The sequence below is a fragment of the Citrobacter sp. wls716 genome (genome assembly GCF_005280975.1).
GTDB classification, from domain to species: domain Bacteria; phylum Pseudomonadota; class Gammaproteobacteria; order Enterobacterales; family Enterobacteriaceae; genus Citrobacter; species Citrobacter youngae.
The window spans coordinates 1-55,624 of sequence record NZ_SZWX01000053.1 but is presented as its reverse complement, the minus strand read 5'-3'; the positions used below and the strand labels follow the sequence as shown (position 1 = coordinate 55,624).

Sequence of the window (55,624 nt, the reverse complement as noted above, 5' to 3'; positions counted from 1 at the left end):
AGCGTCCACAACAGATCGGTCAAACAGGCGCGGATCGCCATCTCGCTGCCAAACAATTTCATGCCGTGACGGGGACGCGTTTCCAGCGTCAGACGATAACGTTGCAAGTGTTCACGGACTTCGGCCATATCGTTTTGCAGCGTCGCACGACTGATAAACCATTCATCAGCTAAATCTTCAAGCTTTAGCGAAAAGGCCGACGTCAGAAAACGGACCACCAGCCAGTGTACCCGCTCCTGGCTGGTTCGCGGGATGCGCAGCAACGTTTCAGGCTGCTGCGTTTGCAGAGAGTGATAACTTGCCGGGTCGTCAATTTTGAGCTGATAACCGCTGCCCCGGCTGAGGACAAACTGCGCGCCGTACTGAGTAAGCAGCGCGTTTAGCGCAGTGATATCCGCCCGTACGGTGCGTGTAGAAACCGACAACCGCTGCGCCAGCTCATCCTGTGGAAGCGCTTCGTTTTGCAACATATCAAACAGCTGTGCTAAACGTTGGTTGGGGAATCGCACGTCAGTCTCCTCATCTGTCAGTTAGCCTATGCAAGCCCGGGTCATCGCCATCAGCTGGCGCACGTCGTCCGGGCGGGTGTTACCACTCACCTTATCAATAATCGAACTATAGATGTGAGGAATGATTTTGCTCACTCCGGCATCCAGGGCGATCTGCAGGATTTCAGTAAAATTATCCAGATCGATACCCCCGGTAGGCTCCAGCCAGAAGTCATGCCGGGCACAGGCCTGCGCGACGGCGATGTACTCGTCACGGCATTTCAGGCCGCCCATCGGGAAGTATTTAATCGAGCTACCGCCCATATCTTTGAGCAGCGCAATCGCGGTTTCTACCGGCACAATGCCGTCCGGCGTCTGGCTGCTCAGCGGACCGGTGGAGATTTTCACCATCCCCGGCGTACCCGTTGGCGAGACCAGACCGTTGACTACCGTCTCCTGCTGGCCCAGCAGCGCCCGACTGGTCGCCACGCCGGTAAAGACCTGATTAACATGCTGCGGCTGTACCTGACGAGAGATCTCACTGACCATCGCCGACTGGTTTGGGTCGCCGGCCCCCAATCCCACGGAGAGCGCATTGTCGATAAGCGCTGCGTATTCACGCATATCCGCGACCGCGCTTGCGACATCCGGGTAATTTTTTGACAACACGCCGACCAGCACGTGTCCTTCCGCCGCCGCGTAAATATCCCGCGCATTTTCTTTAGAGCCTGCCAGCACGTTCAGGCAGACGCGGTCGCGATAAAAGTTAGGGGTCAGTTTCATGCGTTTTTCTCCTGCGAAATCACTTCACCAATTCGACGGGCCACAATTTCCAGCTGCGCGCGATCCACGCTGCGCACATCGGCTTCGATAATGCCTTCGTTGGCTTTGTACCCACGGAAGTAAATCGCGTACTCGCCGTGTTTCAGGGCTTCAACCAGTTCGCCCGTGGCGATACCAGTTACCGCTTCATCAAACTTAATTTCGGTACGGGCGATGTCGCGCCCTGCGCTGTCCCACACCACGCGGGCGCTGACGCCATTAAAGGAATTTAGCGCATTAATGAACGGCGTCATTTTCTCGACCATCTCCGCACCGCTCTCTTTCTGCGCGTTCAGATACAGTTCGATAGCGCAGGTCAGGCCAAGAATCCCCTCTTTGCCCACCTTCATCGCCCGGCCGATCCCCGCCGTCTGGCGTTTCACCCACTCAACATACTGGGTTTTGCCAATCACCAGTCCACTGGTTGGCCCTTCAATCGCCTTTGCGCCGCTATAAATCACCAGATCCGCACCAAGGCGGTAGTAGCACTGCAAATCTTCTTCCGCCGCCGCATCCACGATCAGCGGCAGGTTATGCGTGCGCGCCACCACCGCGGCCTGCTCCACGCTGAGCATGCTTTTCTGTACGCAGTGGTGAGATTTGATATACAGAATCGCCGCCGTGCGCGGTGTAATGGCTGCCGCCAGCTGTGCCGCGGAACATTCATTGGCATAGCCCGCTTCCACCAGCTTGCCGCCGCCAAGCGCCACCATGGTGCCAACCGGGGCACCAAAGTTGACGTTGTGGCCTCTGGGCAGCACGATTTCGTTGTTCTCGATAGGCGTAACGTGCAGATTCTCCAGCAACCAGTCGCTGTCTTTCACCAGCACCGCAGCCACCGACTGGGCGATTCCCGCCGATGCGCAGGAGACGACGGTCGCCCCTTCCACGTCCAGCAATTTCGCGATGTAGTCGCCGGTTTTATTGACCAGATCTTTCATTTCGAAGTACTGATTCATCCCCGCCATCGCCGCTTCAACCACTTCTGGTCGCGGCGTGGAAACGCCGAGCGCCGTCATGCGGCCTGATGTGTTAATCACCTGTTTTAAATTGTATTTCTCAAAAATCGAAGGCATGTTCCGCGCTCCCTTGTTCGGTCATATAGCCCTTGCCCGCACGTATTGCGGCAAGCGGCACCAGCATTTGTTCAGCCTGCAGGCTGTCGTTTTCAGCATCTACCAGCACGGTTGGCTGGCGCTTAAGCGTAAAGAGGGTTAAATCGGCATCCAGACCAGGCTGCAGTCGCCCTTTCTGTTTCAGGCGCAGGCCGTCAGCGGCATTGGCGGTCACGCACTCAATGACCTGTGGGAGCGACATCCCCATGGCGAGAAATTTCGACATCACATTCGCCAGGGAATACACCGGACCGCTGATACGGTTGCGGCAATAAATATCGGAGCTGATGGTGTGCGGCAAAATACCCAGTTCGATAGCGCGTTTTGCCACCGCAAAGCTCAGGCTGGCGGTGCCATGCCCAACGTCCAGACGCACGCCGCGTTGCAGCGCCCGCGTGACAGATGCGCGCAGCTCGCCCTGCGGCGTCAGAATGCGGTTCGGCTTACCGTTGTAGCAGTGGGTAATAATATCGCCCGCACTCAGGCGTTCGGCGATCTCATCGAGATTCGGTGGGTTGTTGCCAATGTGCACCATCAGCGGCAGGTCGCCGTTCTCTGTTTGCATCGCTTTGGCACGATCCAGCGGCGTGATGCCGTTTTCACCTACCACGCTGCTGCTCATGCGTGCCTTCAGGCCGACAATAAAATCAGGGTGGCGTTTCACCGCCTCTCGCACCGCATCAGCGTCAATATTGGCCATGTTAGCCAGCTCGTTCTGGGCGATAAGCCCAACGCGGGAGATGTTCAGCAGCGCATACACTTCCGTCGCCGCTTCTCGGGTCAGGGTGTAAAAATCGTCGATATCATCCGCCCCGGTACTGCCCGCATCCACCACCGTGGTAACGCCAGTCGCAATACCGACGCTGTCCGGCTGGTCATGATAAATCGGGGATTTCGGGTAACAGTGAACGTGGGAATCAATCCAGCCTGCGCTGACGTAGCACTCGCCGCCCAGCTCAATGGTTTTCAGCGCCGGGCCATCAACTTCGCCCAACGCCGCGATCTTGCCGTCTTTCAGCGCAATATCGCTCACCGTATCGTCAACGAGGCGCGCACCGCGCAGGAGTAAATCAAACATCGCTCTCTCCTTTGCCGGATGGCGGCGTAACCGCCTTATCCGGCCTACAAATCAACAGTTAGCTAATGGCAATAGGGAAGATGGAACCCAGGATCATTGCCCCAAGGATCGCCCCGCCGGTGATCGGTTTTTGCCACAGATAAAACAGCAGCGCACCCGCCAGAGAACCGATTCCGATAGGAATAGAAGCCGTCATCGCGCTGAGGATAATCAATGGCCCGAGGAAGCGGCCGGAGGCGTTACCGGCCCCCATCATGACGTCCGCTCCGTAAGTTGAATCGCTCTGGTTGATGGTGAACTTACGCGCCAGAATGATGATGTAGCCAATCGCCAGGCCAATCACCAGGCCGGTGACCAAAGAGGCGGCAAAGTTGGCGACCGGGAAGATAATGCCCGCGCCCAGCAGCAGCGCCGGAACACCTAACCCAACCCCGGTCTGAATCGCCCCGCCGATATCCAAAATCCCCACCAGCGAACCTTCAATGATGCGGGCAAACAGGAAACTTGCGCCAAATGCCGCCACCGCGCCGTAAGAGCCGGTGTCCATTCCCGCCTTTAGCATCGCCACAAAAGCGACTTCGTTAAATGCGCCGATACCGTACAGGTAGTACATGTGCGTTCCGGCAAAGACGCCAGAGGAGAGCAGGCCAACGAAGATCGGGAACGACCAGTCAGCGAACCAAAAACCTTTATTCTGTTCCATGATGACCTCCGTTATTTGCCGCTGAGCGAGTTGTGGATAAGTTCCAACCAGTTCGGCACGGTCAGATGGAAGGACTCGATCATCTTCATGTCGAAGCCGCGGAAGAAGCCGCTCAGGACAAACAGTGCGACGATAGCCACCATCATGACTTTGGTAACGTGGTTCCAGCCGCTTTCTTCAACGCCTTTGCCGATCAGAATACCAAGGACCAGACCCGGAACGGCGTTGCCCATAATCAGTTGCGCCGCGCCGCCAAAAACGGTGGCCCAGAAGCCGGATTTCTTACCGGCGTCGATCGCCGCCAGCCAGAAGATCACCGGCATCACGGTATTAACCAGCAGGTTAGCCGCAGGCACCAGCACCTTGACGGCGGTAACCTGCAGCGCTTCCGGTACGGATGACGCGGTGAGGTTCAGGAAGGTCACGACAATCATCCCGATAACGCCACAGGCAATCGCCATGCGTTTGGGATCGTGTAGCGTTTCACCAACGTTGCGGTTTTTAACCATCAGCGCGGCGGCACCCCAGTTGGGAATGATGCGATGGTCGACATCCTGCGTGAACGCCCCCGCCGCAACGGAAGAAGCCCAGGCGTTAAAGAAGAAGCCCAGGCCGAACGAGAAGTGAGAAGCCGGATCCCCTTCGCAGGAATTCAGTTCTCCCAGAGTACGAAACGCGCCCATCCCTTGAGTGGTAGGCGCATGAAACATGCGTGCAGCCCCAGCGCCGACACCGACGCCAACCAGGCCACCAATGATGAGCGATTTTATTAATATTATCAGGAACATATTTATGCCTTTTAATAAAGAATCAGCGTTGCGTAACGAAATCCACCTTGTCGAGATTGATGGCAGTCACGTTGACGGTCACATCCAGCTCCACGCTGAAGGTGCGTCTTTCCCGGCGCAGAAAGAGGAATAAAAACGCCTCTTTGCGCACCGTTTCACGCGCTTGAACAACCTGCACATCCTGTGGCTCAATACGCAGTAAGATATGCGGCGACGCTTTCATCACCGCAGCCTGAACGTGGTTCAGGGCATCGGCAAAGGCGCGCGCTTTGGCCTCGCCCTTGCCAGTGACTCTCACCGTGGTGGTGAATTGCTCTTTCATACTTAAGCGCCGTGTTTCTTTTGCCAGGCCTGCACCAGGCGTTCACCGAGCTCTTCTTTATCCATAAAACCGAATCCCAGCACGTTGCAACCTTCGTTGATGGCCGTTACGCCTTCATCAACCGAGCGCATGCCATATTTCGCCTTGTAGCCGTATTTGGTCTGTGCGGTAATCGCCCCTGCCCCGCCACTGCCGCAAAACGAGATACCAAAGGTGGCGTTTTCCGCTTTCATTACGTCACCCAGCTTCATGTCAGCCGCCACGCCCGGTACCACAACCGCACGGCCACCCGCTTTCTCAACGCCTGCCGCCACTTTCTGGCCTTTACCCAGACGATCGCCAATCACTACGGTAATCTGTTCCATCTTTTGCTCCTTAAAGGTTGTCTTTCGCGACTTCGAAGTGCACCGACAGCAGCCAGGCCTCTTCCTCGGGAAGATTGCCAAACTCAGCGACCACGTCGCGGGCAAGCGCCATTGATTCGGCAGAAATTTCATCAAATAAGCTGGCATCGACTTCTGGTAAGGGTTCACCCGTTATCGAGCGGTGCGCCATGGCGCGAACATGCGACGTCAGCATCTGTTCCTGTACGGCGTTGGGAATAATGTGGCGTTCACGCAGCAAGGCATATACCTGCGCCAGCATGCGGTCGGCCAGTTCCACCGATTCCCCCATGTCATTCATTACAGCTCCGTTATTCACTCGTCTTACCCCACTAATGGCTCTGAGGGTAAATTAGCGGTGGGGGTTAAAAGTTTGTAGCGAGTTGTTTTCCACTTCGAAGTGGAAAGGGGGTCAGCGATAGTGATCTGTGCCGCAAAAAAAGCGGGATTCGCAATTTATCACTGGAAGAATGTGATTGAGATCGCAAGAGTGAGCCGCAAAATGGCAGGAAATGCGAACAATGAATGGGCGATAAAAATGAAAAAATGTGATGGGGATAGCGTTTACTTATGGGGCGTGCAGTAGCGGGGGATTTTATCCGGCCTACGGGTATGCAGGCCGGATAGCGCAGATTAGCGGAACTTCTTGTGGTTTTCGTTGCGCGTGGTTTTCAGCTCTTCCGCAACGGCTTTCGCCTCTTTGACTTTACCTTCGTTCGCCAGCTTAAGCGCACCATCAATTTGGCCGATCAGCGTGTCAAAACCGTGGCGGAAATCCTTCATCTCCGGGCTGTCCGGGGATTTGTTTTCCAGCTTCGGCGGCGTGGCCTTTTGAGCATCCAGCGCGGCTGCACGCATTTTGGTTAACGCATCTTTCAGTTCAGTCGCATTATCCGTTTTTTCAACGATCTTCAGGTTGTCGTTGAGGATCCCCATGTCGTCTTCAAGATCGGCTGCAAACGCAGAAGAACCAAGAACCAGCGTTGAAGCCGCGACGATCGCTAACAGGTGTTTACGCATTGCTCACTTCCTTTTTTATTATTAAAAATTAACGCCTTAACGAGTATCACTGCCCGGCGATTTTCATCTCCGGTAACAATACCGAACCACATTGGATATTACTGCGCGTTTCAATATCGTTCCCCACGGTCACAATATTGCGCCACATCTCTTTTAAGTTCCCGGCGATGGTAATTTCACTCACCGGATACTGAATTTCGCCGTTTTCGACCCAGAAACCCGCCGCGCCGCGCGAGTAATCGCCGGTAATGCCGCTTACGCCCTGGCCCATCAGCTCGGTAACCACAAGGCCTGTGCCCATCTCCTTGAGCAACTGCTCGAAGCTTAGACCCTGTCCCGGAATTCGCCAGTTGTGGATCCCGCCCGCATGCCCGGTGCTCTTCAGCCCCAGCTTACGCGCAGAGTAGTTGGTCAACAGCCATTGAGTCAGCACGCCGTCTTTAATGATGTCACGGCGTTCGGTCCGTACGCCTTCGCTGTCGAACGGCGACGACGCCAGCCCTTTCAGCAGGTGCGGATGCTCTTCAATGGTCAGCCATTCCGGCAGAATTTGTTTGCCCAGTGAATCCAGCAGGAAGGTAGATTTGCGGTACACCGAACCGCCGGCAATCGCGCCGACCAGGTGTCCGAACAGTCCGGTCGCCACTTCGTTGGCGAAAATCACCGGTGCTTTCATGGTGGACAGCTTACGCGGCGACAAACGAGATAAGGTGCGGCGAGCACAGTCAGCCCCTACCCACTCCGGCGTTTGCAAATCGCCCATCGCCCGGCCAATGGTGTAGGCGTAATCGCGTTCCATATCGCCATTTTCTTCCGCGATCACACAGCTGGAAAGGGAATGACGCGTGGAGCAGTAGCCCTGCAGCATGCCGTGGCTGTTACCAAACACTTTGATGCCATAGTGGCTGTTAAAGCTGCCGCCTTCGGTATTGGTGATACGCTTATCAGCCTGCAGCGCCGCCTGTTCAGCACGAGCAGCCAGTTCGATGGCTTCATCAGGGGAAACTTCCGCCGGGTGGAACAGGTCCAGATCGGGCGCCTCAAAGGCCAGCAGTTCTTTATCTGCCACGCCTGCGCACGGATCCGGCGAAGTGTAACGTGCAATGTCCAGCGCAGCCTGCACGGTGCGTGCAATCGCCTGCGGGCTTAAATCGGTGGACGATGCGCTGCCCTTACGGTTCTGGTGGTAAACCGTAATCCCCAGTGCACCATCGCTATTGAATTCGACGTTCTCCACTTCACCATAACGGGTGCTGACGCTAATACCCGTGGTCTTGCTTACAGCGACTTCCGCGCCATCCGACTTACCTGACGCTAATTCCAGTGCCGTCGAGACTGCTTCTTCCAGAATCTTACGCTGCGCTTCAACTTGTGAGATTACTTTCATCGCAAATGCCATAATGTAGAGAGAGTTTCTCTGAAGTCTAACAGAGAACCGTTTTTCAGTGCGCATCTTAACTGGTAACATTAGCCTCTTTTTTTAAGGAGCCTGACATGACTAAGCAGCCCGAAGACTGGCTCGACGACGTTCCCGGTGATGACATCGAAGACGAAGACGATGAAATTATCTGGGTCAGTAAAAGTGAAATAAAACGTGACGCCGAGGAGTTAAAACACCTGGGTGTGGAACTGGTAAAACTGGGGAAAAACGCGCTGGATAAAATCCCGCTCGATGCGGATTTACGTGCCGCGATTGAGCTGGCCCAGCGTATTAAGATGGAAGGTCGCCGCCGCCAGCTGCAGCTGATTGGCAAAATGTTGCGCCAGCGCGATGTTGATCCTATCCGTCAGGCGCTGGACAAGCTGAAAAACCGTCACAACCAACAGGTCGTTGTCTTCCATAAGCTGGAGCAACTGCGTGACCGTATGGTTGACGGTAGCGATGAAGCCATCGAAGAAGTGATGAACCTGTGGCCTGACGCCGACCGTCAGCAACTGCGTTCGCTGGTGCGTAACGCCAGGAAAGAAAAAGCGGGCAACAAGCCGCCAAAATCTTCCCGCCAGATCTTCCAGTATCTGCGTGAACTGGCGGAAAACGAAGCCTAACCTCTTCGTCTGCCGAAAGTGCCGGATGGCGGTGCAACCACCTTATCCGGCCTACAATCCGTTGTAGGCCCGGTAAGCGTAGCGCCACCGGGCATTTTTTTACTCTTCCGCTTCTGCCTGAGCTTTCTTCGTCAGACCATCCAGCAGTTTTTGATGAATACCACCAAATCCGCCGTTACTCATCACCAGAATGTGATCGCCTGGCTGCGCGGTTTTCACCACCATATCTGCCAGGGCATCCACATCACCACTCCAGTGCGCCGGCTGAACGCAGGCTTCAGCGACTTCTGCTACCTGCCACGGAATATGCGGGGGTTGCAGCAGGAACACTTCGTCCGCACGGCCTAACGACGGCGCCAGATCATCTTTGCACAGTCCCATTTTCATGGTGTTAGAGCGAGGCTCCAGCACCGCAATAATGCGTGCCGTACCGCCAACTTTCCCGCGCAGCGCCGCAAGCGTTGCCAGAATCGCGGTTGGATGATGGGCAAAATCGTCATACACCGTCACGCCGTGCGCTTCACCACGCAGTTCAAGACGACGACGGGCGTTAATGAACGAGCCTAGCGCATTGGCTGCATCCGCAGGCACGACGCCCACGTGACGGGCTGCCGCAATCGCCATCAGGCCATTGTGCATGTTGTGTTCGCCGACCAGACCCCACTTAACTTCACCCACTTTTTCACCGTCCAGCCACACTTCCCACTCGGAAGCATCGGTAGTGAGCTTTTTCGCCTGCCAGTGACCCTGCTCGCCCACCAGCTCCTGTTCGCTCCAGCAGCCCATCGCCATCGTCTGTTTCAGATTGATGTCGTTTTCCGGGTAGATGATGCGTCCCTGGCCCGGCACGATACGCACCAGATGGTGGAACTGTTTCTGAATCGCTTTCAGATCGTCAAAGATATCTGCGTGATCGAACTCAAGGTTATTGAGGATCAGGGTACGCGGGCAGTAATGCACGAATTTAGAACGCTTATCGAAGAACGCGCAGTCGTACTCATCCGCTTCAATCACGAAGAAGTCACTTTCGCCCAGACGCGCGGAAACCTCAAAGTTACCCGGCACGCCGCCGATCACGAAGCCCGGTTTATAGCCGCAGACTTCGAGGATCCAGGTCGCCATTCCGGCGGTGGTGGTTTTGCCGTGCGTACCCGCAACCGCCAGTACCCAGCGGTCGCGCAATACAAAGTCATGCAGCCATTGCGGGCCAGACATGTATGGAATGTTCTTCTCCAGCACCGCTTCCACGCAGGGGTTACCACGGGTCATCGCATTACCGATGATCACCAGGTCCGGCTGCGGGTCGAGCTGGCTGGCATCGTAACCCTGAATCAGATCAATGCCTTGCTTCTCAAGTAAGGTACTCATCGGCGGATACACATTGGCGTCCGAACCCGTTACTTCATGACCGAGCGAGCGTGCCAGCATCGCCAGACCGCCCATGAAAGTGCCACAAATTCCCAAAATATGAATGCGCATACGTCACTATCCTTTTTTAATCTGGGGGCCATTTTACGCACATGTCTGGCAACTGAGAAACGCATTTCAGGATATTCCGTAGTTTGCTGGCGCGATTCACCTGAGCGCGATAGCTGAAATATTTGTTAATATTGTTGCGGTCGCTTTACTCCACATAAATTGCAGGGAAAGTGTTATGAAAACGTTAGGTGAATTTATTGTCGAAAAGCAGCACGAGTTTTCTCATGCTACCGGTGAACTCACTGCTTTGTTGTCGGCAATAAAGCTGGGCGCCAAGATCATCCACCGCGATATCAATAAGGCCGGTCTGGTCGATATCCTGGGTGCCAGCGGTGCAGAGAACGTGCAGGGAGAGGTGCAACAAAAACTCGATCTGTTCGCAAACGAAAAACTGAAAGCTGCACTGAAGGCACGCGACATCGTGGCGGGAATTGCCTCAGAAGAAGAAGATGAAATTGTCGTCTTTGAAGGCTGTGAACACGCAAAATACGTTGTGCTAATGGATCCGCTGGATGGCTCATCCAACATCGATGTTAACGTCTCTGTCGGTACGATTTTCTCTATTTATCGCCGCGTAACCCCCGTCGGCACGCCGGTCACGGAAGAGGATTTCCTGCAGCCGGGCAACAAGCAAGTTGCTGCGGGCTACGTGGTTTATGGTTCTTCCACCATGCTGGTGTACACCACCGGCTGTGGCGTGCACGCCTTCACCTACGATCCTTCTCTGGGCGTATTCTGCCTCAGCCAGGAACGTATGCGCTTCCCGGCGAAAGGTAGCACGTACTCCATTAACGAAGGCAACTACATTAAATTCCCGAATGGCGTGAAGAAATACATTAAATTCTGTCAGGAAGAAGATAAGTCAACCCAGCGCCCGTACACTTCGCGCTACATTGGCTCTCTGGTTGCCGATTTCCATCGCAATCTGCTGAAAGGCGGGATCTATCTGTACCCAAGCACCGCCAGCCACCCGCAAGGGAAACTGCGTCTGCTGTACGAATGCAACCCAATGGCCCTGCTGGCTGAGCAAGCCGGCGGCAAGGCGAGCGACGGTAAAAATCGTATTCTGGATATCATCCCGGAAAGCCTGCACCAACGCCGCTCCTTCTTCGTGGGTAACGACCATATGGTTGACGATGTAGAGCGCTTTATCCGCGAGTTCCCGGACGCATAAGCGCAACATCCGGCCTACAGCACGTTGTAGGCCGGATAAGCGAAGTGCCATCCGGCACAATGCGATGATATTGCCGGATGGCGGCTTCGCCTTATCAGGCCTACGTTCGGTTAGGCTGTCTGTAGCTTAAATACGGCCATGGCTTCGATTAGCGCTGAAGACTGCTCTTCCAGCGAGCGGGTAGCCGCTGATGACTGCTGTACCAGCGCCGCATTTTGCTGCGCCGTTTCATCCATCTGAATCACCGCAATATTCACCTGCTCAATGCCGCGACTCTGTTCCTGGGACGCACTGGCAATTTCACGCATCAGTTTGGTCATACGCATGACCTCGGTCGCAATCTCATCCATGGTTTCACCCGCCTGCTGCGCCAGTTCACTTCCCTCACCCACATGCGTATGGGAATCGCTGATCAATGTACGGATCTCTTTTGCCGCCTCGGCGCTCCGGCTGGCAAGATTGCGTACTTCCCCTGCTACCACCGCAAAACCACGGCCTTGCTCACCCGCGCGCGCCGCTTCAACGGAGGCGTTAAGCGCAAGGATATTGGTCTGGAAAGCAATACCGTCAATCACACTGAGGATATCGGCAATTCGGCTGGAGCTACCGGAAATATCGCGCATTTTTTCAATTACATAACACACCATCTCACTGCCCCTATCGGCGGTATCCGATACCGATTTTGCCAGCTGATGCGCCTGCTCCGCGTTCTGCGCATTCTGTTTCACGGTCGCGGTGAGTTCTTCCATACTGGCGGCGGTCTGTTCCAGCGACGTGGCGGTGGATTCTGTACGTTGTGCCAGATGCTGGTTCCCGGCCGTCAGTTCACGACTGCCAATATCAATTTGCGAGCTGGCATCGCGTACGCGTTGTACTGAGTCGCCCAGCGCATGGCGCATGTTATCCATTGCCGCGTTCAGGCGGTTGAATTCGGCGCTGGCCGATAACGCGCTAACAGGCGACAAATCCCCCGTCGCCAGACGTTCCAGTTGCTCCACTATGCTATCCAGCGGTTTAAGAAACTTATTTCGCAGCATAAACCAAATGACCGCCAGCAACACAATGGCAGCCAACATGGCAGCACTCATAATACCGTGATAAACCAAAGAGTTAATAACGCGGGTAGCGGCATAAAGCCCCATACCGCCGGTCAGCAACAGAAGAAACGTCAGCAAAGACAATAACACCAACAAACTTGATCGAATTGAAAGGGATTTTGGCATCGTTATATTTCCGGTTGTAGGGTTAAAACAGACCTGTACAGAACCTATCGACTACAACCGGAAAAAGTTTAGGTATTTAAATGTTTTGTGCAAAATCATGATGTTACTTTGGTGTTGCCGCCGTACCCACTCGGGTTACCGACGAGCTCTGACGATTTTCCCAAAGCACCGTCAGACCGCGTTGTAACGCTATAAAAATAAACAATAAAATGCCAATCGCGATCTTCGTCCACCAGGAACTTAATGTGCCATCAAAATTAATGTAGGTCTGGATCAGCCCCTGAATGGCAACGCCAAACAACGTCCCTAACACCGTACCGACCCCACCACTTAGCAGCGTTCCGCCAATCACCACTGAGGCAATCGCATCCAGCTCAACGCCAACGCCCGCCAGCGCATAACCCGCCTGGGTGTAAATGGAAAAGACAATGCCGGCCAGCGTAGCAAGCCCGGTAGACAGCATATAAATGCGGATCGTTGTGCTGCGAGTAGAAATGCCCATCAGGTTAGCAGAGGTGGCGTTGCCGCCAATGGCGTAAACCTGATTACCAAAGCGCGTACGATGCGCAAGGAAGATGCCAATCACCACCACGCCCAGCATTAACAACCCCATCGCGCTCAGGCGACCGCCGCCAGGAATTTTCCATGCCAGGCTTGAGAGCGTGTCATAGATCGGATGGTTAATTGGGATCGACTCTTCAGAGACCAGATAGCTGACGCCGCGCAGGAAGAACATTCCCGCCAGTGTAATAATGAATGCCGGGATCTTCAGCGCATCAATCAGTAGCCCCATAAACGCGCCAAACGCGCAGCCCATTGCCAGAATCAAAGGAAACGCCAGCAGTGGCGAAATCCCCCAGTAACCAATCGCCTTTGCTAAAAATACCCCCGTAAAGGCAATCACCGACCCGACGGAAAGATCAATCCCCCCGGAGAGAATGACGAAAGTCATGCCCACGGCAATAATCCCTAAAAAAGCGTTATCGGTCAGGATATTGCAAATCACCCGGGTGGAAGCAAAAGCCGGGAATTGCGTCAGGCAGTAAAGGTAGCCCAGCACAAACACGCCGAGGGTGATCATCAGCGGTAAATTACGTTTTATCATGACCGCGCACTCCTTTTATCAGGCTGATAAAGCGTTGTGACTGCACGACCAGCACGCACAACACCACGATGGCTTTGACCACCTGATTCAGTTCCGGCTGGAAGCCCGACAGCAAAATCCCGGTGTTCATCCCCTGAATGATCAACGCGCCAATTACCGATAGCAGCAGGTTAAAGCGCCCGCCCATCAGCGAGCCACCGCCAATAACCACCGCCAGGATGGCATCCAGCTCCAGCCATAATCCGGCGTTATTGGCATCTGCCCCACGAATATCCGCCGTGACGATAATACCGGCGATAGCCGCACACAGGCCGCTCAGCACATAAGTGAGCATCACAATGATGCGGGTATTCACCCCGGCGTTTTTCGCCGCACGAATGTTAATGCCCACCGCTTCAATGAACATGCCCAGCGCCGTTTTACGCGTTAGCAGCCAAAAGGCGACCAGCGTCAGCAGCGCGATAATCACCGGCGTGGGGAACAGTAACAGCGAGCCGCTGCCAAACCACGACAGCTCGGGCGAGTTGAAAGTGACGATCTGCCCGGAAGTGATAAGCTGCGCCACTCCACGCCCGGCCACCATCAGGATAAGTGTCGCAACAAACGGCTGGATCTTGAGGATTGCCACCAGAATCCCGTTCCACAACCCGGCCAGAATGCCGGAGCCTAAGGCGGCAAACAGCACCACCGGCAGACTGTGCCCGGCCACCGTCATCGCCGCGGTGGTCGCCCCTGCAATAGCCATCACCGCGCCAACGGAAAGATCGATGCCGCCAGTGGCAATCACCAGCGTCATACCAATCGCCAGCAGCGCCACGGGAGCGGCACGGTTGAGAATATCAATCGGGCTACCAAACAGCCGACCATCCTGCAAAACCACCTGGTAGAAGTGCGGGGCCACCAGGCTGTCGACCAGCAGCACCAGCAGTAGCGCCACCAGTTGCGGCATACCTTTTGGCCAACGGAACCGTCGTTTCGCGGTGTTGGATTGAGGGAGAGATTGAGGCATCACCATAGTCTCCTTAGGCCGCAATGGCATTCATGATCGCCGGTACGGACAGTTCAGCCAGTGGGATCTCGGCTACCTGTTTGCGATCGCGCATAATAATGACCCGATCGGCATAACCCACTAACTCTTCCAGTTCGGATGAAATCACCAGCAGCGCCAGACCATCCGCGCACAGCGTTTCGATCAGTCGGATAATCTCCGCATGCGCGCCGACGTCGATCCCGCGCGTGGGTTCATCGAGGATCAGGAACTGCGGTTTGGTCAGCAACCAGCGCGAGAGCAAAACTTTTTGCTGATTACCGCCGGAGAGAAACTCGATCGGCTGTTCAGCGTTGGGGGTACGAATTCCGAGCTGGCGGATAAAACGCTCGGCAATCTCGTTTTGTTCTTTCCGTGGGATAGGCCGCAGCCAGCCACGCTGCGCCTGCAGGGCCAGAATGATATTTTCCCGTACCGAAGCCGCGGCGATGATGCCATCCGTTTTGCGATCCTCCGGGCAGAAGCCGATCCCCAGACACGAAGCCTGATGCGGCGATCGCAAGGTCTGCGGTTTGCCTTTGATCAGCGCACTGCCGCTGTCGGCGGGTTTAATGCCGAAGATCACCTCGGCCGTTTCCGTTCGCCCGGATCCCAGCAGTCCTGCGAGACCGACGATCTCACCGGGACGCACCTGTAGATCAAACGGCGCGATGGTGCCTTTTTTGCCAAAGTCGCTAAAGGCCGCCACCGGCTTATCGCTCAGCAATGTGCGGCCCGCACGCTGTAGCGCATGGGTATCCAGTTCGCGACCCAGCATCATTTTGACCAGTTCAATTTGCGGTAATTCCCGGGTTTCACGGCAGCCAACGAAGCCGCCGTTACGCAGAACGGTGATGCGATCGCTGACCTGATAAACCTGATCGAGGAAATGAGTGACGAAGATCAGGCTGACACCGCGATCGCGCAGATGACGCATCAGGCCGAACAGCATTTCAACTTCCTGGGTATCGAGGCTGGCGGTGGGTTCGTCGAGGATCAGCACTTTCGCGGAGAGATCTATTGCCCGACAGATGGCAACTATCTGCTGCATCGCCACGGAAAAGCGGTTCAGCGGCTCGCGGACGTCGAGGGAAAAACCGTATGACGCCATCAGCTCCGTCGCGCGTTTTTCCATCTGCTTACGCTGTAGCAGACCAAAACGCCGTGGTTCACGGCCAATAAACAGGTTATCTGCCACCGACATATTGGGCAGCAGGTTCACTTCCTGATACACGGTGCCAATCCCCAGTTGCTGGGCATGGGCGGTATTTTTGGGGGAGATCGGTTGGCCTTCGAGCCAGATAGTGCCGCGATCTGCATGGTAAACGCCGGTCAGCGCTTTGATGAGCGTCGATTTGCCGGCTCCGTTTTCCCCCAGCAGCGCCATAATCTCGCCCCGACGCAGACTGAAATCCACGTTATCCAGTGCTTTGACGCCGGGAAAAAATTTACTTAATCCTTCGGTGCGGAGGATCTCCTGATGTTGGTCGGTGGTCATGGTATTCCTCCGGAACGAAATCACGGCGTTTCGTAGGCCTGATAAGCGCAGCGCCATCAGGCAATAAATGCCGGATGGCGGCGTAACGCCTTATCCGGCCTACGGAAGACCGACAGCAAAACTAGTAGCCCATGTTTTTCTTCTTCTCTAACTCTTCTTTCGCCGTATCCGGCAGATAGAGGATAGATTTGGTAATGGTCAGCTTCTCAGGCATCGTGCCGTCTTTCTTGAATTTCTCCAGCGCATCGAATGCCGGCCCTGCCATATTTGGCGTCAGTTCGACGCTGGCGTTGGCTTCGCCATCAATCATCGCTTTATAGATATCCGGTACGCCGTCGATTGAACCGGTCAGAATATCTTTGCCCGGCTTCAGACCCGCTTCTTTGATCGCCTGGATAGCCCCGATCACCATGTCATCGTTGTGAGCGTAAACCATGCAGATGTTCTTGCCGTTGTTTTCAGCTTTGATAAAGCTCTCCATCACTTCTTTGCCTTTGCTGCGGGTGAAGTCCCCGGACTGAGAGCGAATAATTTTGATGTTTGGCGCGCTGGCGATGGCTTCGGCAAAACCTTTTTTACGGTCAATCGCCACGCTGGCCCCGACGGTCCCTTGCAGCTCAACGACGTTACACGGTTTGCCGTTCACCTCTTTAATCAGCCAGTCGCCGATTAATTTACCTTCCAGCACGTTATTGGCGGTAACGGTGGTCATATAGAGAGATTTGTCTTTTACATCGATGGAACGATCGAGCAAAAAGACCGGAATGTTGGCATCTTTCGCTTCTTTTAACACCGGCTCCCAACCCGTTGCCACGACCGGCGCAATGAAGATGGCATCTACGCCCTGCGCAACAAATGAGCGTACGGCTTTAATCTGGTTTTCCTGTTTTTGCTGGCCGTCAGCGATTTTCAGCGTAATACCTCGCTTTTCGGCCTCGCTTTTCGCCACATTGGTTTCCGCCGCGCGCCAGCCGGATTCAGAGCCAACCTGCGAAAATCCTACGGTTAAAGGGGCTGCCAATGCCATAGACGACATGGCTGTCGAAACTGCTGTGACTAAAAGTAAGCGCTTCCACATAAGTGCGTCCTCGTAGGGGGATTATTGTTGGTTAATAAACAGTCGCGAAAAAACTATAGACAATTGAGCATGTAACGAATTGCGTTACATCACACTTCAAAAAAGTAAATAAAACGTTAATCACAACTTTGTAATCGCTTTCATATCACTATGAAAAATGCGGCTGAAGATATGGATTTTTCTGTCACAAAAGAGAAGGGAAAAGAAGAAAATGTGCGCCGCGAAATCGAAAACAAGCGGAGACATTCGGCGCGAGTTGGCTATAATACCCGCCACTTGTTTGCCATAGCTTATTTAAAGGAAACAGACATGAGCTTACTCAACGTCCCTGCCGGTAAAGATCTGCCGGAAGATATCTACGTTGTTATCGAGATCCCTGCAAACGCAGATCCGATCAAATACGAAGTTGACAAAGAGAGCGGCGCCCTGTTCGTTGACCGCTTCATGTCCACCGCGATGTTCTATCCGTGCAACTACGGTTACATCAACCACACCCTGTCTCTGGATGGTGATCCGGTAGACGTTCTGGTCCCGACTCCGTATCCGCTGGAGCCAGGTTCAGTGATCCGCTGCCGTCCGGTTGGCGTACTGAAAATGACCGACGAATCCGGCGAAGATGCAAAACTGGTTGCGGTACCGCACACCAAACTGAGCAAAGAATACGATCACATTAAAGATGTGACCGACCTGCCGGACCTGCTGAAAGCGCAGATCACCCACTTCTTCGAGCACTACAAAGACCTCGAAGCAGGCAAATGGGTAAAAGTTGACGGTTGGGACAACGCTGAAGCCGCTAAAGCTGAAATCGTTGCTTCCTTCGAGCGCGCGAAGAAGTAAGTTCGCCTGCTCTGAAAACCCTGAACACCAGCCTCTGGTTAGTAAGGGTTTTTTTATGCCTGTGCTTTTCCTCCCTTTATTTTCCCGGTATCCCGCTGGTTTCTTTTTGACCTACCAGATTGGGTAGTCACATTTCATTTATCTTAATTGCGAATGAGATTAGATCTCATTATCATTCGCAACATGTAAATAAATGTGAATAAAAGTCAATGAACCTCCACACTGTGAAGTCCCTGAAACACTATTCTTGTGTGGCGCTCGCCACAGCACTGTTATTTACCAGCCTGCCCAGCGTGGCGCAGACGCTACCTGAGAAAGATTTTCTGACCCACGACGTCGGAAACGGCGTGTATGAACTGGCGGTTGATAGTCAGCAGAACACGCTCTTTGCCGCCTCGTCTCCGTCGTTTGATAAAGACAAAACCCGCGGGCTTATCTACAAACTCGATCTGGAAAAACTCACAACCACCGAAGTCATCGACACCAGCCGTCGTGCCTTTGCCACCGCGCTTGACGAAGAAAATCAGGTGCTATATGTGGGCAACACGCTGGAAGGTTCGGTAACGCTAATTGATACCCGCAGCGGTAAAGAGTTGGCGATACTGCAACTGAGCGAGACCAAAAATCCAAAGGAAATCGTCCATACGCGTGAAATGGTGCTCGATAAGCAGCATCACCGTCTGTACGTTTCCGGCGTGGCTGAAAAAGGCATTGTCTGGGTAGTGGATACGCAAAAGCGCGAAAAAATCGCCACCATTGAAAATATGGGTCAGTATCCGACCGGTATGGCGGTGGATGCAAATAAGAACCGCCTGTATGTGGTGAATGGCAGAAACGAGCTGATTACGCTGGACACCAGCAGCCACAAAATCATTAGCCGCTTTTCCATTGAACCCACTAAAAAACATTTCTTCCTGAATATTGCGCTGGATGCAAAAAATAACCGCGCGTTCCTGACCGATCCGGATTTAGCAGATGTTTTGGTTGTCGATATTAATACTGGCAAAGTTATTGCGCCAATTAAGGTCATTAACTCTTTGGCAGTTATATATAACGAAAAACGCCAGGAAGTGTATATCACCCACCGCAATGCAAAGCGCATCAGCATTGTGGACAGCAAGACTTATCAGGTAAAACAAAGCATTGAAACCACTGCGTTACCTAACAGTCTTGCACTTTCTCAGGACGCTAACACCTTGTATGTCAGCGTAAAACAGCCGGAAGAAATGATTGGCGTAAAGCCCGATTACGTGCTGAAAATCGATCTCTCTAAATATTAATAATTAAAAACGCTTCTTACACCTTGCAGCTTTTCCGGGTTGCAAGGTGATGCTTTTATTTTTTACTTTTCAGGTGTCTTATATTATGAAAACGCGTCAACTTATTACGCTGACAGGGATCGTTGCATTCTCTGGCGGGGTTATTTTCCCCACTCAGGCAGAAGAACTCACCGAAACCTCACGCAATAATGAAGATGAAATGGTGATCACCGCATCCGGGTTCTCGCAGCAAAAGCGCGAAGCGCCGGCCACCATTTCAGTTATCGATCGTAAAACGCTGGATATTCAGCCGGACCGTAGCATTGGTGAAGCGATTAAAAACCTTCCTGGCGTCTCGGTTACCAACAGCAGCGGCATGAATGCGGGCAGCATTATGATCCGCGGTATGGACCCGTCCTATACCGCTTTTATGGTCAACAGTGTCAAACAAAATACCGGTGAGTCGCGCCCATACGGCCATGATATCGGTACTGAAGCCAACTTCTTACCGCCAATGGAGGCCATTGAGCGTATCGAAGTTATCCGCGGGCCAATGTCCTCGCTGTACGGCTCAGATGCCATCGGCGGTGTGGTCAACGTGATTACCAAAAAGCCGTACGGCGCGAAAGACTGGACGACGGCGATTGCGGAGAATACCTGGCTTCAGGAACACCAGTATTTGGGTAATACCAGCCAGATGAATCTGTTTACCATGGGGCCGATTGTGCCAGATGTTCTCGGCCTTAGCGTAGCGGCCGACTGGCTCGACCGTCGCGATGACGATCGCAATGACTATTTCGGCAAACACAACCGTAAATCCATTGATATGACTTTGGGCCTGGCCGCCAGCGAAAACAACCTGTTCGACCTCAACGTTGTCACCGGCGAGCAGGAGAAAAATCGCACTCAGAAACGCGGCGCGCCATGGTCATGGCTGTTCGATCGTAACGCCGCCACCCTGACACATACCGGCTGGTATGCAGATGACACCATCGCGACGACCAACTACATCAACTACGAAAAGGGTCGCTCAAAATACGTTTATGACGGTCAGTCCCCACAGTATGTACAGATGGAAAACTATGTCGCTAATTCGCAAACCACATTTACACTCGACAACCATAAACTGACCATCGGGGCGAATTTTACCCGCGAAGAGTTAAATGACCGCTTTGATGTGGCTAACAAAACGCTGCCCGGCTCAGAGCCGGTAACCAAAATCAGCCGCAACGGCTGGGCGCTGTTTGCTGAAGATGGCTGGAGTATTGACGATTTCATCCTGACCACTTCGGCGCGTATGGATCAGGACGATAACTTTGGTACACATATTACGCCAAAAATGTACGGCAACTGGGCCTTCAGCGATGCCTGGGCGCTAAAAGGCGGCGTTTCCGCTGGCTATAAAAAACCAGAGCTGCGAGCAACGTCCAGCAACTTCGTCACCCCTTACGGCTCAACCGTGCCTTATCCCTTCCTGACGGTAGGTAATGACGACCTGAAACCAGAGAAAAGCGTTAACTCTGAACTGGGCCTCTACTGGACGGGCGATGCGCTGGCGCTGGATAGCACGGTCTTCTATACCCAGTTCAAAGACAAAATCGCTGAACAAACCATTTGTGAAACCTCGGCGACAAACCAGTGCTCAGTGAATGGCTACAAAGCAGATTCCGTCAGTAAATACTTTAACGTCAGTGAGGCAGACGTATACGGCATTGAGCTGAATGCCGACTGGCAAATTAGCGCCGATGTGAAAGCCAACGCTAACTACACCTGGAACCACAGCGAGCAGAAAAGCGGCGCCAATAAAGGCTACGCGCTAAACGACTACCCGCGTCATATGGCGAATCTGTCGCTGACCTGGGCGGCAACACAGAGTCTCGACGTGTGGAGTACGGTGAACTATCGCAGCAGTAACCGCAATAGTGGTAATAACTACAAGTACGATGACTACACAATGGTTGATGTGGGCGTACGTTATCAGCTCAATAAGCACACGCAGTTGATGGCAGGGGTCTACAACGTGCTGGATGAGGATCCGAAGCTGACTACCGCGTGGAATGAATCCGCGCAGGTGGAAGGCCGTCGCTATAATCTCGGCGCGCGCGTAGAGTTTTAAGCCTTAAATAAACAACGCCACCCGAAGGCGGCGTTGTTTATTCTCGTAGCGATATATCAGTACTGGTCTCGGTCTAACCAGTTACCGCTTTCAATCAGCGTTAATCCCTCGACTGAACGTTGGTACACGTACATCCATGCACTTCCGTACGGCGTCTGAATTAACTGGCGTGCATATTCGCCACCTCGCGTACGCAGAGCGTCAAGCTCTGCCAGCGTGGCGTTGTCAATACGATAAACTTCCCCGTGTACCGTTCCGTTCCCCGGAACTGCGCCTGGATAGTGGCCCAGGCTGTACAACTGGTAGTTGTCGATACTGAAATTTCCCAGCAACAGGGCATTGGTCATCCAGTGGCTGTTGCCTTGTTTGGTTCGTAAACTGCCGTAGACAAATATTCGCATTGCTAAAACTCGAACTGATAGAGCAAATCAAGTGCCTGATCTACGCCAGACACGGCTTCCAGATATAGCTTAGGCATCAGACGATAACGTAGCGTGAGTGTCGCTAAGGAGTCAAATATACCCACACCATATTTCACCTGCAGACCTGGCAGTACGTATCCGCTGACAACCACCTGAGAGGAGTCACCCACCCCTTGCGTGTCCAGTGCCAGATTGCTTACGCCAAATGTCTCCCCGATTTTACCCACAACCTGACCACTTTGTGCAACCCCCAGGCCAATAAGCATTGAGGTCATCGCCGCGCTGTCGCTCTGCTCGCTGTCCAGCCCTTGTCCGCGCAGCAGGTAGGAAAGCGCCATTTGCTGCGACATTGCCGGGTCAGAGAAGATCTCCGCTTTCGGTTCATCAGCAGTGCCGGTGACGCGAACGCCGGCGATCACATCGTCTTCGGTGGCATCCGGGTTACGAATCGCTTCGATGTTAAGCAACGGCTGATCCGGCGGGCCGGAGAACAACAGCTCGCCCTTACGCACAATCAGATCCTGACCATAGGCATGGAAGCGACCGCTCGGGATATTAATTTGTCCGTTCAGCCCCAGCCCCTGCTTATCCTGCGCAACTTTCAGATCGCCCGTCAGACGCGCTTTCAGACCAAAAGCATCAATACGTACGTTGTTGCCTACATGAATGTTCAGGTTGCTGTTGATCGGAATACCGGCGCTTTGCGGCTTCTCTGGCTGCAGGTTGTCGTTGAGCATGACCATGTCGCTGGACACCCCTACCGCACTTTCCGGCAGGTCGTGCACCACGATACGCGCCCACGGCACATCCACGTTGCCATCCAGGGTAAACAGACTCGGCGTGGCTTCAAAGACCACGTCCGGAGAGACATCCAGACGAACCATCGGCGGTACGGTAATACGAACCCTACTGCCTTTAGCCGCGACCCGCGCCCGCCAGTTGTCTATCTGACTCCAGTCGGCATCGCCGCTCAGGTTAATCTGCCCCTGCTGCGTACGCACCACGCCCGCTAACGTCGAACGCGTTCCGGTGAAGTTAACGGCTAACTGGCTGGGCTGCATGTCAAACGGCATAAAGTTGCCGTCGATATCCAGACCGCTCAGTTGCAGTTGTCCAAGCAGTTGTGGGCTTTGCACATCGCCGCCCAGACGCAGGTTGGCGTTGATCATTCCCGCGGCTTTTTCACCTCTCGAGAAGATAGGGTTCACCATCGCCAGATTGAAGTTGCGAATATTGACGTTACCGCCCAGATTACGGCGTCCTTGCGGGTCTGTTACCTGCACCTGGCCGTCGAACTGCCCGTTGTTGGTCAGGCGAATCAGCCAGCCCAGTTCAGCACGGTTGTTGTGCAGGTCAGCGGTCAGATTCAGCGTCTCAAACGCCACCGGTAACGCGGCATCGTTTACGCTCTGGGTGACCTTCACGTTACGCCCACTTAGCGTGACCTGTCCCTGCGGCAGCCCCTCTTTGGTGGTGTCCCAGCTCACATCGGCTTTACCGGTGAACACGCCGCTGGCCTGGGTTGTCTCCGGCATAAACGGTTTCAGCATTGCCAGATCGAAACGGTTCAGATTCACCACCGCGCGCCCTTCCGCGCCCGCATCAATCGTCTGTGGCACGCACAGTTCCGCATTCGGGTTATTCCAGCAGTGTGGCCCAATGCTGATTTTCTGTTCCTGATTACGGTAATCAAGCGCAATCGCGCGGTTAAGCGACCACGGACCAACCGGCGTCTGGAAGCGGGTATTGCTCAACGCCCCTTTCCAGCGCTGTTCTTTGCGATCGAAGCTGCCTGCCAGATCCAGTTGCCCGGAAACCGGCTCCCCCTGAATGCGTAGCTGTAATTCATGTTGCTTTTCACTGCCTTTCGCGTTGAGCGTCACGAGGCCGATATTCACGTCAGGTTGTACAATCCGCTCTACGCGAACATTGAGATTACCGGCGATTTGCTCGGCCGATTTCACGTCGCCTTCGACGCGTACCTGAGCGACGGAAAGTTCCTGCCAGCGCAGACCACGGGCGGTGATATCCGCCAGCAGCTGTGGTGCTTCAACCGTACCGCGAACTTTTACCAGCCCTTTCGCCGTACCGCCCAGCCCCGGCAGCGCGTTATCCAGGCTTGGGGCATCAATCATCGCGTCGAGGTTGAGGTCTTTAACCCCCAGTTCACCTTTTACGTCCGCACTGTTGCGTCCCAGCTCCAGATGCAGGCCCGGAATGATCCATTGCAGGTAACTGTTCCCCTTCAGCGAACCGTTCACATTGACCTTATTCTGTTTTACATTCCCGGTCAGCTTCAGCTCCGGAACCTCCATCTGCCAGCTTCCGCCATACAGACTGCCGCGGGTTTTCACCAGACCATTCAGTTTTGACGGCCAGTCCGGGATCTCTTTTGCCGTATTGATGCCATCCAGCGTCAACTCTCCGCGCCAGCTGATCGCCTGCTGCCAGTCCACCAGCGCTTTCAGCTCGGTTTTTCCTTCCAGCGCCGCAACGCAGAGTTTGTCGAGATTGATCTGCTGTTCGTTGCCTTTAGCGTCCAGCGTGATGGTAGCTGGAGGAATATCCTGTCCCTTCACGGCGGTACGCATCGACAACGTGTAGTCGGTCATCTTGCCGGTCAGCTTGAGCTTGATGTCATCGGCCTGAAACTGTTTGTCGCCGGTAAACGGCCAGTAAATCTGCTTACTCACCACTTCCAGATTGAGCGGCAACCCGGCTTCCGCCAGACGCGTTTGCGCCCGCAGATCCATATCCACCGGACCGGACAGGTTTATGCCGACTTCCAGTTGGTCACGCAGCGCGCCGCCGACCTTCAGCTTCACCTTTTCGCCTTTTAACGGGTCGATGTTCAGCGTGCTGTTTAACGTAATATCGACCGGCCATGTGTCGGTGAGCTGCGCCGTGCCGCTGGCTTTTACCGCCCCCTGATTCGAGTCGATATCCAGCGCGTCCAGCTTCATGTTGCCGTCAATGCTGCTCACTTTCAGCAGCAGGTTATGTACCGTGAGATCCGTATCCCCGGTCACGCGCAGCTGCTCGCCGCGAAATTCTTCAATATTGAGATTGAGCGGCAGATGCACATCGGCCATTTCCGGCAGCACCGGCTTTGAGAACAGATCTTTTAGCGTTTCGCCGAGCGGTTTTTCATCCGGCTGCGGGTTTTGAATTTTTGGTTCAACGACCTCTTCCTGTGCCACTTCCGCCACTTTAGGCAGGGCAATCAGCAGCCCCTGCAATGACGTTGGCTTCAGGGTCAGCGTTTTTTCCTGCCAGTTCAGGCCAGAGGTAAAACCCAGCACGGAAACCGTGGTGTCATCAATTTTGATATTGATGTTGTTAAGCGCCACGTGTGAAAGCGTGATGGGGTAAGGCGTGGAAAGGTTAAGCGGACCGCTCTCTTCTTCCTCCACCGGCGCTGATGGTGGCATTTTTTTGCTGTCGATCGCTACGTTGATATTTTTCAGCGACAGATCGTTGACGCACAGACTGCTGTTCCACAGGCAATTAAGCCCCACGGCCAGATGTACTTCGCCAGCATTCACCGCCACGCCGGGCTGGTCATAACGAATATTTTTCAGTGATAAATCCCGCCAGCCGCCGGTGACCTGACCGATCTCCAGCCCAGGCACCCAGCGATTAGCTGCCTTGAAGACCAGATGCAGACCGGAGGTTGTCCCCACCAGGAACGCGACGGTACCTAACAACAGCAGGATAACAACCAGTACCCCGAGGCTTATCTTCTTCCATAAACTCATAATTCAGGCCCCAGACCGATGTAAAACTGTAAACCATGTTCATCTTTGTCGCCGACCGGGACGGCAAAGTCGAGCTTGATAGGTCCGACCGGCGATTGCCAGCGAACGCCAACCCCGGCACCGGTTTTGAAATCGCTTTTGCGAATATCGCTGACCGCTTCACCGCTATCGACAAACATCGCGCCCCACCATTTCCCGGTCACGTTGTACTGGTATTCCAGCGAGCCCGTCGCCAGCTTCGAGGCCCCTTTCAGCTTGCCGTCGCTGCCTTCGGGTGAAATAGATTTGTATTTGTAGCCGCGGATACTACGGTCGCCCCCGGCGAAGAAACGCAGATCTGGCGGGACTTTGTCGAAGTCACCGGTTTCAATCCAGCCAAGGTTACCGCGCATCACAAAACGGTGTTTGTCGTACAGTGTACGGATCCAGACGTTCTGCGCCTGGAAAACGGAGAAATCAACGTCTGAACCCCAGGCTGTGTTGGAGTAATCGATGGAATAACGTTGGGAGTCGCCCCAGACGGGCATCAGGCCGCCGCGCGAGCGCGTCCGGCTAATCATCACCCCCGGATAAAGCAGCATGGTGGTATTGGTGACGTTACCCTGGGTAAAGTGGTCGAGGCTCCAGCGCAGGTTGATTGCACGCTGCCAGCCACTCGACAGATCCCAGTAGCGGGAGACCGCGAGCGTGGTTGAGTCCTGCTCGGTGTCGTTTAAATCGGTACGCTTAAAGCCCCCCTGCACCAGGTAATACTGCTCCAGCGGGTTCTTTAACAGCGGCATTTTATAGCTGAAATCAAGGACCTGCTCGGGCGCAGAAATACTGGCACTGGTGGTCAGGCTATGGCCGTAGGAGTTCATCCACGGCTTTTTCCACGAGGTTTTCAACCGCGGTCCCACGTCAGTAGAGTAGCCGGCCCCGGTTTCGATGGTATTTTCGGTGCGCGGCGAGACCACGCCTTTTAGCGGCAGTACTTTGGTTTCACGGGCTTTATCAAATTCAGGCGCCACCACCACGGAATTAAACCATCCGGTTGCCGAAAGGCGACGGTTTAGCTCTGCCAGATCTTTCGACTCGTACTCTTTGCCCTCTTTGAACGGCACCAGGTTTTGCAGGTACTCATCGCGAATTTGCGAACCTTCAAAAGTGACATGGCCAAAGCGGTAGCGCTCTCCGCTGTTGTAATCAATATCCCAGAATGCCTGGCGGCGATCGAGTGCAATTCCGAGCTGACTTTTATTAAATTCGCTGTCGAAATAGCCTTTACGCAATGCCACGCTGGTGAGCGACTTTTTGAAGCTGTCATAATCGCCCTGATTCAGCACGGTGCCGATTGCCGGGCGTGTTTTCAGCAGATCCAGGTAATCTTTATCCGTACGTGCGCCACCGCGCAGAATCACTTCTGTGCCGCCAATCAGCACCGGCTCACCGGGAGTCACTTTGGCAATCAGCACCTGGCGTCCTTTCGCCGGCGGCGGACGCAGTTCAAAATCAATGGTCGGCTCAAAGTAGCCCAGCGCTTTTAGCCCTTCGCGGATAGCATCATCAACGCGCGCACGAAAGCGTCGGTCTGGTGTGACTTCGTCACTTTGAATCGTGGACAGCTGCGCACGGACGTTTTTCTCCAGCGGCCCTGATAATCCTTCGACCTGTAAGCGAACATTCGCAGCAGCGGCGGAGCCACTTAAGCACAGTAATCCCACCCAACATAACTGACGGATATGTGGCACATTTTCTCCTGAATATCCTTTTTTCCACCCCTGGAAAAAAATACTATGCCGTTCCTCGGCTTAACAAAAAATCAACAATAAGAGTTGAAAAACAGACGACAACCCAAATATTTCTTATGTTTAACTCTAGACGCATTCACGCTGTTTATTTTGGGCAAAGACGCGTCTCGTTACAACCTTAACCCAAATGACTGATTTCGGGAGAACGGCCATGAGTTTATTTGATAGAAAGCATCTCGTTACTCAAGCAGATGCCCTACCTGGACGCAACACCCCGATGCCAGTGGCAACGCTGCATGCGGTTAACCAACATTCGATGACCAACGTGCCCGATGGTATGGAGATAGCTTATTTCGCCATGGGATGCTTCTGGGGCGTTGAACGTTTATTCTGGTCATTACCCGGCGTATATAGCACCGCAGCCGGCTACACCGGTGGCTATACCCCTAACCCAACCTATCGGGAAGTCTGTTCCGGCGATACCGGACACGCCGAAGCGGTACGCGTCGTCTATGACCCGCATGTTATCAGCTACGAACAACTGCTGCAGGTGTTCTGGGAAAATCACGATCCGGCGCAGGGCATGCGTCAGGGGAACGACCAGGGTACGCAGTATCGCTCCGCCATTTACCCGTTAACGCCGGAACAAACCGCCGCCGCAAAAGCCAGCCTTGAGCGTTTTCAGGCAGCAATGACCGCCGCAGGCGATGAACGCGAGATTACGACGGAAATCAGCACGGCGACCCCGTTCTACTACGCCGAGGACGATCACCAGCAGTATCTGCATAAAAACCCTTATGGATACTGTGGCATTGGCGGCATAGGCGTTTGCCTGCCGCCGCAAGGATAATCGCCGCCCTCTGGCGGCTTTACAGTACCTTACGCTATACTAGCTCCTGAAATTGCCGGTCCACTCCCTTCGGACCGGTTTTCAATGTGTATTTCACACAGATTTATCAATTTATCCCTTCCGAGGATCTGGCCTTAACGGTCGGATAAGATATGTTAAACAGTATTTTAGTCATTCTCTGCCTGATCGCCGTGAGTGCGTTTTTCTCGATATCCGAGATCTCGCTTGCTGCGTCACGCAAAATCAAACTTAAACTGCTTGCCGATGAAGGCAACGTAAACGCACAGCGTGTTTTGAAGATGCAGGAAAACCCCGGCATGTTCTTTACCGTTGTGCAAATTGGTCTTAATGCGGTTGCTATTCTTGGCGGTATCGTCGGTGACGCGGCGTTTTCACCGGCATTTAACGGTCTGTTCTCGAAATACTTCGCCCCAGAGCTGTCCGAACAGTTAAGCTTTATTCTGTCGTTCTCCCTGGTGACTGGTCTGTTCATCCTGTTCGCGGATTTAACCCCGAAACGCATCGGTATGATTGCGCCAGAAGCTGTAGCTTTGCGTATCATCAACCCGATGCGCTTCTGTCTGCTCGTGTTCCGCCCGCTGGTATGGTTCTTTAATGGTCTGGCAAATAACATTTTCCGTCTGTTTAAGATCCCGATGGTGCGCAAAGACGACATCACCTCGGACGATATTTACGCCGTAGTAGAAGCCGGCGCATTGGCAGGGGTTCTGCGCAAGCAGGAACATGAGCTGATCGAAAACGTATTTGAACTGGAATCCCGTACCGTGCCGTCTTCAATGACCTCGCGCGAAAACGTTATCTGGTTTGATCTGCACGAAGATGAACAGAGCCTGAAGAACAAAGTGGCGGAACATCCGCATTCCAAGTTTCTGGTCTGTAACGAAGATATCGACCACATCATTGGCTATGTTGATTCAAAGGATCTCCTCAACCGCGTACTGGCAAATCAAAGCATGGCGCTGAACAGCGGCGTACAGATCCGCAATACGCTGATTGTTCCGGATACGCTGACGCTCTCAGAAGCGCTGGAAAGCTTCAAAACCGCAGGTGAAGACTTTGCCGTCATCATGAACGAGTATGCACTGGTGGTGGGGATTATTACGCTTAATGACGTAATGACGACACTGATGGGTGACTTAGTCGGCCAGGGTCTGGAAGAACAGATTGTGGCGCGTGATGAGAACTCATGGTTAGTTGATGGTGGTACGCCGATTGATGACGTGATGCGTGTGCTGGATATCGACGAGTTTCCGCAGTCCGGCAACTATGAAACCATCGGCGGTTTCATGATGTTCATGCTGCGTAAAATCCCGAAACGCACCGACTCGGTGAAGTATTCTGGCTACAAATTTGAAGTGGTGGATATCGATAACTACAAGATCGATCAGCTGCTGGTGACGCGCCTGGACAGCAAACCTACCGTTCTGGTACCAAAGCTGCCGGATGCAAAAGAAGAGACCAAAGCGTAATCCCGCCAGAAACATCAACGGCTCCCATCAGGAGCCGTTTTTTTAACTACTGCATAGCACTTTGATCAAGCCATCTCAGTTTGCAGACGCAAGACCTGACGGTTAACTTCGGACATAACAGAAAAATGCAGTTTGTCCTTCACTTTTGGGATAAGAATCTTACCCTTATCAAACTCAAAAGCGCCTACGTCCTTGATATATAACCGTCCACGAAACAGGATCTTCACGTACTTCGCCACCTGCAGCGGGTTGTATCGTTGGAAAATTTTCATTGTATCTCCTGCTGAGCGTTACGCCTTTGCGGTACCACAATCGGTCCGACAATCCTCAGGCGCAAATTTTAATGCCTTATGACTATAGACTATCTGAACGATGTTTCCAGCGTGTATAAGTTTATTTACCTTCAGGTTACAATTATTCAGAATTATCTTTTCAACGCTTCGCTGTCTTCAGTATAAGCCTTCATTTTTCGCAGGATTTGTGCGCCCGTCCGCAAACTGGCATCGCGCTTGCGGGAAAAAGCATCATTCGCACATATGATTAAATTCCAGGCCCAAGTGGTCGGATCACCTGCAAAATAAAGAAAGAAGGAAAACCCATGACCTTACAAAAACTGCTGGCCCTATCGTGCCTGCTGCTGCCGATGATTGCCTCCGCACATTCGTTTGAGACTAACCAGCGCGTGCCGCCGGTGGGTATTGCCGATCGCGGCGAACTGATTCTTGATAACGATAAGTTTAGCTACAAAAGCTGGAATAGCGCGCAACTGCCAGGGAAAGTCCGTATTGTGCAACACATCGCTGGACGTACCTCCGCCAAAGAGAAAAATGCGACACTGATTGAAGCCATCAAAGCGGCCAATCTGCCGCATGATAAATACCAGACCACCACTATCGTCAACACCGATGACGCCATTCCCGGCTCCGGTATGTTTGTGCGCAGCAGTCTGGAGAGCAATAAGAAGCTCTACCCGTGGTCGCAATTCATTGTCGACAGCAATGGCATTGCGCGTAAGGCCTGGCAACTGGATGAAGAGAGCTCCGCTATCGTCGTTCTCGACAAAGACGGACGCGTACAGTGGGCAAAAGATGGGGCGCTAACGCAGGATGAGGTGCAGCAGGTGATTGCCCTGCTGCACAAACTGCTCAGTAAATAGAGACGCGGAAGCCGGGGTTGAGGAACGATTCACGTGGGGTGTAATCCAGAGGTTTCCCCTGCCAGTCGTGAACGTGCGCTCCGGCTGCGGCAGCAACCGCGTGGCCCGCAGCGGTGTCCCACACGTTTGTGGGTCCAAAACGCGGATACAGTTGCGCCTGCCCTTCCGCCACCAGGCAGAACTTCAGCGAGGAACCAATCGAGGTGGTCTGGTGCTCACCCAACTGTTGCAGATACTCTTTTAACTCATTGTCGGCATGGGAGCGGCTAATCACCACCAGCGGCGGACGCGCATCACGCACCTGGATTTGTTTGCGCACGCCGCACTCTTCTTTCCACGCTTTACCTTCTGCTGCGCTGTACATCACTTTCATTACCGGCGCGTAAACCACGCCCAGAACCGGCTTTCCCTTCTCGATAAGCGCAATGTTAACGGTAAATTCACCGTTACGCTTAATGAACTCTTTGGTCCCATCCAGCGGATCGACCAACCAGTAGCGCTGCCAGTGTTGACGAACATCCCAGCCCGGAGGCGCCTCTTCAGACAGAACCGGAATATCCGGCGTCAGCGCCAGTAATCCCTCGAGGATCACAGTGTGCGCTGCGATGTCTGCCGCCGTGACCGGAGAATCGTCCTGCTTGCTGGTAATCTCCATCGGTTTGAGTCCATCGTAGACCTGCATAATGGCATCGCCCGCGTTCCGTGCAAGCTGGCATACATGTTCTAACATTCTCCACCTCGTTTCTTTCGTGGTGTTAACTCGTTGTTTTACTTATACCCGATCGCCAGGGGATCCGCCAACTGTGATAGCGTCTGCGGTTTTAAACGCTATATTCATGTCATGATTCACAGTTCTGTAAGCAAGAAGATTTATATACATTTTCTTTTGTGGCTTAGATCTTAAAAGGATGCCCCTGATGATTAAGTTTAGTGCAACGCTTCTGGCAACGCTGATTGCAGCCAGTGTGAATGCCGCGACCGTCGATCTACGGATAATGGAAACAACTGATTTGCATAGCAATATGATGGATTTCGATTATTACAAAGATACGGCGACTGAAAAATTTGGCCTGGTGCGTACGGCGAGTCTTATCAACGCTGCGCGTGGTGAAGTCAAAAACAGCGTGCTGGTTGATAACGGCGATTTGATTCAGGGCAGTCCGCTCGGGGATTACATGGCGGCCAAGGGGCTGAAAGCGGGCGAAACTCACCCGGTCTATAAGGCGCTGAATACGCTGGATTACGCGGTGGGTAACCTCGGCAACCATGAATTCAACTACGGTCTTGAGTATCTGCACAACGCACTAGCCGGGGCGAAGTTCCCTTACGTTAATGCCAATATCATCGACGTTAAGACCAAAAAGCCGCTGTTTACGCCTTATCTGATCAAAGACACTGAGGTTGTCGACCAGCAAGGGAACAAGCAGACGCTGAAGATAGGCTATATCGGTTTTGTGCCGCCGCAGATCATGACCTGGGATAAAGCCAACCTCAGCGGTAAAGTGACGGTGAACGACATCACCGAAACCGCACGTAAATACGTGCCTGAGATGCGAGCCAAAGGCGCGAATGTGGTGGTGGTGGTAGCTCACTCCGGGCTTTCAGCCGACCCGTATCAGACAATGGCGGAGAACTCCGTTTACTACCTCAGTGAAGTCCCGGGCGTGGATGCCATTATGTTTGGTCACGCTCACGCCGTTTTCCCCGGTAAAGACTTTGCCAACATCAAAGGTGCTGATATCACAAAAGGTACGCTCAATGGCGTTCCTGCGGTGATGCCGGGCATGTGGGGCGATCATCTGGGGGTGGTGGATTTAGTGCTGAATAACGACAGCGGTAAATGGCAGGTCACCCAGTCGAAAGCTGAAGCACGCCCGATTTATGACGCGGCAGCGAAAAAATCACTGGCAGCAGAAGACAAAAAAATCGTTGAGATCCTGAAAGCCGATCACGATGCCACGCGTGAGTTTGTGAGCAAACCGATCGGTAAATCCGCCGACAATATGTACAGTTATCTGGCGCTGGTACAGGATGACCCGACCGTACAGGTGGTGAACAACGCGCAGAAAGCCTATGTGGAACACTTTATTCAGGGCGATCCGGATCTGGCGAAACTGCCGGTACTTTCCGCCGCTGCGCCGTTTAAGGTCGGTGGGCGTAAGAACGATCCGGCAAGCTTTGTAGAAGTCGAAAAAGGTCAGCTTACCTTCCGTAACGCCGCCGATTTGTATCTCTATCCCAATACTCTGGTGGTGGTGAAAGCCAGCGGTAAAGAGGTGAAAGAGTGGCTGGAATGTTCCGCCGGGCAGTTCAATCAGATTGATATCCACAGCAGCAAACCACAGTCGTTGATTAACTGGGACGGCTTCCGTACCTATAATTTCGACGTGATTGATGGCGTGAATTATCAGATTGATGTTTCACAACCCGCCCGCTACGACGGGGAATGTCAGACCATTAATCCGAAAGCGGAACGTATTAAAAACCTGACCTTTAACGGCAAACCAATCGATCCGAATGCCACCTTCCTCGTCGCGACCAACAACTACCGCGCCTACGGCGGTAAGTTTGCCGGAACCGGCGACAGCCACATCGCGTTTGCTTCTCCGGATGAAAACCGCTCGGTGCTGGCCGCGTGGATTGGTGCGGAGACGAAGCGTGCCGGTGAAATTCATCCGGCGGCAGATAACAACTGGCGTCTGGCGCCAATTCACAGCGATACGCCACTGGATATTCGCTTTGAAACATCACCGTCTGATAAAGCCGCGGCGTTTATTAAAGAGAAAGGCCAGTATCCGCTGAAAAAAGTCGCGACCGATGACATCGGTTTCGCCATTTATCAGTTGGATTTGAGTAAGTAACTTTAGTGCCGGATAAGGCGTTAGCCGCCATCCGGCAATACTTTACGCCGCCCGCTCTTCCCGCTGCGCTAAAACCTGCGGCAAATTCAGTTCTATCCAGTCCGCCAGTGCGGCGACTTTATCGCTCACCTGCTCACCCAACGACGTCAGGCTATACTCCACATGCGGCGGTACGACCGGATACGATACCCGGTTGATAAACCCGTCCTGCTCCAGCGCCTGCAGAGATTGCGCCAGCATCTTTTCACTGACGCCGCCCATCTTACGGCGCAAATCGCTGAACCGGTGCGTACCGTCGCGCAGCGCCACCAGAATCAATACGCCCCAGCGGCTGGTGACGTGTTTTAACACCTCGCGGGAGGGACACTGTTCGGCAAACAAGTTGCCATCGCGTAACTGCTGGGAGAGCGTCGAAGCTGTCATTTTCATACTTACCTTTTTGTGCGTACTTACTAAAAGTTAGTTTAGGTGTTAGCGTGTTTAAACACAAGACCAATACCAAGGAGTCACCCCATGATCGCGATTACCGGCGCCACCGGCCAACTGGGCCAACACGTTATTGAATCTCTGCTGAAAACCGTTCCTGCCAGCCAGATTGTGGCAATCGTGCGTAACCCTGCGAAAGCGACGGCGCTTAGCCAGCAGGGCATTACCGTTCGTCAGGCGGATTACAGCGATGAAACCGCCTTTACAGCTGCCCTACAGGGTATCGACAAGCTACTGCTGATCTCGTCGAGCGAAGTGGGTCAACGCGCCCCGCAGCATCGCAACGTAATTAACGCGGCGAAAGCTGCCCACGTGAAATTTATCGCCTACACCAGCCTGCTACATGCCGACTCTTCCCCACTGGGATTGGCTGATGAGCATATCGCAACCGAGAAGATGCTGGCTGAATCCGGTATCGCCTACGCGCTACTGCGTAACGGCTGGTACACCGAAAACTATCTCGCCAGCGCACCGGCCGCGCTGGAACACGGCGTATTTATCGGGGCTGCAGGTGAAGGCAAAATTGCCTCAGCGACCCGCGCCGACTATGCCGCTGCCGCCGCGCGCGTCATCAGTGAAGACGGTCACGCCGGTAAAACCTATGAGCTGGCGGGCGACGCAGGCTGGACCCTGAGCCAGTTGGCTGCCGAACTGGCAAAACAGAGCGGTAAAAAAGTGGTGTATCAGAACCTGAGCGAAACTGACTTTGCCGCCGCACTAAAGGGCTTTGGTCTACCAGCCGGGCTGGCGGACATGCTGGCTGACTCAGACACTGGCGCCTCCAAAGGCGGTCTGTTCGACGACAGCCATACGCTAAGCAAACTGATTGGTCGCCCGACCACCTCGCTGGCTGACAGCGTCAAAGGCATCGTGTAAGTGTTAAAAATTAGTTAATTGTGGTGGCATCCCCGCGCATCCTCTCTGATAATGACAGGATGATGCGTGGGGAGAGAAAACGTGCAAGGTGTACCTGAGCAGTTTATTGATGAGAAAGACAGCGCCCGCTTTCGCCATCTGGCGCAGGTGCCGGGCGTAGAGCTGTATCATGCGCACATCTCACGTTACGCCTTTGAGCCGCACACCCATGAAGCGTTCGGCATTGGCGCGATAGAAGCCGGAGCCGAGCGTTTTCGCTATCGCGGCACGCAGTACGTGGCCCCCGCCCATTCCGTCGTCACCATGAATCCCGATGAGCTGCATACCGGCGAGGCCGAAACCGCCGACGGCTGGCGCTATCGGATGATCTATCTTGAGCCCGATCTTCTGGAAGAGGTCACCGGGATCCGCCACTGGTGGTTCCATGACGTAACGCGTCACGATCCGCTGCGCTCGCGCCAGATCTGCTCACTGATCCACGGCCTGTGGAACACGGAAGATCCGCTGGCGCAAAAAGGATTATTACTCGATCTGATCGACACGTTCCAACCGCTGGCCCGCCATGCGCCGGTATTACCGGAGGGGGCGCATCGCTTTGAACGCGTGCGCGAGTATCTGCACGATAATTACATGCACCCGGTCACGCTCGATGAACTGGCGCGGGTGGCATCGCTGAGTCCCTGGCATTTTCAGCGCCAGTTCAAATTGCATTTCCACGTCACGCCGCACCAGATGCTGATGGCGATCCGTCTGTGGCGAGCCAAAGGTTTTCTTACCTACGGTATGCCCGCCGCAGAGGTCGCCGCCGCAACCGGCCTCACCGACCAGTCGCATCTCACCCGCGCCTTTACCCATCGCTACGGCATTACGCCGGTACGTTATCAGAAACAAGTCGTCCGGCGTTGATCAGCAATCTCATACAATACGGCGGCATTTTTCCTGCCTACACTCGACCTTATGTTAAGCGATGTGGATGTCAAAAATGATTAGCGGTGTGTTGTATGCCCTGCTGGCCGGGCTGATGTGGGGATTAATTTTTGTTGGGCCGCTGATCGTTCCGGAATACCCGGCGGTGTTACAGTCGATGGGGCGTTATCTGGCGCTGGGGCTGATCGCATTGCCGATTGCCTGGCTGGGTCGCGGACGACTGCGTCAGTTGACGCGTAAAGACTGGGTAACCGCTCTGGCGTTAACCCTGATGGGCAATCTGATTTATTACGTTTGTCTGGCAAGCGCTATCCAGCGCACCGGCGCACCGGTCTCCACGATGATTATTGGTACATTGCCGGTGGTGATCCCGCTCTTCGCTAACCTGCTCTACAGCCAGCGTGACGGCAAATTATCATGGTGGCGTTTGTCGCCTGCGCTGGTGTTGATTGGTATAGGCCTGCTGTGCGTGAATATCTCAGAGCTGAATCAGGGACTCCCCGACTTTAGCGGCTGGCGATATGGCTCTGGCATCGCACTGGCGCTGATTTCGGTGGTGTGTTGGGCGTGGTATGCGCTGCGTAATGCCCGCTGGCTGCGCGAGAATCCGGATAAGCACCCGATGATGTGGGCGACGGCCCAGGCACTGGTGACGCTGCCTGTTTCTCTGCTCGGCTATGTTGCCGCCTGCCTGTGGCTGAACGGGCAAACGCCGGACTTCGCTCTGCCCTTCGGTCCGCGTCCAGGCGTGTTTATCGGCCTGATGATAGCCATTGCGGTCTTGTGTTCGTGGGTTGGCGCACTGTGCTGGAACGTCGCCAGCCAGAAGCTGCCGACGGTGATCCTCGGCCCGTTGATTGTCTTCGAAACGCTGGCTGGCCTGCTGTACACCTTTATTCTGCGCAAGGAATTTCCGCCGCTGCTGACGGTAAGCGGTATTGCGCTGCTGATAATAGGCGTGGTGATTGCGGTGCGGTCAAAACCGCAGAAACCGGCGGTAGTGCCGGTTTCGGGGGATGCCTGATGGCGCTGCGCTTACCAGGCCTACAAGGACTGTACGATCTAATGTAGGCCGGATAAGGCGTTTACGCCGCCATCCGGCGCGACACTTTAAACACCGCCACCGTCTGGTTCAACCGCGCGGCCTGCTCTTCGAGCGCGGCGGCGGCGGAAGCGGACTCCTCCACCAGCGAGGCGTTTTGCTGCGTGACGCGATCCATCTCAGCCACCGCCTGGCCGACCTGATCGATACCCCGACTCTGTTCATCGGAGGCCGAGGCTATCTCGCCCATAATATCGGTCACGCGGGTCACGGCGCTGACGATTTCCGCCATCGTTTCACCCGCTTCATGCACCAGCGCTGTACCGGCATTAACCCGATTCCCCGAGTCATCAATCAGCGCCTTAATCTCTTTTGCCGCCTGAGCGCTACGCTGCGCCAGCGTGCGGACCTCACCGGCAACGACAGCAAAGCCGCGCCCCTGTTCGCCCGCGCGCGCCGCTTCTACCGCCGCGTTCAGCGCCAGAATATTGGTCTGGAAAGCTATGCCGTCGATAACATTGGTTATTTGCGCGATTTTGCTGGAACTGGTGGCGATTTCATCCATCGTACGCACCACACCGTCGACCACGGCTCCACCTTTCTGCGCCGTCTGCGAGGCATTTTTTGCCAGACTGGTCGCCTGACGCGCGTTATCCGCATTCTGTTTCACGGTTGCGGTGAGTTGTTCCATGCTGGCAGCAGTTTCTTCCAGAGAAGCAGCCTGCTGCTCGGTACGTGAAGAGAGATCGTTACTGCCAGCGGCAATTTCACCCGCGCCGGTATAGATGGTGTCAGCCCCGTCACGCACTACGCTGACAGTGTTCGCCAGCGCCTGCTGCATCTCGCGGACGTTCTGGGCCAATAGCGCCATTTCGTTACGGCCATCAGCAGTAATAGTATGGGTCAGATCACCTGAAGCGATATGCCGAATATGCCCCATCACCTCGTGGAGTGGTTTCAGCAGGACACGCTGCATGGCAATCCAACTGACGATAATGACGGTCAACACAATCAACAGTATGGCGGATAACAACCAGATAATTTTCTGGTAGTCATTTTCGTTATCCCGAACGCCCTCATTTGCCAGCGCGGTTTGCGCGGCACGCCATTCCTGATAAACTTCCTGCATGGCCGTTTGCTTTTGCTCGGCGTTCTGTTTGAACATCTCTTCCAGCTTGCCTTCAGCCAGCAGCGCGTTCATTTTTGCCAGCGTCGCAGAATAGATGCCGTACTGTTCTTCCAGTCGATCGGCCAGATGCTCATCCAGCCCCGGCGTTTCCGGCAAGGCGTAGTAGGTATCGTAATGCTCTTTCGACTCGGCCAGCAGGCGATTTGCCGTGTTTACCAGTTCCTTCAACTGACCGCCGTTAATATCGCTGGCCATCGTACCCTGTAAACGCAGCATGCCCCGGTTGAGCGTGACGCGAGCCTGGTTCAGGCTAATCCATGCATCGGTAAACTCCGCCACGTTCTGGCTGGAAAGTTGAGAAACGTTAAAGTTTTCCTTGTCGTTTTTAAGCGCGCCAATAAATACGCCTGCGGAAATGAGCTGCATCGCGCCCAGGGCGAGTAACACGGTGATAAGTAAGGTTATCACTTTGATTCGTTTGAACATCTGTTGCCTTTTAATTATGCAGGTATTGTCTGAGGTCTAACTATCGGCAGCTGCGTCGGCTTATTTAATCTTGTGGCGTAGCTTTTTTCGCCGCTTTGTCCCTTTTCAATAAGATTCAGCATGTTAACGAGATAAGAAATTTTCGTGACAATCATCACAAAATCCTCTGACCCGAAAGGGTTATATCCTTCCTCATAAGTTGCATTTAAAATACATCTTATATTATTGAGAATGAGGTAACGGCTATGTCTTATCGCGATCAACCTTTAGGTGAACTGGCGCTCTCTATTCCTCGCGCTTCGGCCCTGTTTCGTAAATACGATATGGATTACTGCTGCGGCGGTAAGCAAACGCTGGCACGCGCTGCCGCACGTAAAGAGCTGGATGTGGAAGCTATCGAGGCGCAGCTCGCCCAGTTGGCTGAACAACCGCTGGAAAAAGACTGGCGTACCGTGGCACTGGCAGAAATCATCGACCATATCGTCATTCGATATCATGATCGCCACCGCGAACAGCTGCCGGAGCTGATCCTGCAGGCCACTAAAGTTGAACGTGTTCATGCCGACAAGCCGAGCGTACCGCGTGGTCTGGCGAAGAACCTGACGATGCTGCATGAAGAGCTGTCCAGCCACATGATGAAAGAAGAGCAGATCCTGTTCCCAATGATCAAACAGGGCATGGGTAGCCAGGCGATGGGGCCAATCAGCGTGATGGAAAGCGAACATGACGATGCGGGTGAACTGGTGGAAGTGATCAAACACATCACCCATAACGTGACGCCGCCACCAGAAGCCTGCACCACCTGGAAAGCCATGTATAACGGCATTAACGAAATGATCGATGACCTGATGGAACACATCAGCCTGGAAAACAATGTGTTGTTCCCGCGTGCCCTCGCAGGGGAGTAAAAAAAGGCGCCCGAGAGCGCCTTCCTGAAGTCCGAATTCGGCCACTGCTTATGTGGCCTTTTTTGTGTCCGATATGACAACGCTTAACGCATACCCGCCATACGTTTCTTACCGATAAACAACCAGCCCAGACCCAGCGCGATGAACCACAGCGGCGTCACCATCAACGCCTGACGGGTATCTTCTTCCAGAGTCAGCAGCACCAGTACGAAGACAAAGAACGCCATACATACCCAGCACATTAGCTTGCCTAACGGCATCTTGTAGATCGATTTCTCATGCAGGTGTGGACGCTGTTTGCGGTACACCAGGTATGAGCAAAGAATGATGGTCCAGACAAACATAAACAGGATTGCCGACACGGTGGTGATCATGGTGAACGCGCCAATCACGCTCGGGTTCACATAGAGCATCACCACGCCGCCCAGCAGACAGATACAGGAGAAGGTTAAACCTTTCGCCGGAACCGCGCGTTTAGACAGCTTGGCAAACGCTTTAGGCGCAACGCCTTCCTGTGCCAGGCCGAACAGCATACGGCTGGTAGAGAACACGCCGCTGTTTGCGGAAGAGGCCGCTGAAGTCAGCACCACAAAGTTAATCAGGCTCGCCGCCGCAGGCAGACCGACCAGCACAAACAGCTCAACGAATGGGCTCTTGGTTGGTACTACCGAGCTCCACGGCGTCACGGACATAATCACGATCAGCGCGAAAACGTAGAACATGATGATACGGATTGGAATCGAGTTAATAGCGCGCGGCAGAGACTTTTCCGGATCTTTAGTTTCTGCAGCCGTCGTACCTACCAGCTCAATACCAACAAACGCGAAAACTGCTATCTGGAAGCCAGCAAAGAAGCCGCTCAGACCTTTCGGGAACCAGCCACCGTCATTCCACAGATGCGTGAACGAAGCCTGAACGCCGGTTGGCGACTGGAAGTGCGTCAGTACCATCACCAGACCGACGACAATCAGGCCGACAATGGCGACGATTTTGATCATCGCAAACCAGAACTCCATCTCACCAAACATTTTCACCGTGGCGAGGTTAAGAGCCAGCAACAGAATGATCACCGCCAGTGATGCCACCCAGTCTGACAGTCCGGGGAACCAGAATTGCGCATACGCCGTAATCGCAACGACGTCTGCCATCCCTGTAACCACCCAGCAGAACCAATAGGTCCAGCCGGTAAAATACCCGGCCCATGGCCCGAGCAGGTCGGAGGCGAAATCACTAAAGGATTTGTATTCGAGATTCGAGAGCAGTAATTCTCCCATTGCCCGCATCACGAAAAACAGCATAAAACCGATGATCATATAGACAAAAATGATCGACGGCCCGGCGAGGCTGATGGTTTTCCCTGAGCCCATAAACAGGCCGGTACCAATAGCGCCACCAATGGCAATAAGTTGAATATGACGGTTTGTGAGATTGCGCCGTAGCGACTGTTCAGACGAAGCCTCTTCAACGGCGTCGACTTTTACCTGATCTACCATGTTTTTTCTTCCTGTACCTGTCTGTGTTGTTCAGGCTCTACGGCCTTTAGTGTGTCTATGATACGACGATCCTGTTGGCAGGACTCATCGATATTAGGTAAGAATCGGCGGGATGAATACTAAGATTTAGATATAATGTTAATTTTATGTTTAAAGTGAGTGTCATATCACTCTGATAGCGAGAATCAGTTCACAAAAATACACGCAATAACATCATTTGCAAGATAAAATATCGACATCGACGTAACTATAGCTTTTCACGCTATTTTGTTGCTCCCCCCAGCGTCGGGGGGAACAGAAGTTACTGCTTACAGGATTTCAAGCAGCTCAACTTCAAATACCAGCGTGCTGAACGGAGGAATGGACGCGCCAGCGCCACGCTCACCGTAAGCCAGTTCCTGAGGAATAGTCAGTTCCCATTTCGAACCTACCGGCATCAGGGTCAGTGCTTCAATCCAGCCAGGGATCACGCCGTTAACCGGGAATTCAGCCGGTTCGCCACGCGCAACAGAGCTGTCAAACACGGTACCATCGATCAGTTTACCGGTATAATGCACGCGTACGTGGTCGGTACGTGCCGGGATAGAACCTTCGCCCTGAGTCAGAACACGGAACTGCAGACCGGATTCAGTGCTGTTCACACCCTCTTTCTCACGGTTTTCTTCCAGATATTTGACGCCATCAGCCGCCATAGCCTGGAAACGCTCGCGACGTACTGCATCAGCACGTTCGTGAATTTCACGCAGCGCACGGTGCACAACATCAACAGGCACTGCCGGGTGTTTACCTTCCAGCGCATCAGCGATACCCGCTACCAGCGCTTCAGGCAACAGCCCTTCCAGACCGGATTCGCTCAGCTGTTGTCCTACCTGCAAACCAATGCCGTAGCTTGCTTGCGCTTCGATAGTGTCAAAAGTCGGGTTAGCCATCATATTTCCTTTCATCGGATGTAAAGTAGCGGGCAGCATATCAGCCATGCCGCATCCGGTAAAACTTTGTCTCGGGAACAGATGACAAATCGCGAGGAAAAAGAAACAATGCTATTGCCCGCATCAATGTCACGAAAGCGGGTACCTGAACAAGTATCATAGAGTTAGCGATCTATACTCTATGACAGAGGAACGAGACGCGGAGCAGGAGGAAAGCCATGCCCGGGCGCTTTGAATTAAAACCAACCCTGGCGAAAATCTGGCATGCACCGGACAATTTTCGCATTATGGACCCGCTACCGCCTATGCACCGACGCGGCATTATTATTGCTGCTATCGTGCTGGTGATAGGTTTCCTGCTTCCTTCCAGTGACACTACTGATACCCCTGTGGTTACGCGTACTGCCCAACTGGATTTACAGTCACAGTCGCAGCCACCAACAGAGGCTCAGCTACAGGCACAGTTAGTGGCCCCGCAAAACGATCCCGGCCAGGTGGCTCCCGTTGCGCCGGAACCCATCCAGGAAGGAGAACCTGATGCGCAGCCGCAGGCTCAGCAATCTCAGCCGCAGACGCAGCCCTTTCAGCAGAATAGTGGTATTGAGCAGCAGTGGCGTACCTACCGCGTAGACTCAGGGAAAACGCTGGCGCAGGTCTTCCGGGACCATAACCTTCCGCCAACTGATGTGTACGCCATGGCGCAAGTGGAAGGTGCCGGGAAGCCGCTGAGCAATTTGAAAGACGGCCAGATGATCCAAATCAGGCAGAATGCTAACGGGGTGGTGACCGGGTTAACCATTGATAGCGGAAATGGTCAGCAGGTATTGTTTACCCGCCAGCCCAACGGCAGCTTTATTCGCGCACGCTAAGACTGTCTCAGTCAGTAGGCCTGATGCGCGTAGCGCCATCAGGCCTCAAGGTGAAGCACTAACGCTTCACCTTATTCACCCACCAGATCCCCGAACAGACCAGCACCAGCGCCAGCGCATATTTCCATTCGAGAATGTTTTCGCCGAGGAATATCGCCGACAGCACCGCCCCCGAAACCGGGATCAGGAAGTTAAACGGCGCAATCATCCCCACGCGGTTGTACTTGAGCAAAATGCTCCACAAAGCGAAGGCCACCGATGAAAGCAACGTCAGGTAACCCAGAATAGCCACTGAAGCTAAGCCGTGTACGGTCAGCGTGCCACCAAAAGCATAACCGCCGATAACTAACGCCAGACCGCCCATCCCCAGTTGGTAGCCTGTCATAACCGTCGGGTCTACCGTCTGAGAAATGCGTTTACCGTATAGCGTGGCGGCAGAAAGGATAAAGGCCGCCATCACCACTGAACCATCACCTAACAGGCTGAAGCTAAAATCCATTCCGCTGTTAAAGTTCACCACCATCACGCCGGTAAAACCCAGAATACAACCTAGTGCTTTGTTGTAGCTTAGTTTGTCGTTTTGATAGATAAAATGGGCCAACAGTACGCTAAAGAATGTCCCGGTCGCATTCATGATGGACCCTTTCACCCCCGTCGTGAACGCCAGGCCAATATAGAAGAAGATGTATTGCAGCGAGGTTTGCGTCAGCCCCAACAGCGTGAGTTGGCCGTACTGACGCGGGCTTAACCGGCCAATCGGTTTACGCTGCGCCATCGCCAACAGTAGCAGCAATAATCCCGCAAACAGGAAGCGATAGCCGGCAAAGACAATTTTTGACGGAATATCATCCGTGGCAATCTGGAAGATCTCATATCCGCTTTTGATCGCCGGATAGGCGCTCCCCCACAGCAGGCAGCAGAAGGCTGCGCTCAGATAGACAACATTTTTACGCGCGAACAGAGGTTGGTGCGTTGGTTCCATTCCATCACCACTTTGAAATAATGTTTTATTTTTATGATTATCCCGAAAAGGACAAAGAATAGCCAGAGCGAAAAACAGGAGGGTAGAAAAGCAAAACGCCGGCACAGGGCCGGCGCTTTTACGCGGTCATCAGAATAAAAACTTATTCTGCAACTACGTTTACAGTCAGCTTAGCAAACACTTCGCTGTGAACCTGGAAGCTCACTTCGTGCTCACCAGTGGTACGCAGAACGCCGTTCGGCAGACGAACTTCGCTCTTAGCAACTTCAACGCCAGCTGCAGTTACAGCGTCAGCGATGTCGCGAGTACCGATGGAACCGAACAGTTTACCTTCGTCGCCAGCTTTAGACGCGATGGTTACGGTTTCCAGTGCGTTGATTTTCTCAGCACGAGCTTCAGCAGCGGCCAGAACGTCAGCCAGTTTGGCTTCCAGTTCAGCGCGACGCGCTTCGAAAAATTCAACGTTTTTCTTGGTAGCAGGAACAGCTTTACCCTGTGGTACCAGGAAGTTACGAGCATAGCCCGCTTTAACGTTAACCTGATCACCCAGGCTACCCAGGTTTGCTACTTTATCAAGCAGAATAACTTGCATTACCTTATCCTCTCAAAGTCGTATTAATGGACCGTGACCGATTACTGATGACGATCAGTGTACGGCAGCAGGGACAGGTAGCGAGCGCGTTTGATAGCGCGAGCCAGCTGACGCTGGTATTTTGCACGGGTACCGGTGATACGGCTTGGGACAATCTTACCGCTTTCGGTGATGTAGTTTTTCAGCGTAGCGATATCTTTATAGTCGATCTCTTGAACGCCTTCCGCGGTGAAACGGCAGAACTTGCGACGACGGAAATAACGTGCCATATGGCTAGTCTCCAGAATCTATCAATTCAATCTGCTCGGCATGCAGAACCATTTTGCTCAGGCCGTTCTTTGCCTTGTGGCAAGAGATGAACCCCTGAACGGTCACTGCGCTACCGACCGTTATACTGTGAGTAATGGCCTGGTTTTCGTGTCCGCTAATAATAACGGGCATTTGGCACCACGCCTGCCGGTGAAACCCGGCTTCCTCCTGCACAGAACGATGCTCAAGCACGAACTGGCAATGAGGAATTCCTGATGGACTGACCTTTCGAAGGGGAGCCCTGCACACGGTGCCGGACAGCGCCAGACGGTTGGTCATCAGAAATTACTCTTCAGAATCCCCAGCTTCAGCATCATCTGCGGTTTCGTTAGCGAAATCATCGCGACGTTCACGACGCTCGTCTTTCGCTTTAACCATCGGAGATGCTTCGGTAACAGCGTGTTTAGTACGCATAACCATGCTGCGGATAACGGCATCGTTGAAGCGGAAGGTAGTTTCCAGCTCATCGATCACTTCCTGCGGCGCTTCAACGTTCATCAGAACGTAGTGAGCTTTGTGCAGTTTGTTGATCGGGTAAGCCAGCTGACGGCGGCCCCAGTCTTCCAGACGGTGGATCGTGCCTTCTGCACCAGTGATGGCAGCAGTGTAGCGTTCGATCATACCCGGAACCTGTTCGCTCTGGTCAGGATGGACCATAAAAACGATTTCGTAATGACGCATCGAATTGCTCCTTACGGATTATTCAGCCTCCTGTCTGGGTCAGCCGAGGCCCATGGAGGCAAGGAACGTGTTAAAGGTCGGCTGAAAAATGACGCGTCATAATACTGGGGTCAGCCGCTAAACTCAAGGTGCTTGTACGATTATTTATCGTATTTATCGTGTCGCCATTAATACATATCCAGCAGCATTTTGACGCTGATACAAATAGAGACGATGACAATCATGGGTCGGATGACTTTCTTGCCGCGCGTCAGTACCACTGTCGCACCCAGACGTGCGCCAAGGGATTGCCCGGCAAACATCACCAGCCCCAGCGACCAGATCATTTTACCGCCGAAAATGAAGAACAGAATCGAGGCAATGTTCGACGCCAGGTTAATAAAATTCGAGTGGATTTGCGCTTTATCGATACTGTATCCCCACAGCAGGATATAGCAGAGCGTATAAAAGGAGCCGGCCCCGGCACCGAGAAAACCATCATAAAACCCAATACCTCCCCCGCAGATCAACGAGAAGAGAAACAGGGATACCTGCTGCTTCCTTTTCGATTCGCTAAGATTAGGCGCAGAAATAAAGTAGATGGCGACCGCGATTATCAGGATCGGCAGCAGTTTCTTCAACACGTCCGGCTCAATAAACTGGATAAGCGTCGTGCCCAGCGCAGAACCGATAAAGGCAGATAAAAAGACATATTTGTGTTCCTGCACATTAATATGTCCCCGGCGTAAAAAGTAAATTCCGGAGGTCAGCGAACTGCCCAACGCCTGAATCTTATTGGTTGCCAGCGCGTTAGCCGGGGGTAAACCGGAAATCAATAATGCGCCAATAGAGAGAAAACCGCCGCCGCCCGACACCACATTAATAAAGCCTGCCACCAGCGCGACCATAAACATAATCACAAAGTAGCTGAAATCCATGAATGAAGTATCCATAAGTTTTTGCCTTATTATCATAAAGTTATATTAATTATCTGGCTCACTATAAACGGCGTACTCACCCGATTAAATTGACTATTTGGTAAGAGCTTATGCGCGTAAGGCAGGTATTTTTAACCGCAGCGGAAGGCATCAGCTGATTGTTAATTAAAGAAAAGATGACTTTGCGGTAATTTTTTGAACAACTGCATCAGAAATGGTCGCTATCGACAGCGCCGGCAGCGGTTAAAATTAAATCAGAAGTTATCCACTCACAGGAGAGAGCTAACCAGAGACCGCAGTCGAGGAGGTACCTATGCGAGCCCGTGTTTTGACCCTTCTGGCTGTACTTTTGCTCAGTGCAAATGCAACGGCAGCCATCAAAATTGACAATCATCAGGCCAGGAATATGGATGATGTGCAGAGCTTAGGCGTTATTTACATAAATCATAACTTCGCCACTGAAAGTGAAGCCACTCAGGCCCTGAATGAAGAAACCGATGCGCAAGGCGCAACCTACTATCACGTGATCCTCACCAGGGAACCCGGTAGTAACGGAAATATGCACGCCAGTGCAGATATTTATCGCTAGCACCCAGAAATAACCAACGAGAACATTGCCACAGTTTGACTTGCCCCCTTCATTGGGGGCTTTTTTTTTGCAAAAAAATCCCGAAGCCAGACCGATCTCATCCCCATGAAGAGTTGGCTTCGGAACGTTTTTTCTTAGTTCTGCCCGTAATAGGCGTTTGGACCGTGCTTACGCATGAAGTGCTTATTCATCAGATAACCGTCAATAGCGCTGAGAGCCGGGTTAATGCCACGCGCAATCCATGCCATTTTTGCCACCTCTTCCATCACAACAGCGTTATGTACTGCGTCGTGAGCATCTTTGCCCCAGGCAAAGGGACCGTGCTGATACACCACAATACCCGGCGTATGCAGTGGTTCTACGTTGCCCAGCGTTTCAATGATCACCTTGCCGGTATTCAGCTCATACTCGCCCTGCACTTCAGCTTCAGTTAATGCTCGGGTACAAGGGATATCGCCAAAGAAGTAGTCCGCGTGAGTGGTACCCAGTGCCGGGATCGCCAGCCCCGCCTGCGCCCAGGCCGTGGCATGAGTAGAGTGCGTATGCACGACTCCGCCCAGCGACGGATAACGCTGGTAGAGCGCCAGATGGGTGGCGGTATCGGAAGAAGGACGAAAGCCGCCTTCTATCACCTTCCCTGACATATCGACCACGACCATATCATCAACGGTCATGTGCTCGTAGGCGACGCCGCTGGGCTTGATCACCACCAGCGCACGTTCACGGTCGATGGCGCTGACGTTACCCCAGGTAAATGTCACCAGCCCGTAGCGCGGCAGATCCATGTTAGCCTCAAAAACCTGCTGTTTAAGTTTTTGCATTACACCGCCTCCACCAGACCTGCGTTGGCCATACGCGCTTTCACCCAATCGCGCGCCTTCGCAACTTCACGTACCGGGTCATCCGACGTTTCACTCCACATCTCAATCAGGTATGGCCCGCAGTATCCACTCTGTTTGAGCGTCGCAAAACAACGTTCGAAATCAACGACTCCTTCACCAAACGGCACATTTTTGAATACGCCAGGTTTGGTATCCTTCACGTGTACCGCGACGATATGGCCTACCCCAGCCTGCAGTTCCATCTGCACGTCGTTATCCCACGCCGACAAATTGCCAATATCGGGATACAGCTGGAACCACGGATTGTTGAGATAGTGGGCGTAACCCAACGCCTTGCTGATCGAATTCATCAGCGGATAATCCATGATTTCCATCGCCAGCGTCACCTGCGCGCGGCTCGCCATCTCCACGCTCTCTTTTAGCCCATCGCGAAACCGACGACGCGTTTCGTTATTGGCCTGCTGGTAATAGACGTCGTAACCCGCCAGTTGAATAACGCGAATACCAATATCCTGCGCAAACTGAATGGCTTTACGCATAATTTCCAGCCCCAGTTCGCGTACCGCATCATCTTCGCTGCCAAGCGGGAAACGACGATGAGCGCTCAGGCATATGGACGGTACTCGTATCCCTGTCTCGGCGATAGCCGCCACCAGCGCCAGTCGCTGCTCGCGATTCCAGTCAAGACGCGCCAGACGGGCATCGGTTTCATCAACCGACATTTCGACAAAGTCAAAGCCCAGTTCCTTCGCCAGTTGCAAGCGTTCGAGCCAGCACTCCCCGCCGGGGAGTGCTTTTTCATAAATACCGAGCGGGACCTGTTTCGACAACATAGCCGCTCCTTATCCCCACAGCTGGGCGATGGAACGTTTAAACTGACGAGCGGCCTCAACCGGAGAAGCGGCGTCGCGAATGCTGCGACCAGCGATAAAGACGTGAATCGGGATCCCTTTGAACAGCGGCAGATCCTCCAGCGCCAGACCACCAGTAACGGTAACTTTAAAGCCCATATCGGCCAAACGCCTGATCGCAGTGATATCCGCTTCTCCCCACGCCACGCCTGCCGCCTGCGCATCACGACTGCGGTGATAGACAACTTGCCCAATACCCGCGTCACGCCACTCCTGCGCCTGCTCCCAGGTCCAGTAGCCGGTCAGTTCAATCTGTACGTCACCGTTAAATTCTTTCGCCACCTCCAGCGCACCCTTGGTGGTGTTGATATCGGCACAGCAGATGACAGTAATCCAGTCAGCGTTGGCTTCGAAACACATGCGGGAGAGGATTTTGCCCGCGTCGGCAATTTTAGCGTCCGCCAGCACTATTTTATGCGGGTAAAGCGCCTTCAGATCGCGAACGGCACGAACGCCCTCTGCCACGCAAAGAATCGTACCCACCTCAATGATATCGACCTCTTCGGCAATCAGACGCGTCGTTTCATACGCGGAAGACATTGATTGGTTATCCAGCGCTACCTGCAACATAGGTAATGACATTTTGGTATCCTTTTAAACAGCCGCCGCAGTGGCGTTATCAATTAAATCCAGCACTTCCTGCGTGGTGCTGCAGGCGCGTAAACGGTCGAAATTGGCTTCGTCGTCAAACAGATTCACGATCTGCATAATGCCCACTTCCTGATGCGTGTTGGCGTCAACTGCCGCCATCGTGATCAGAATATCGACCGGGTCGTTATCTTCGTGGTTAAACACCAGCGGCGTTTTCAGCGTCACCAGCGCAAAACCGGTTTTCTTGACTCCTTCCTCCGGACGGCCGTGAGGCATCGCCAGGCCTGGCGCAATCACAAAGTACGGGCCAAACTGCTCAACGCCATCAAGGATGGCCTGGTAGTAGCGTGGTTCAACCACATCAGCCTTAACCAGCAGATCCACGCCAAGCTTTACCGCTTCCTGCCAGGTGCTGGCCTCGGCCTGTAAAAGGATGGAATTATTGTTTGCCAGCGAATCACGTAGTTTCATGGTGCGTCCTTACTTCACGTCCTGTGGGAAATGCGCTTGGATCACTTCCAGCAGTTTTGGTCCAAAATCGGCGGGAGACAGCATGTTGCGCACGCCGACAACATATTTATTGCCAGATACGGTAATCTCGCCGGCAATATGGGTAGAGGCGATGATGATATCTGCGCCGCTCAGTTCACTTTTGTATTCCCCCACGGCACAGCTGTTTACCGTATGGTCGATATTTGACTGGGTTAAAAACTGATCCACCTTCATTTTCATGATCATGGAACTGCCCTGCCCATTGCCACATACAGCCAGAATACGTACGGTCATAATCGGAACTCCTTTTTAAGCAGAGTGTTCTGCCAGTTGTTTTTCTGCGTCTTCCTCAGCGCGCAACGTACGCCCTGCGAAAAACATATAAGCCAGTGCAATCAGAATAATGACGGCCATAAACACGATGCCGATGGAGGCGAAACCCTGCATCATCGGCGGCGCCAGAATTGACCAGTCCGCCATGCCCATCCAGGCACTCATACCGGTAAGCTTCACCGCCCAGACGCAGCCAAAGATTTCGATCATCCCCATCACCAGGCAAATCTTGAGCGCCGCGCGCCAGCCGCCAAAGTGGTTAGCAAATACGCCGATAGTGGCGTTCGAGAAGAACATCGGGATAAAGCCTGGGATAATCAGGATGGAGGAGCCGCAGCCCACAAGGATGCCCACCGCAATCAGTTGGCCGATAGTGCCCCACATAAAGCCCCAGACCACCGCGTTAGGCGCAAAGCTATAAATCGCCGCGCAGTCGATGGCCAGCACCGCGCCGGGAATCAAACGTTGAGAGATACCGTTGAACGCTTCTGAAAGTTCAGCAACGAACATACGTACACCCTGGGTGATGATGAAAATAGCGACGGCGAACGAAAAACCAGTCTGCAGGATATAGACTGTCCAGTGGGTTTTACCCGCCATAGCCTGAACCACATCAATGCCAAAAGAGAGCAGGATCGCGCCGAAGAAAATGGTCATCACTATCGCGGTAGAAACGATGTTGTCATGGAAGATATTCAGCCAGCCTGGCAGCTTGAGATCTTCCACGCTCTCCTCTTTCTTACCCAGGTAAGGCGCGACTTTGTAGGCAATCCACGAGGCGAACTGCTGCTGGTGACCGATGGAAAAACCGCAACCGTCGGTCACTTCCTGGGTCGGTTTGTACATCATATTGGAGGTAATACCCCAGTAGAGCGACACCAGCACCGCAGTGCAGATGATGGTCGTCCACATGGAATAACCAAAGATGTAGAAAGAGACGGCAATCAGGCCCGCCTGCTGGAACATGATGTGCCCGGTCAGCATGATGGTGCGAATACCGGTTATCCGCCGTAGCAGTACGTAACAAATGTTTAGCGCCAGCGCCAACAGTACCGCGTACCCTACCCAGCTATAGGCATCCCCCATACGTTCGATGGTTGCCATCATGGAAGCATAGGTATCGGAGATCGCGCCATTGATACCGTAAACCTCGGACATCTTCGCCACTACCGGTTTGAACGTGCTGGTGAGAATGCCAGATCCCGCCTGCAGCAGCATAAAACCGATAATCGTTTTGATCGTGCCTTTAATGATAACGCTGACACTTTTACGCAACAGGATATAGCCAAGACAGGTCACAATACCCAGCAACAGCGGGGCGTTGGTCATAACCTGATTAAAAAAGACGGTAAAGATGTTGTAGAGGATCTCCATAACGATCTCCAGTAGACGAAGTTGCCGGGCTTTCCACACGCCAGGATGTTGTGCACTCACTGTAATTTTCAAAAGTAATCACAACAAGATTAAATTTGATTAAATGTGATGCAGTACGCAAATAATTACCACATTTGAAAAATGGGTAATTATTCAATGCTATGAAAAACATTCAATACCAACTAAATCAATGAATTACAGAAAGCGGAATAGCGTAAAATCACCTAAAATCATTACATTACCTTTTCTGTTATCCGCACAAAGCTCAAAAATCCCCCATTGCCAATATGAAAAAATAATGTCAGGATTAATCAAAACAAATCACATATTGATTTAATTTGAACAAAAATGAAGGTAAATGCGATGAGTAAAGTAAAAAGCATCACGCGTGAATCATGGATCCTGAGTACATTCCCGGAGTGGGGAAGCTGGCTGAATGAAGAGATCGAACAGGAACAGGTCGCACCAGGCACTTTCGCTATGTGGTGGCTTGGCTGTACCGGAATTTGGCTGAAGTCGGAAGGCGGGACTAACATCTGCGTCGATTTCTGGTGCGGCACGGGTAAACAGAGTCACGGCAACCCGCTGATGAAAACCGGCCACCAAATGCAACGTATGGCTGGGGTAAAAAAACTGCAGCCTAACCTGCGCACCACGCCGTTTGTTCTTGATCCGTTTGCCATTCGACAGATCGATGCGGTACTGGCGACGCACGATCATAACGATCACATCGACGTGAATGTTGCGGCAGCCGTCATGCAGAACTGCGCCGACGACGTGCCATTTATCGGCCCACAAACCTGCGTGGATCTGTGGATCGGTTGGGGTGTGCCAAAAGAACGCTGCATCGTGGTGAAACCGGGCGACGTAGTTAAAGTAAACGATATTGAGATTCATGCGCTCGACGCGTTTGATCGTACTGCATTAATCACCTTGCCTGCAGATCAAAAAGCAGCAGGCGTCCTGCCTGACGGCATGGATGCACGTGCAGTTAACTACCTGTTCAAAACGCCGGGCGGTACGCTGTACCACAGCGGTGATTCGCACTACTCCAACTACTATGCGAAACATGGCAACGAATATCAGATCGACGTCGCGCTCGGCTCCTACGGCGAGAATCCGCGTGGGATTACGGACAAAATGACCAGCGCCGACATGCTGCGTATGGCGGAAGCGCTGAATACAAAAGTCGTGATCCCTTTCCATCATGACATCTGGTCAAACTTTCAGGCCGATCCACAGGAGATCCGCGTCCTGTGGGAGATGAAAAAAGATCGCCTTAAGTATGGCTTTAAGCCATTCATCTGGCAGGTAGGCGGCAAATTCACCTGGCCGCTGGACAAAGATAACTTTGAATATCACTATCCGCGCGGCTTTGATGACTGTTTCACGATTGAGCCGGATTTACCGTTTAAATCCTTCCTGTGATCCACACAAAATGCCGGGCTATCCCGGCATTTTTTCCCTTTTACTTTAGTATTTCCAGGCTATTTCAAATATCATCTTTTCAAATCAATTTGTATCGGAATAGCTCATGACTGAAGCACAAAGACATCAAATATTGCTGGATATGCTGGCGCAGTTGGGCTTTGTTACCGTTGAGAACGTAATTGATCGTCTGGGGATTTCACCCGCAACGGCGCGTAGGGACATCAACAAACTCGACGAAAGCGGCAAACTCAAGAAAGTCCGCAACGGCGCAGAAGCTATTACCCAGCAGCGTCCACGCTGGACGCCAATGAATTTACACCAGGCGCAGAACCACGATGAAAAAGTCCGTATTGCCAAGGCGGCGTCCCAGCTTGTGAATGCGGGAGAAAGCGTGGTGATCAACTGCGGATCGACCGCTTTCCTGCTGGGTCGTGAAATGTGCGGCAAGCCGGTGCAGATCATCACCAACTATCTGCCGCTGGCAAACTATCTGATCGACCAGGAGCATGACAGCGTGATCATCATGGGCGGGCAATACAACAAAAGCCAATCCATCACGCTTAGCCCACAAGGCAGTGAAAATAGCCTGTATGCCGGACACTGGATGTTTACCAGCGGTAAAGGATTGACTGCGGACGGACTGTATAAAACCGATATGCTGACCGCGATGGCCGAGCAGAAGATGCTTAACGTGGTGGGCAAACTGGTGGTACTGGTCGATAGCAGTAAGGTCGGTGAACGCGCGGGAATGCTGTTCAGTCGCGCCGATCAAATCGATACGCTGATTACCGGTAAAAACGCGAACCCTGAGATTCTGCAACAGCTTGAAGCTCAGGGCGTGAACATTTTGCGGGTTTAGAGGTGCTGGCGGAAAAATGCTACCGTCGCAGCCAGCGCTTCTGGCGTAATGCGGTGCCGGACACCCGCTTCCCACAGGCAGGTCAGATGGTTGTCCAAACCTGCCTGAATCAGCGATTGCTGTAAGCGAAAGGTTTCAACAGCCGGTACAACATCATCATCCTGTCCATGCCACAGCAGCAACGGCCTGTCGGCGAGGCGTGGCAACTGATGCGTAACATCCCATTCGGCAAGCGGGGCGATAACGACATCAAATTCCGCCTGTTGCTCTGGGGTCTGAACCTGTAAAGGAGGAAAAAGCGTCTGCGCAAGCCGGGTAAAATAGCCCGACCCCATCAGGCTGGCTACACATTTAACCTCGGGGTGGCGGGCCATAATGCCCAACGCCGTCATTCCTCCCATTGACGCCCCCGCAACGGCAAGTCGTTCATCTGATAGCCAATTTTCCGCCACCAGCGCCGCACGTAACGTCGTAAACTCCTGCATATTTTGCTGCAAAATCTGCCAGAAGCGGTACATTCTCCCCTGTGCATCACTAGTGAAGCGGGCACCATGATCGGCCGCATCTGGCATCACGACCCGGAATCCAGCCTGAGCCAGAGCAACGGCAAAATAGCTGTAGACCAGGCTTGAAGAGGTAAACCCGTGATAGAAGATAATACAAGGGAGTGAACATTCGCGTTTGCCAGCCGGAACGGCGTGCAGGACAGGGATACCCGCCAACTGTCGTGTTTCAATTTCGATCATTTGTCGCCTCTTTCTTTCTGGTATGCCATGCAGCAATACTTAACGCAAGCGAATGTGTTCGGCAATGATTCATAATGTTGAGAACTGGGTTACGCTTTCGCAACATTTTCATTCGAAAATCGCGTGAGAGATAACAATTCGGGAACATTCCCCTAAAGGGAATTTAATAAGGCACTACACTATGGCTATCAGGAAACGAGATAGAGTTATGCGTCGGTTTGCCTCTTTGTTGCTGGTGACGTTTTTAAGCGCCTGTAGCGTGTTACAGGGTACACCACAACCTGCACCGCCCGTAGCCGACCACCCGCAAGAGATCCGCCGCGACCAAAGCAACGGGTTGCAGCGAATAGGGACAGTCAATGCGCTGGTAAGAGGCTCTCCAGATGATGCGCTGGCAGAGATCCGTGCCAAAGCCGTCGCGGCTAAAGCTGATTATTACGTTGTCTTATTAGTTGATGAGACCATCGTGACAGGCCAATGGTATTCACAAGCTATTTTGTATCGTAAATAACATTGGCTTGAAATTTAGTCAGCTTTACATTGCTTTGCGCCCCTATGCGTTTACCTGTGCACAATAAACCAACAGCAGGGAGCTTGAGGTTTATTATCGCGATGGAATGCCCTGCCATGTGTAGGGGTACGAATAATGGAGCTGACGATGAAACAATCACTTGCCTTATCCTCACTGCTGTTTTCTGCCGGACTGGTAGGTACAACGGCGCAGTCTGCCGAGTTCGCCAGTGCTGACTGCGTTACGGGCCTGAACGAAATTGGCCTGATCTCTGTCAGTAACATTGCAGGGAATCCGCAGGATGTAGAACGTGTAATCGCGTTAAAAGCGGATGAACAAGGTGCCTCATGGTATCGGATCATTCAGATGTACGAAGAACAGCAGCCAGATAACTGGCGCGTACAGGCCATACTTTATGCATAACAGATTGCCGGATGGCGTAAACGTATCCTGCCTGTATTTGTAGTGGTCAAGTAATACTGGCCACAGTT

58 protein-coding genes (1 of these 58 cut by a window edge) are annotated in these 55,624 nt (G+C 53.2%); 19 read left to right on the top strand and 39 right to left on the bottom strand.

The window, feature by feature from the left end; translation table 11 throughout:
- The 11 genes from FDX24_RS20255 to pmbA all read right to left on the bottom strand — a co-directional run.
- Window positions 1-509, bottom strand: the 5' portion of a protein-coding gene (locus FDX24_RS20255; RefSeq protein WP_137364821.1) for a BglG family transcription antiterminator. It extends 1,405 nt beyond the left edge of the window; only the first 509 of its 1,914 coding nucleotides appear in the window; the start codon lies at window positions 507-509; its stop codon lies beyond the left edge, outside the window.
- Between the two features lie 21 nt (window positions 510-530).
- Window positions 531-1,271 carry a KDGP aldolase family protein gene (locus tag FDX24_RS20250; RefSeq protein WP_048212847.1) on the bottom strand — a complete coding sequence of 247 codons (741 nt, stop codon included), beginning with the start codon at window positions 1,269-1,271 and terminating at the stop codon, window positions 531-533.
- Entirely contained in the window at window positions 1,268-2,386 is a 1,119-nt protein-coding gene (locus FDX24_RS20245) for a DgaE family pyridoxal phosphate-dependent ammonia lyase (RefSeq protein ID WP_137364820.1), read from the bottom strand. Before FDX24_RS20245 ends, FDX24_RS20250 begins: the two co-directional genes overlap by 4 nt.
- Complete coding sequence (locus FDX24_RS20240; protein WP_137364819.1) at window positions 2,370-3,503, bottom strand: amidohydrolase/deacetylase family metallohydrolase; 1,134 nt, start codon at window positions 3,501-3,503, stop codon at window positions 2,370-2,372. Before FDX24_RS20240 ends, FDX24_RS20245 begins: the two co-directional genes overlap by 17 nt.
- Window positions 3,504-3,561: 58 nt before the next feature.
- Window positions 3,562-4,206, bottom strand: a complete 645-nt coding sequence (locus tag FDX24_RS20235) for a DUF4310 family protein (RefSeq protein ID WP_003830379.1) — start codon at window positions 4,204-4,206, stop codon at window positions 3,562-3,564.
- 11 nt (window positions 4,207-4,217) lie between these two features.
- Entirely contained in the window at window positions 4,218-4,994 is a 777-nt protein-coding gene (locus tag FDX24_RS20230; RefSeq protein ID WP_005134210.1) for a DUF4311 domain-containing protein, read from the bottom strand.
- 22 nt (window positions 4,995-5,016) lie between these two features.
- Window positions 5,017-5,316, bottom strand: a complete 300-nt coding sequence (locus FDX24_RS20225; RefSeq protein WP_038636649.1) for a DUF4312 family protein — start codon at window positions 5,314-5,316, stop codon at window positions 5,017-5,019.
- Between the two features lie 2 nt (window positions 5,317-5,318).
- A complete protein-coding gene (locus FDX24_RS20220) occupies window positions 5,319-5,681 on the bottom strand; it encodes an SFCGS family glycine-rich protein (protein WP_003830384.1) in 363 nt (120 codons plus the stop codon).
- Between the two features lie 10 nt (window positions 5,682-5,691).
- Window positions 5,692-6,000: a glycine dehydrogenase gene (locus tag FDX24_RS20215; protein ID WP_048212850.1), complete on the bottom strand. Its 309-nt coding sequence runs from the start codon at window positions 5,998-6,000 to the stop codon at window positions 5,692-5,694.
- A 332-nt stretch (window positions 6,001-6,332) separates the two neighbouring features.
- Window positions 6,333-6,719 carry a cytochrome b562 gene (gene cybC, locus FDX24_RS20210; protein ID WP_061067120.1) on the bottom strand — a complete coding sequence of 129 codons (387 nt, stop codon included), beginning with the start codon at window positions 6,717-6,719 and terminating at the stop codon, window positions 6,333-6,335.
- A gap of 46 nt (window positions 6,720-6,765) precedes the next feature.
- Window positions 6,766-8,118: a metalloprotease PmbA gene (gene pmbA / locus FDX24_RS20205; RefSeq protein ID WP_101743294.1), complete on the bottom strand. Its 1,353-nt coding sequence runs from the start codon at window positions 8,116-8,118 to the stop codon at window positions 6,766-6,768.
- A gap of 95 nt (window positions 8,119-8,213) precedes the next feature.
- Here pmbA and yjgA point away from each other — a divergent pair, with 95 nt between their 5' ends.
- Window positions 8,214-8,765 carry a ribosome biogenesis factor YjgA gene (yjgA, locus tag FDX24_RS20200; protein ID WP_008786039.1) on the top strand — a complete coding sequence of 184 codons (552 nt, stop codon included), beginning with the start codon at window positions 8,214-8,216 and terminating at the stop codon, window positions 8,763-8,765.
- Between the two features lie 99 nt (window positions 8,766-8,864).
- Here the strand turns inward: yjgA and mpl are convergent, their stop codons facing one another.
- Window positions 8,865-10,244 carry a UDP-N-acetylmuramate:L-alanyl-gamma-D-glutamyl-meso-diaminopimelate ligase gene (gene mpl / locus FDX24_RS20195; RefSeq protein ID WP_137364818.1) on the bottom strand — a complete coding sequence of 460 codons (1,380 nt, stop codon included), beginning with the start codon at window positions 10,242-10,244 and terminating at the stop codon, window positions 8,865-8,867.
- 175 nt (window positions 10,245-10,419) lie between these two features.
- Here mpl and fbp point away from each other — a divergent pair, with 175 nt between their 5' ends.
- Window positions 10,420-11,418 carry a class 1 fructose-bisphosphatase gene (fbp, locus tag FDX24_RS20190; RefSeq protein ID WP_048212854.1) on the top strand — a complete coding sequence of 333 codons (999 nt, stop codon included), beginning with the start codon at window positions 10,420-10,422 and terminating at the stop codon, window positions 11,416-11,418.
- A gap of 110 nt (window positions 11,419-11,528) precedes the next feature.
- On the opposite strand, the gene FDX24_RS20185 is transcribed toward fbp, so the two are convergent.
- The 5 genes from FDX24_RS20185 to ytfQ form a co-directional block, all read right to left on the bottom strand.
- A complete protein-coding gene (locus FDX24_RS20185) occupies window positions 11,529-12,641 on the bottom strand; it encodes a methyl-accepting chemotaxis protein (protein WP_082759565.1) in 1,113 nt (370 codons plus the stop codon).
- A gap of 103 nt (window positions 12,642-12,744) precedes the next feature.
- Window positions 12,745-13,746, bottom strand: coding sequence for a galactofuranose ABC transporter, permease protein YjfF (yjfF, locus tag FDX24_RS20180; protein WP_137364817.1), 1,002 nt, complete (start codon window positions 13,744-13,746; stop codon window positions 12,745-12,747).
- A complete protein-coding gene (gene ytfT / locus FDX24_RS20175) occupies window positions 13,733-14,755 on the bottom strand; it encodes a galactofuranose ABC transporter, ATP-binding protein YtfT (RefSeq protein ID WP_137364816.1) in 1,023 nt (340 codons plus the stop codon). Before ytfT ends, yjfF begins: the two co-directional genes overlap by 14 nt.
- A gap of 13 nt (window positions 14,756-14,768) precedes the next feature.
- Window positions 14,769-16,271 carry a galactofuranose ABC transporter, ATP-binding protein YtfR gene (ytfR, locus tag FDX24_RS20170; protein ID WP_016149467.1) on the bottom strand — a complete coding sequence of 501 codons (1,503 nt, stop codon included), beginning with the start codon at window positions 16,269-16,271 and terminating at the stop codon, window positions 14,769-14,771.
- 121 nt (window positions 16,272-16,392) lie between these two features.
- The gene (gene ytfQ, locus FDX24_RS20165) at window positions 16,393-17,349 is read right to left on the bottom strand and encodes a galactofuranose ABC transporter substrate-binding protein YtfQ (RefSeq protein WP_048212856.1); all 957 of its coding nucleotides are present in this window, start codon (window positions 17,347-17,349) and stop codon (window positions 16,393-16,395) included.
- Between the two features lie 309 nt (window positions 17,350-17,658).
- Between ytfQ and ppa the strand changes: the two genes are divergently transcribed.
- The 3 genes from ppa (at window position 17,659) to FDX24_RS20150 (ending at window position 21,561) form a co-directional block, all read left to right on the top strand.
- Entirely contained in the window at window positions 17,659-18,186 is a 528-nt protein-coding gene (gene ppa, locus FDX24_RS20160; RefSeq protein ID WP_048212857.1) for an inorganic diphosphatase, read from the top strand.
- 209 nt (window positions 18,187-18,395) lie between these two features.
- A complete protein-coding gene (locus FDX24_RS20155; protein WP_121585388.1) occupies window positions 18,396-19,466 on the top strand; it encodes a YncE family protein in 1,071 nt (356 codons plus the stop codon).
- Window positions 19,467-19,551: 85 nt separating this feature from the next.
- Complete coding sequence (locus tag FDX24_RS20150; protein WP_137364815.1) at window positions 19,552-21,561, top strand: TonB-dependent receptor domain-containing protein; 2,010 nt, start codon at window positions 19,552-19,554, stop codon at window positions 21,559-21,561.
- A gap of 56 nt (window positions 21,562-21,617) precedes the next feature.
- Here FDX24_RS20150 and FDX24_RS20145 read toward each other — a convergent pair whose 3' ends face one another.
- Genes FDX24_RS20145 through tamA form a run of 3 tightly spaced genes read right to left on the bottom strand, consistent with a single transcriptional unit; the run spans window position 21,618 to window position 27,471 of the window.
- Window positions 21,618-21,962 carry a gamma-glutamylcyclotransferase gene (locus tag FDX24_RS20145; RefSeq protein ID WP_048212859.1) on the bottom strand — a complete coding sequence of 115 codons (345 nt, stop codon included), beginning with the start codon at window positions 21,960-21,962 and terminating at the stop codon, window positions 21,618-21,620.
- 2 nt (window positions 21,963-21,964) lie between these two features.
- Window positions 21,965-25,741, bottom strand: coding sequence for an autotransporter assembly complex protein TamB (gene tamB / locus FDX24_RS20140; RefSeq protein ID WP_137364814.1), 3,777 nt, complete (start codon window positions 25,739-25,741; stop codon window positions 21,965-21,967).
- Complete coding sequence (tamA, locus tag FDX24_RS20135) at window positions 25,738-27,471, bottom strand: autotransporter assembly complex protein TamA (protein WP_048212861.1); 1,734 nt, start codon at window positions 27,469-27,471, stop codon at window positions 25,738-25,740. The genes tamB and tamA overlap by 4 nt, the downstream gene beginning before the upstream one ends.
- Before the next feature lie 211 nt (window positions 27,472-27,682).
- Between tamA and msrA the strand changes: the two genes are divergently transcribed.
- Together msrA and FDX24_RS20125 are read left to right on the top strand one after the other, a co-directional pair.
- Window positions 27,683-28,321 carry a peptide-methionine (S)-S-oxide reductase MsrA gene (msrA, locus tag FDX24_RS20130; RefSeq protein WP_137364813.1) on the top strand — a complete coding sequence of 213 codons (639 nt, stop codon included), beginning with the start codon at window positions 27,683-27,685 and terminating at the stop codon, window positions 28,319-28,321.
- A 152-nt stretch (window positions 28,322-28,473) separates the two neighbouring features.
- Window positions 28,474-29,811 (top strand): hemolysin family protein, encoded by a 1,338-nt coding sequence (locus FDX24_RS20125; RefSeq protein ID WP_061067115.1) that lies wholly within the window; start codon window positions 28,474-28,476, stop codon window positions 29,809-29,811.
- A 65-nt stretch (window positions 29,812-29,876) separates the two neighbouring features.
- Here FDX24_RS20125 and FDX24_RS20120 read toward each other — a convergent pair whose 3' ends face one another.
- Window positions 29,877-30,083, bottom strand: a complete 207-nt coding sequence (locus tag FDX24_RS20120; RefSeq protein ID WP_003025710.1) for a DUF1107 domain-containing protein — start codon at window positions 30,081-30,083, stop codon at window positions 29,877-29,879.
- A gap of 326 nt (window positions 30,084-30,409) precedes the next feature.
- On the opposite strand from FDX24_RS20120, the gene FDX24_RS20115 reads away from it, so the two are divergent.
- On the top strand, window positions 30,410-30,967 hold the full coding sequence (locus FDX24_RS20115) for a YtfJ family protein (RefSeq protein ID WP_048212864.1): 558 nt from the start codon (window positions 30,410-30,412) through the stop codon (window positions 30,965-30,967).
- Here the strand turns inward: FDX24_RS20115 and cysQ are convergent.
- Window positions 30,957-31,697, bottom strand: coding sequence for a 3'(2'),5'-bisphosphate nucleotidase CysQ (cysQ, locus tag FDX24_RS20110; RefSeq protein WP_115601090.1), 741 nt, complete (start codon window positions 31,695-31,697; stop codon window positions 30,957-30,959). The two genes, FDX24_RS20115 and cysQ, sit on opposite strands and share 11 nt — an antisense overlap.
- A 187-nt stretch (window positions 31,698-31,884) precedes the next feature.
- Here cysQ and cpdB point away from each other — a divergent pair, with 187 nt between their 5' ends.
- Window positions 31,885-33,828: a 2',3'-cyclic-nucleotide 2'-phosphodiesterase gene (gene cpdB, locus FDX24_RS20105; protein ID WP_137364812.1), complete on the top strand. Its 1,944-nt coding sequence runs from the start codon at window positions 31,885-31,887 to the stop codon at window positions 33,826-33,828.
- A 42-nt stretch (window positions 33,829-33,870) separates the two neighbouring features.
- On the opposite strand, the gene FDX24_RS20100 is transcribed toward cpdB, so the two are convergent.
- Window positions 33,871-34,251: a helix-turn-helix domain-containing protein gene (locus FDX24_RS20100; RefSeq protein WP_048213485.1), complete on the bottom strand. Its 381-nt coding sequence runs from the start codon at window positions 34,249-34,251 to the stop codon at window positions 33,871-33,873.
- A gap of 90 nt (window positions 34,252-34,341) precedes the next feature.
- Between FDX24_RS20100 and FDX24_RS20095 the strand changes: the two genes are divergently transcribed.
- The 3 genes from FDX24_RS20095 (at window position 34,342) to FDX24_RS20085 (ending at window position 37,141) form a co-directional block, all read left to right on the top strand.
- Window positions 34,342-35,190, top strand: a complete 849-nt coding sequence (locus FDX24_RS20095) for an SDR family oxidoreductase (RefSeq protein WP_137364811.1) — start codon at window positions 34,342-34,344, stop codon at window positions 35,188-35,190.
- A gap of 81 nt (window positions 35,191-35,271) precedes the next feature.
- Complete coding sequence (locus FDX24_RS20090; protein ID WP_048213486.1) at window positions 35,272-36,096, top strand: AraC family transcriptional regulator; 825 nt, start codon at window positions 35,272-35,274, stop codon at window positions 36,094-36,096.
- A 76-nt stretch (window positions 36,097-36,172) separates the two neighbouring features.
- Entirely contained in the window at window positions 36,173-37,141 is a 969-nt protein-coding gene (locus FDX24_RS20085; RefSeq protein ID WP_137364872.1) for a DMT family transporter, read from the top strand.
- Window positions 37,142-37,202: 61 nt separating this feature from the next.
- Here FDX24_RS20085 and FDX24_RS20080 read toward each other — a convergent pair whose 3' ends face one another.
- Entirely contained in the window at window positions 37,203-38,774 is a 1,572-nt protein-coding gene (locus tag FDX24_RS20080) for a methyl-accepting chemotaxis protein (protein ID WP_137364810.1), read from the bottom strand.
- A 245-nt stretch (window positions 38,775-39,019) separates the two neighbouring features.
- Here FDX24_RS20080 and ytfE point away from each other — a divergent pair, with 245 nt between their 5' ends.
- A complete protein-coding gene (gene ytfE / locus FDX24_RS20075; protein ID WP_061067109.1) occupies window positions 39,020-39,682 on the top strand; it encodes an iron-sulfur cluster repair protein YtfE in 663 nt (220 codons plus the stop codon).
- A gap of 83 nt (window positions 39,683-39,765) precedes the next feature.
- Here ytfE and cycA read toward each other — a convergent pair whose 3' ends face one another.
- A complete protein-coding gene (cycA, locus tag FDX24_RS20070; RefSeq protein WP_048212871.1) occupies window positions 39,766-41,175 on the bottom strand; it encodes a D-serine/D-alanine/glycine transporter in 1,410 nt (469 codons plus the stop codon).
- A 308-nt stretch (window positions 41,176-41,483) separates the two neighbouring features.
- On the bottom strand, window positions 41,484-42,104 hold the full coding sequence (gene fklB / locus FDX24_RS20065; protein ID WP_048213487.1) for an FKBP-type peptidyl-prolyl cis-trans isomerase: 621 nt from the start codon (window positions 42,102-42,104) through the stop codon (window positions 41,484-41,486).
- A 218-nt stretch (window positions 42,105-42,322) separates the two neighbouring features.
- On the opposite strand from fklB, the gene FDX24_RS20060 reads away from it, so the two are divergent.
- On the top strand, window positions 42,323-42,973 hold the full coding sequence (locus FDX24_RS20060; protein WP_116361050.1) for a LysM-like peptidoglycan-binding domain-containing protein: 651 nt from the start codon (window positions 42,323-42,325) through the stop codon (window positions 42,971-42,973).
- Window positions 42,974-43,031: 58 nt separating this feature from the next.
- On the opposite strand, the gene FDX24_RS20055 is transcribed toward FDX24_RS20060, so the two are convergent.
- The 6 genes from FDX24_RS20055 to FDX24_RS20030 all read right to left on the bottom strand — a co-directional run bounded on the left by FDX24_RS20055 (window position 43,032) and on the right by FDX24_RS20030 (window position 46,469).
- Window positions 43,032-43,955 (bottom strand): DMT family transporter, encoded by a 924-nt coding sequence (locus FDX24_RS20055; protein WP_115643998.1) that lies wholly within the window; start codon window positions 43,953-43,955, stop codon window positions 43,032-43,034.
- Window positions 43,956-44,097: 142 nt separating this feature from the next.
- A complete protein-coding gene (rplI, locus tag FDX24_RS20050; RefSeq protein ID WP_005134442.1) occupies window positions 44,098-44,547 on the bottom strand; it encodes a 50S ribosomal protein L9 in 450 nt (149 codons plus the stop codon).
- Between the two features lie 41 nt (window positions 44,548-44,588).
- On the bottom strand, window positions 44,589-44,816 hold the full coding sequence (gene rpsR, locus FDX24_RS20045) for a 30S ribosomal protein S18 (protein ID WP_000135199.1): 228 nt from the start codon (window positions 44,814-44,816) through the stop codon (window positions 44,589-44,591).
- A gap of 4 nt (window positions 44,817-44,820) precedes the next feature.
- Entirely contained in the window at window positions 44,821-45,135 is a 315-nt protein-coding gene (gene priB, locus FDX24_RS20040; RefSeq protein ID WP_003025674.1) for a primosomal replication protein N, read from the bottom strand.
- Between the two features lie 6 nt (window positions 45,136-45,141).
- A complete protein-coding gene (rpsF, locus tag FDX24_RS20035) occupies window positions 45,142-45,537 on the bottom strand; it encodes a 30S ribosomal protein S6 (RefSeq protein ID WP_003025672.1) in 396 nt (131 codons plus the stop codon).
- Between the two features lie 167 nt (window positions 45,538-45,704).
- A complete protein-coding gene (locus FDX24_RS20030; protein WP_137364809.1) occupies window positions 45,705-46,469 on the bottom strand; it encodes a TSUP family transporter in 765 nt (254 codons plus the stop codon).
- 298 nt (window positions 46,470-46,767) lie between these two features.
- On the opposite strand from FDX24_RS20030, the gene yjfY reads away from it, so the two are divergent.
- Window positions 46,768-47,043, top strand: coding sequence for a DUF1471 family protein YjfY (gene yjfY / locus FDX24_RS20025; RefSeq protein WP_003025668.1), 276 nt, complete (start codon window positions 46,768-46,770; stop codon window positions 47,041-47,043).
- A 134-nt stretch (window positions 47,044-47,177) separates the two neighbouring features.
- On the opposite strand, the gene FDX24_RS20020 is transcribed toward yjfY, so the two are convergent.
- The 6 genes from FDX24_RS20020 to ulaA are packed head-to-tail and all read right to left on the bottom strand — an operon-like array spanning window position 47,178 to window position 51,586.
- Window positions 47,178-47,864, bottom strand: a complete 687-nt coding sequence (locus FDX24_RS20020; RefSeq protein WP_137364808.1) for an L-ribulose-5-phosphate 4-epimerase — start codon at window positions 47,862-47,864, stop codon at window positions 47,178-47,180.
- Window positions 47,864-48,718, bottom strand: a complete 855-nt coding sequence (locus FDX24_RS20015; protein ID WP_137364807.1) for an L-ribulose-5-phosphate 3-epimerase — start codon at window positions 48,716-48,718, stop codon at window positions 47,864-47,866. Before FDX24_RS20015 ends, FDX24_RS20020 begins: the two co-directional genes overlap by 1 nt.
- 9 nt (window positions 48,719-48,727) lie before the next feature.
- The gene (gene ulaD / locus FDX24_RS20010; protein ID WP_048212877.1) at window positions 48,728-49,378 is read right to left on the bottom strand and encodes a 3-keto-L-gulonate-6-phosphate decarboxylase UlaD; all 651 of its coding nucleotides are present in this window, start codon (window positions 49,376-49,378) and stop codon (window positions 48,728-48,730) included.
- A gap of 12 nt (window positions 49,379-49,390) precedes the next feature.
- Window positions 49,391-49,858 (bottom strand): PTS ascorbate transporter subunit IIA, encoded by a 468-nt coding sequence (ulaC, locus tag FDX24_RS20005; RefSeq protein ID WP_137364806.1) that lies wholly within the window; start codon window positions 49,856-49,858, stop codon window positions 49,391-49,393.
- 9 nt (window positions 49,859-49,867) lie between these two features.
- Window positions 49,868-50,173: a PTS ascorbate transporter subunit IIB gene (gene ulaB, locus FDX24_RS20000; RefSeq protein WP_115601100.1), complete on the bottom strand. Its 306-nt coding sequence runs from the start codon at window positions 50,171-50,173 to the stop codon at window positions 49,868-49,870.
- A gap of 15 nt (window positions 50,174-50,188) precedes the next feature.
- Window positions 50,189-51,586 carry a PTS ascorbate transporter subunit IIC gene (gene ulaA / locus FDX24_RS19995; protein WP_040232971.1) on the bottom strand — a complete coding sequence of 466 codons (1,398 nt, stop codon included), beginning with the start codon at window positions 51,584-51,586 and terminating at the stop codon, window positions 50,189-50,191.
- 363 nt (window positions 51,587-51,949) lie between these two features.
- On the opposite strand from ulaA, the gene ulaG reads away from it, so the two are divergent.
- Window positions 51,950-53,014, top strand: coding sequence for an L-ascorbate 6-phosphate lactonase (gene ulaG / locus FDX24_RS19990; protein WP_048212879.1), 1,065 nt, complete (start codon window positions 51,950-51,952; stop codon window positions 53,012-53,014).
- Window positions 53,015-53,120: 106 nt separating this feature from the next.
- Entirely contained in the window at window positions 53,121-53,876 is a 756-nt protein-coding gene (ulaR, locus tag FDX24_RS19985; RefSeq protein WP_137364805.1) for an HTH-type transcriptional regulator UlaR, read from the top strand.
- Here ulaR and yjfP read toward each other — a convergent pair.
- Window positions 53,873-54,622, bottom strand: coding sequence for an esterase (gene yjfP, locus FDX24_RS19980; protein ID WP_137364804.1), 750 nt, complete (start codon window positions 54,620-54,622; stop codon window positions 53,873-53,875). The two genes, ulaR and yjfP, sit on opposite strands and share 4 nt — an antisense overlap.
- Window positions 54,623-54,803: 181 nt before the next feature.
- Here yjfP and bsmA point away from each other — a divergent pair, with 181 nt between their 5' ends.
- Window positions 54,804-55,133, top strand: a complete 330-nt coding sequence (gene bsmA / locus FDX24_RS19975) for a biofilm peroxide resistance protein BsmA (RefSeq protein WP_040232967.1) — start codon at window positions 54,804-54,806, stop codon at window positions 55,131-55,133.
- 147 nt (window positions 55,134-55,280) lie between these two features.
- Window positions 55,281-55,556 (top strand): DUF1471 family protease activator YjfN, encoded by a 276-nt coding sequence (gene yjfN, locus FDX24_RS19970; protein WP_082193776.1) that lies wholly within the window; start codon window positions 55,281-55,283, stop codon window positions 55,554-55,556.
- Window positions 55,557-55,624 lie beyond the last annotated feature (68 nt).

What these genes read in the sequence shown, in the direction of transcription:
- FDX24_RS20250 (WP_048212847.1), bottom strand. Translation starts at nt 1,271, where the DNA reads ATGAAACTGACCCCTAACTTTTATCGCGACCGCGTCTGCCTGAACGTG.
- FDX24_RS20245 (WP_137364820.1), bottom strand. Translation starts at nt 2,386, where the DNA reads ATGCCTTCGATTTTTGAGAAATACAATTTAAAACAGGTGATTAACACA.
- FDX24_RS20240 (WP_137364819.1), bottom strand. Translation starts at nt 3,503, where the DNA reads ATGTTTGATTTACTCCTGCGCGGTGCGCGCCTCGTTGACGATACGGTG.
- FDX24_RS20235 (WP_003830379.1), bottom strand. Translation starts at nt 4,206, where the DNA reads ATGGAACAGAATAAAGGTTTTTGGTTCGCTGACTGGTCGTTCCCGATC.
- FDX24_RS20230 (WP_005134210.1), bottom strand. Translation starts at nt 4,994, where the DNA reads ATGTTCCTGATAATATTAATAAAATCGCTCATCATTGGTGGCCTGGTT.
- FDX24_RS20225 (WP_038636649.1), bottom strand. Translation starts at nt 5,316, where the DNA reads ATGAAAGAGCAATTCACCACCACGGTGAGAGTCACTGGCAAGGGCGAG.
- FDX24_RS20220 (WP_003830384.1), bottom strand. Translation starts at nt 5,681, where the DNA reads ATGGAACAGATTACCGTAGTGATTGGCGATCGTCTGGGTAAAGGCCAG.
- FDX24_RS20215 (WP_048212850.1), bottom strand. Translation starts at nt 6,000, where the DNA reads ATGAATGACATGGGGGAATCGGTGGAACTGGCCGACCGCATGCTGGCG.
- cybC (WP_061067120.1), bottom strand. Translation starts at nt 6,719, where the DNA reads ATGCGTAAACACCTGTTAGCGATCGTCGCGGCTTCAACGCTGGTTCTT.
- pmbA (WP_101743294.1), bottom strand. Translation starts at nt 8,118, where the DNA reads ATGGCATTTGCGATGAAAGTAATCTCACAAGTTGAAGCGCAGCGTAAG.
- yjgA (WP_008786039.1), top strand. Translation starts at nt 8,214, where the DNA reads ATGACTAAGCAGCCCGAAGACTGGCTCGACGACGTTCCCGGTGATGAC.
- mpl (WP_137364818.1), bottom strand. Translation starts at nt 10,244, where the DNA reads ATGCGCATTCATATTTTGGGAATTTGTGGCACTTTCATGGGCGGTCTG.
- fbp (WP_048212854.1), top strand. Translation starts at nt 10,420, where the DNA reads ATGAAAACGTTAGGTGAATTTATTGTCGAAAAGCAGCACGAGTTTTCT.
- FDX24_RS20185 (WP_082759565.1), bottom strand. Translation starts at nt 12,641, where the DNA reads ATGCCAAAATCCCTTTCAATTCGATCAAGTTTGTTGGTGTTATTGTCT.
- yjfF (WP_137364817.1), bottom strand. Translation starts at nt 13,746, where the DNA reads ATGATAAAACGTAATTTACCGCTGATGATCACCCTCGGCGTGTTTGTG.
- ytfT (WP_137364816.1), bottom strand. Translation starts at nt 14,755, where the DNA reads ATGCCTCAATCTCTCCCTCAATCCAACACCGCGAAACGACGGTTCCGT.
- ytfR (WP_016149467.1), bottom strand. Translation starts at nt 16,271, where the DNA reads ATGACCACCGACCAACATCAGGAGATCCTCCGCACCGAAGGATTAAGT.
- ytfQ (WP_048212856.1), bottom strand. Translation starts at nt 17,349, where the DNA reads ATGTGGAAGCGCTTACTTTTAGTCACAGCAGTTTCGACAGCCATGTCG.
- ppa (WP_048212857.1), top strand. Translation starts at nt 17,659, where the DNA reads ATGAGCTTACTCAACGTCCCTGCCGGTAAAGATCTGCCGGAAGATATC.
- FDX24_RS20155 (WP_121585388.1), top strand. Translation starts at nt 18,396, where the DNA reads ATGAACCTCCACACTGTGAAGTCCCTGAAACACTATTCTTGTGTGGCG.
- FDX24_RS20150 (WP_137364815.1), top strand. Translation starts at nt 19,552, where the DNA reads ATGAAAACGCGTCAACTTATTACGCTGACAGGGATCGTTGCATTCTCT.
- FDX24_RS20145 (WP_048212859.1), bottom strand. Translation starts at nt 21,962, where the DNA reads ATGCGAATATTTGTCTACGGCAGTTTACGAACCAAACAAGGCAACAGC.
- tamB (WP_137364814.1), bottom strand. Translation starts at nt 25,741, where the DNA reads ATGAGTTTATGGAAGAAGATAAGCCTCGGGGTACTGGTTGTTATCCTG.
- msrA (WP_137364813.1), top strand. Translation starts at nt 27,683, where the DNA reads ATGAGTTTATTTGATAGAAAGCATCTCGTTACTCAAGCAGATGCCCTA.
- FDX24_RS20125 (WP_061067115.1), top strand. Translation starts at nt 28,474, where the DNA reads ATGTTAAACAGTATTTTAGTCATTCTCTGCCTGATCGCCGTGAGTGCG.
- FDX24_RS20120 (WP_003025710.1), bottom strand. Translation starts at nt 30,083, where the DNA reads ATGAAAATTTTCCAACGATACAACCCGCTGCAGGTGGCGAAGTACGTG.
- FDX24_RS20115 (WP_048212864.1), top strand. Translation starts at nt 30,410, where the DNA reads ATGACCTTACAAAAACTGCTGGCCCTATCGTGCCTGCTGCTGCCGATG.
- cysQ (WP_115601090.1), bottom strand. Translation starts at nt 31,697, where the DNA reads ATGTTAGAACATGTATGCCAGCTTGCACGGAACGCGGGCGATGCCATT.
- cpdB (WP_137364812.1), top strand. Translation starts at nt 31,885, where the DNA reads ATGATTAAGTTTAGTGCAACGCTTCTGGCAACGCTGATTGCAGCCAGT.
- FDX24_RS20100 (WP_048213485.1), bottom strand. Translation starts at nt 34,251, where the DNA reads ATGACAGCTTCGACGCTCTCCCAGCAGTTACGCGATGGCAACTTGTTT.
- FDX24_RS20095 (WP_137364811.1), top strand. Translation starts at nt 34,342, where the DNA reads ATGATCGCGATTACCGGCGCCACCGGCCAACTGGGCCAACACGTTATT.
- FDX24_RS20085 (WP_137364872.1), top strand. Translation starts at nt 36,173, where the DNA reads ATGATTAGCGGTGTGTTGTATGCCCTGCTGGCCGGGCTGATGTGGGGA.
- FDX24_RS20080 (WP_137364810.1), bottom strand. Translation starts at nt 38,774, where the DNA reads ATGTTCAAACGAATCAAAGTGATAACCTTACTTATCACCGTGTTACTC.
- ytfE (WP_061067109.1), top strand. Translation starts at nt 39,020, where the DNA reads ATGTCTTATCGCGATCAACCTTTAGGTGAACTGGCGCTCTCTATTCCT.
- cycA (WP_048212871.1), bottom strand. Translation starts at nt 41,175, where the DNA reads ATGGTAGATCAGGTAAAAGTCGACGCCGTTGAAGAGGCTTCGTCTGAA.
- fklB (WP_048213487.1), bottom strand. Translation starts at nt 42,104, where the DNA reads ATGGCTAACCCGACTTTTGACACTATCGAAGCGCAAGCAAGCTACGGC.
- FDX24_RS20060 (WP_116361050.1), top strand. Translation starts at nt 42,323, where the DNA reads ATGCCCGGGCGCTTTGAATTAAAACCAACCCTGGCGAAAATCTGGCAT.
- FDX24_RS20055 (WP_115643998.1), bottom strand. Translation starts at nt 43,955, where the DNA reads ATGGAACCAACGCACCAACCTCTGTTCGCGCGTAAAAATGTTGTCTAT.
- rplI (WP_005134442.1), bottom strand. Translation starts at nt 44,547, where the DNA reads ATGCAAGTTATTCTGCTTGATAAAGTAGCAAACCTGGGTAGCCTGGGT.
- rpsR (WP_000135199.1), bottom strand. Translation starts at nt 44,816, where the DNA reads ATGGCACGTTATTTCCGTCGTCGCAAGTTCTGCCGTTTCACCGCGGAA.
- priB (WP_003025674.1), bottom strand. Translation starts at nt 45,135, where the DNA reads ATGACCAACCGTCTGGCGCTGTCCGGCACCGTGTGCAGGGCTCCCCTT.
- rpsF (WP_003025672.1), bottom strand. Translation starts at nt 45,537, where the DNA reads ATGCGTCATTACGAAATCGTTTTTATGGTCCATCCTGACCAGAGCGAA.
- FDX24_RS20030 (WP_137364809.1), bottom strand. Translation starts at nt 46,469, where the DNA reads ATGGATACTTCATTCATGGATTTCAGCTACTTTGTGATTATGTTTATG.
- yjfY (WP_003025668.1), top strand. Translation starts at nt 46,768, where the DNA reads ATGCGAGCCCGTGTTTTGACCCTTCTGGCTGTACTTTTGCTCAGTGCA.
- FDX24_RS20020 (WP_137364808.1), bottom strand. Translation starts at nt 47,864, where the DNA reads ATGCAAAAACTTAAACAGCAGGTTTTTGAGGCTAACATGGATCTGCCG.
- FDX24_RS20015 (WP_137364807.1), bottom strand. Translation starts at nt 48,718, where the DNA reads ATGTTGTCGAAACAGGTCCCGCTCGGTATTTATGAAAAAGCACTCCCC.
- ulaD (WP_048212877.1), bottom strand. Translation starts at nt 49,378, where the DNA reads ATGTCATTACCTATGTTGCAGGTAGCGCTGGATAACCAATCAATGTCT.
- ulaC (WP_137364806.1), bottom strand. Translation starts at nt 49,858, where the DNA reads ATGAAACTACGTGATTCGCTGGCAAACAATAATTCCATCCTTTTACAG.
- ulaB (WP_115601100.1), bottom strand. Translation starts at nt 50,173, where the DNA reads ATGACCGTACGTATTCTGGCTGTATGTGGCAATGGGCAGGGCAGTTCC.
- ulaA (WP_040232971.1), bottom strand. Translation starts at nt 51,586, where the DNA reads ATGGAGATCCTCTACAACATCTTTACCGTCTTTTTTAATCAGGTTATG.
- ulaG (WP_048212879.1), top strand. Translation starts at nt 51,950, where the DNA reads ATGAGTAAAGTAAAAAGCATCACGCGTGAATCATGGATCCTGAGTACA.
- ulaR (WP_137364805.1), top strand. Translation starts at nt 53,121, where the DNA reads ATGACTGAAGCACAAAGACATCAAATATTGCTGGATATGCTGGCGCAG.
- yjfP (WP_137364804.1), bottom strand. Translation starts at nt 54,622, where the DNA reads ATGATCGAAATTGAAACACGACAGTTGGCGGGTATCCCTGTCCTGCAC.
- bsmA (WP_040232967.1), top strand. Translation starts at nt 54,804, where the DNA reads ATGGCTATCAGGAAACGAGATAGAGTTATGCGTCGGTTTGCCTCTTTG.
- yjfN (WP_082193776.1), top strand. Translation starts at nt 55,281, where the DNA reads ATGAAACAATCACTTGCCTTATCCTCACTGCTGTTTTCTGCCGGACTG.